Source organism: Stenotrophomonas sp. YJH_SMC_91 (genome assembly GCF_059368495.1).
The window spans coordinates 56527-98038 of the sequence record NZ_JCAFRT010000015.1 but is presented as its reverse complement, the minus strand read 5'-3'; the positions used below and the strand labels follow the sequence as shown (position 1 = coordinate 98038).

At 67.4% G+C, this 41512-nt stretch carries 35 protein-coding genes (1 of these 35 cut by a window edge); 18 read left to right on the top strand and 17 right to left on the bottom strand.

What is annotated here, in order from left to right:
- Nucleotides 1–584: 584 nt before the first annotated feature.
- Nucleotides 585–2876: an NADP-dependent malic enzyme gene (locus AC5P5X_RS16940; RefSeq protein WP_005410971.1), complete on the bottom strand. Its 2292-nt coding sequence runs from the start codon at nucleotides 2874–2876 to the stop codon at nucleotides 585–587.
- Between the two features lie 230 nt (nucleotides 2877–3106).
- Nucleotides 3107–4450 carry a dicarboxylate/amino acid:cation symporter gene (locus AC5P5X_RS16935; protein WP_005410972.1) on the bottom strand — a complete coding sequence of 448 codons (1344 nt, stop codon included), beginning with the start codon at nucleotides 4448–4450 and terminating at the stop codon, nucleotides 3107–3109.
- A gap of 332 nt (nucleotides 4451–4782) precedes the next feature.
- Between AC5P5X_RS16935 and AC5P5X_RS16930 the strand changes: the two genes are divergently transcribed.
- Together AC5P5X_RS16930 and AC5P5X_RS16925 are read left to right on the top strand one after the other, a co-directional pair.
- A complete protein-coding gene (locus AC5P5X_RS16930; protein WP_005414426.1) occupies nucleotides 4783–5952 on the top strand; it encodes an OprO/OprP family phosphate-selective porin in 1170 nt (389 codons plus the stop codon).
- Nucleotides 5953–6018: 66 nt separating this feature from the next.
- Nucleotides 6019–8661 (top strand): hybrid sensor histidine kinase/response regulator, encoded by a 2643-nt coding sequence (locus AC5P5X_RS16925; protein WP_111189676.1) that lies wholly within the window; start codon nucleotides 6019–6021, stop codon nucleotides 8659–8661.
- A gap of 637 nt (nucleotides 8662–9298) precedes the next feature.
- Here AC5P5X_RS16925 and AC5P5X_RS16920 read toward each other — a convergent pair.
- From AC5P5X_RS16920 to AC5P5X_RS16900, 5 genes are all read right to left on the bottom strand, one after another.
- A complete protein-coding gene (locus tag AC5P5X_RS16920; protein ID WP_005414428.1) occupies nucleotides 9299–9949 on the bottom strand; it encodes a response regulator in 651 nt (216 codons plus the stop codon).
- On the bottom strand, nucleotides 9918–10508 hold the full coding sequence (locus tag AC5P5X_RS16915; protein WP_164225509.1) for a hypothetical protein: 591 nt from the start codon (nucleotides 10506–10508) through the stop codon (nucleotides 9918–9920). Before AC5P5X_RS16915 ends, AC5P5X_RS16920 begins: the two co-directional genes overlap by 32 nt.
- 174 nt (nucleotides 10509–10682) lie before the next feature.
- Nucleotides 10683–11738, bottom strand: coding sequence for an ABC transporter substrate-binding protein (locus tag AC5P5X_RS16910; protein WP_111189677.1), 1056 nt, complete (start codon nucleotides 11736–11738; stop codon nucleotides 10683–10685).
- Entirely contained in the window at nucleotides 11735–13126 is a 1392-nt protein-coding gene (locus tag AC5P5X_RS16905) for a sensor histidine kinase (RefSeq protein ID WP_012481217.1), read from the bottom strand. The genes AC5P5X_RS16910 and AC5P5X_RS16905 overlap by 4 nt, the downstream gene beginning before the upstream one ends.
- Nucleotides 13119–13808, bottom strand: a complete 690-nt coding sequence (locus tag AC5P5X_RS16900; RefSeq protein WP_019662067.1) for a response regulator transcription factor — start codon at nucleotides 13806–13808, stop codon at nucleotides 13119–13121. Before AC5P5X_RS16900 ends, AC5P5X_RS16905 begins: the two co-directional genes overlap by 8 nt.
- Before the next feature lie 242 nt (nucleotides 13809–14050).
- On the opposite strand from AC5P5X_RS16900, the gene AC5P5X_RS16895 reads away from it, so the two are divergent.
- From AC5P5X_RS16895 to AC5P5X_RS16875, 5 genes are all read left to right on the top strand, one after another.
- Complete coding sequence (locus AC5P5X_RS16895; RefSeq protein ID WP_111189678.1) at nucleotides 14051–15190, top strand: OprO/OprP family phosphate-selective porin; 1140 nt, start codon at nucleotides 14051–14053, stop codon at nucleotides 15188–15190.
- A gap of 72 nt (nucleotides 15191–15262) precedes the next feature.
- Nucleotides 15263–16594 (top strand): CitMHS family transporter, encoded by a 1332-nt coding sequence (locus tag AC5P5X_RS16890; RefSeq protein WP_111189679.1) that lies wholly within the window; start codon nucleotides 15263–15265, stop codon nucleotides 16592–16594.
- A gap of 24 nt (nucleotides 16595–16618) precedes the next feature.
- Nucleotides 16619–17359, top strand: a complete 741-nt coding sequence (gene phbB / locus AC5P5X_RS16885) for an acetoacetyl-CoA reductase (RefSeq protein WP_005410982.1) — start codon at nucleotides 16619–16621, stop codon at nucleotides 17357–17359.
- Between the two features lie 209 nt (nucleotides 17360–17568).
- Complete coding sequence (locus AC5P5X_RS16880) at nucleotides 17569–18093, top strand: hypothetical protein (protein WP_279703069.1); 525 nt, start codon at nucleotides 17569–17571, stop codon at nucleotides 18091–18093.
- 160 nt (nucleotides 18094–18253) lie between these two features.
- Nucleotides 18254–20551, top strand: a complete 2298-nt coding sequence (locus AC5P5X_RS16875) for a TonB-dependent receptor (protein WP_111189680.1) — start codon at nucleotides 18254–18256, stop codon at nucleotides 20549–20551.
- A 439-nt stretch (nucleotides 20552–20990) separates the two neighbouring features.
- On the opposite strand, the gene AC5P5X_RS16870 is transcribed toward AC5P5X_RS16875, so the two are convergent.
- Both AC5P5X_RS16870 and rsgA read right to left on the bottom strand, forming a co-directional pair.
- Nucleotides 20991–22244, bottom strand: coding sequence for a flavohemoglobin expression-modulating QEGLA motif protein (locus AC5P5X_RS16870; protein ID WP_111189681.1), 1254 nt, complete (start codon nucleotides 22242–22244; stop codon nucleotides 20991–20993).
- A gap of 126 nt (nucleotides 22245–22370) precedes the next feature.
- A complete protein-coding gene (gene rsgA / locus AC5P5X_RS16865; protein ID WP_099523988.1) occupies nucleotides 22371–23480 on the bottom strand; it encodes a ribosome small subunit-dependent GTPase A in 1110 nt (369 codons plus the stop codon).
- A 114-nt stretch (nucleotides 23481–23594) separates the two neighbouring features.
- Here rsgA and AC5P5X_RS16860 point away from each other — a divergent pair, with 114 nt between their 5' ends.
- Genes AC5P5X_RS16860 through AC5P5X_RS16850 form a run of 3 tightly spaced genes read left to right on the top strand, consistent with a single transcriptional unit; the run spans nucleotide 23595 to nucleotide 26214 of the window.
- Nucleotides 23595–24869 carry a pyridoxal phosphate-dependent aminotransferase gene (locus AC5P5X_RS16860; protein WP_010480840.1) on the top strand — a complete coding sequence of 425 codons (1275 nt, stop codon included), beginning with the start codon at nucleotides 23595–23597 and terminating at the stop codon, nucleotides 24867–24869.
- 3 nt (nucleotides 24870–24872) lie between these two features.
- The gene (locus AC5P5X_RS16855; protein WP_099523986.1) at nucleotides 24873–25490 is read left to right on the top strand and encodes an SGNH/GDSL hydrolase family protein; all 618 of its coding nucleotides are present in this window, start codon (nucleotides 24873–24875) and stop codon (nucleotides 25488–25490) included.
- 4 nt (nucleotides 25491–25494) lie between these two features.
- On the top strand, nucleotides 25495–26214 hold the full coding sequence (locus AC5P5X_RS16850) for a class I SAM-dependent methyltransferase (RefSeq protein WP_099562069.1): 720 nt from the start codon (nucleotides 25495–25497) through the stop codon (nucleotides 26212–26214).
- Between the two features lie 145 nt (nucleotides 26215–26359).
- Here the strand turns inward: AC5P5X_RS16850 and AC5P5X_RS16845 are convergent, their stop codons facing one another.
- Entirely contained in the window at nucleotides 26360–27139 is a 780-nt protein-coding gene (locus AC5P5X_RS16845) for a polysaccharide deacetylase family protein (RefSeq protein ID WP_099524254.1), read from the bottom strand.
- A 59-nt stretch (nucleotides 27140–27198) separates the two neighbouring features.
- Here AC5P5X_RS16845 and grxD point away from each other — a divergent pair, with 59 nt between their 5' ends.
- Nucleotides 27199–28125, top strand: a complete 927-nt coding sequence (gene grxD / locus AC5P5X_RS16840; RefSeq protein WP_099524255.1) for a Grx4 family monothiol glutaredoxin — start codon at nucleotides 27199–27201, stop codon at nucleotides 28123–28125.
- Nucleotides 28126–28202: 77 nt separating this feature from the next.
- Here the strand turns inward: grxD and AC5P5X_RS16835 are convergent, their stop codons facing one another.
- A complete protein-coding gene (locus AC5P5X_RS16835) occupies nucleotides 28203–28742 on the bottom strand; it encodes a DUF924 family protein (RefSeq protein ID WP_043400116.1) in 540 nt (179 codons plus the stop codon).
- A gap of 43 nt (nucleotides 28743–28785) precedes the next feature.
- Complete coding sequence (locus AC5P5X_RS16830) at nucleotides 28786–29562, bottom strand: AMP nucleosidase (protein WP_010480853.1); 777 nt, start codon at nucleotides 29560–29562, stop codon at nucleotides 28786–28788.
- Nucleotides 29563–29714: 152 nt separating this feature from the next.
- Between AC5P5X_RS16830 and AC5P5X_RS16825 the strand changes: the two genes are divergently transcribed.
- The 5 genes from AC5P5X_RS16825 (at nucleotide 29715) to AC5P5X_RS16805 (ending at nucleotide 34512) form a co-directional block, all read left to right on the top strand.
- A complete protein-coding gene (locus AC5P5X_RS16825; protein ID WP_111189682.1) occupies nucleotides 29715–31124 on the top strand; it encodes an amidohydrolase in 1410 nt (469 codons plus the stop codon).
- Entirely contained in the window at nucleotides 31124–32407 is a 1284-nt protein-coding gene (locus tag AC5P5X_RS16820) for an amidohydrolase family protein (RefSeq protein ID WP_111189683.1), read from the top strand. The genes AC5P5X_RS16825 and AC5P5X_RS16820 overlap by 1 nt, the downstream gene beginning before the upstream one ends.
- Nucleotides 32408–32427: 20 nt before the next feature.
- Nucleotides 32428–33060 carry a 2-hydroxychromene-2-carboxylate isomerase gene (locus AC5P5X_RS16815; RefSeq protein ID WP_005414448.1) on the top strand — a complete coding sequence of 211 codons (633 nt, stop codon included), beginning with the start codon at nucleotides 32428–32430 and terminating at the stop codon, nucleotides 33058–33060.
- 94 nt (nucleotides 33061–33154) lie between these two features.
- A complete protein-coding gene (locus AC5P5X_RS16810) occupies nucleotides 33155–34096 on the top strand; it encodes a DegV family protein (RefSeq protein WP_005410997.1) in 942 nt (313 codons plus the stop codon).
- A 77-nt stretch (nucleotides 34097–34173) separates the two neighbouring features.
- Nucleotides 34174–34512: a hypothetical protein gene (locus AC5P5X_RS16805; RefSeq protein ID WP_005410998.1), complete on the top strand. Its 339-nt coding sequence runs from the start codon at nucleotides 34174–34176 to the stop codon at nucleotides 34510–34512.
- Nucleotides 34513–34624: 112 nt separating this feature from the next.
- On the opposite strand, the gene AC5P5X_RS16800 is transcribed toward AC5P5X_RS16805, so the two are convergent.
- From AC5P5X_RS16800 to AC5P5X_RS16785, 4 genes are all read right to left on the bottom strand, one after another.
- Entirely contained in the window at nucleotides 34625–36037 is a 1413-nt protein-coding gene (locus AC5P5X_RS16800; RefSeq protein ID WP_049459661.1) for an efflux transporter outer membrane subunit, read from the bottom strand.
- Nucleotides 36034–37116 carry an HlyD family secretion protein gene (locus tag AC5P5X_RS16795; RefSeq protein WP_111189684.1) on the bottom strand — a complete coding sequence of 361 codons (1083 nt, stop codon included), beginning with the start codon at nucleotides 37114–37116 and terminating at the stop codon, nucleotides 36034–36036. The genes AC5P5X_RS16800 and AC5P5X_RS16795 overlap by 4 nt, the downstream gene beginning before the upstream one ends.
- 21 nt (nucleotides 37117–37137) lie before the next feature.
- A complete protein-coding gene (locus AC5P5X_RS16790; RefSeq protein WP_033835214.1) occupies nucleotides 37138–38667 on the bottom strand; it encodes an MFS transporter in 1530 nt (509 codons plus the stop codon).
- Between the two features lie 153 nt (nucleotides 38668–38820).
- Entirely contained in the window at nucleotides 38821–39738 is a 918-nt protein-coding gene (locus AC5P5X_RS16785; RefSeq protein WP_005411002.1) for a LysR family transcriptional regulator, read from the bottom strand.
- Nucleotides 39739–39879: 141 nt separating this feature from the next.
- Here AC5P5X_RS16785 and AC5P5X_RS16780 point away from each other — a divergent pair, with 141 nt between their 5' ends.
- Nucleotides 39880–40326, top strand: a complete 447-nt coding sequence (locus AC5P5X_RS16780) for a universal stress protein (protein WP_032129880.1) — start codon at nucleotides 39880–39882, stop codon at nucleotides 40324–40326.
- A gap of 5 nt (nucleotides 40327–40331) precedes the next feature.
- Nucleotides 40332–40802 carry a hypothetical protein gene (locus AC5P5X_RS16775; RefSeq protein WP_049459663.1) on the top strand — a complete coding sequence of 157 codons (471 nt, stop codon included), beginning with the start codon at nucleotides 40332–40334 and terminating at the stop codon, nucleotides 40800–40802.
- A 39-nt stretch (nucleotides 40803–40841) separates the two neighbouring features.
- On the opposite strand, the gene AC5P5X_RS16770 is transcribed toward AC5P5X_RS16775, so the two are convergent.
- Nucleotides 40842–41512: the 3' portion of a GGDEF domain-containing protein gene (locus AC5P5X_RS16770; RefSeq protein ID WP_100438109.1), read on the bottom strand. It continues 775 nt past the right edge of the window; only the last 671 of its 1446 coding nucleotides appear in the window; its start codon lies beyond the right edge, outside the window; the stop codon is at nucleotides 40842–40844.

Here is a 41512-nt window from a genome sequence, read left to right as displayed (position 1 = left end):
TGCTCGACTATGGACGGTCAAACGGGCATTTTTATGGTGGTTCATCCGGGCTCTTTGGGGTCTGGAGAGGTGTGGTAACCACCATTTTCCAAAGATGTCCCGGATGAACAACGTACAGAGAGATCACAGTTAGTCGACTGCCTTTCGTACAGCCCCCTAAAACCCCGCGCTTCGCGCGATAGTCGACCAACGGTCGACTCTACCTCGCTGCGTCTACGCCTCAGCGCGACTGCACGAAGCCGGCGTACAGCGCGAACAGCTGCTGGAAGTACCGCCGCGTCACTCGATTGCGCATGACACCCTCGCCCATGGAAAGTTGGTCGGGCCCAGGGTGGGAAGGCCGGTCCCGTCCCTTCCCACGGCCGGGCCGCGTGGACGTATTGGGCCGCAACGGCGTTGCAGGGACATGACCGGGTTGCGTAGCGCGTGTGGCACAGACCGGGGTAGAGCCGGCCGCTGGCCGGCTGACGTCGTGCGCCCGGACATCACTGCCGGCCAGCGGCCGGCACTACCCGTTTCCGCTTTGCGGAAACAGAAACGCGCCCCGTGGGGCGCGTTTCTGCAGCTGTCGCTGAAAAGAAGGCTTACGCCTTCTTTTCAGCTTCCAGCTGCTTGCGGATCTGCGCATCGACCGCCGCGATCGCGGTCATGTTCAGGATCCGGCGCGAAGTGGCGCTGGTGGTCAGGATGTGCACCGGCTTGTTCACGCCCATCAGGATCGGGCCGATCGCCACGCCGTCGGTGAACACACGCACCAGGTTGTAGGCGATGTTGGCCGCTTCCAGGTTCGGCAGCACGAACAGGTTGGCGCGGCCCTGCAGGGTCGAGCCCGGCAGCAGCTTCTGGCGCAGCGCTTCATCCCACGCGGTGTCGCCCTGCATTTCACCGTCCACGTTCAGACGCGGGTTGCGCTTGAGCAGCAGCTCGCGCACCTGGCGCATCTTCAGCGCGTCCTTGGAATCGTGGCTGCCGAAGTTGGAGTGCGACAGCAGCGCCACCTTCGGCTCGATGCCGAACAGCTTCATGCGGTAGGCCGCCTGCAGGGTCGCTTCGCACAGCTGCTCGGCGGTCGGGTCTTCCTGCACGTGGGTATCGACGAAGAAGAACACGCCCTGCTGGTTGATCACGCCGGTCATCGCAGAGGTCGAGGTGACCTTCGGCTCCAGCGGCAGCACGCTGCGCACGTAGCCCAGCTTCTTGTGGAAGCGGCCGACGATGCCGGTCAGCATCGCATCGGCTTCGCCACGGGCCACCATCACCGCCGCGATCAGGGTCGGGCGCGAACGCATCAGGTTCTTCGCCGCGGCCACGGTCACGCCACGACGGCCGGTCAGGCCGTGGTAGTACTGCCAGTATTCGTTGAAGCGCGGGTCGTCGTTGATGTTGGTGACTTCAACGTTCTCGCCGATCTTCAGGCGCAGGCCGAGGCGCTCGATGCGCGACTCGATCACTTCCGGGCGGCCGATCAGGATCGGGTGCGCCAGGCCGTCGTCGACCACGTTCTGCACCGCCTGCAGCACCACTTCCTCTTCGCCCTCGGCGTACACCACGCGCTGCTTGTCGCTGCGCGCGCGGTCGTAGACCGGCTTCATCATCAGGCTGGTGCGGTAGACGAACTGGGCCAGCTTGTCACGGTAGGCGCCCATGTCCTCGATCGGGCGCGAGGCCACGCCCGAGTCCATCGCGGCCTGGGCCACGGCGGCCGACAGCTCCACCAGCAGGCGGCGGTCGAACGGACGCGGGATCAGGTATTCACGGCCGAAGCTCGGCGTCTCGCCACCGTAGGCCGAGCCCATGTCGGTGGCGGCACGACGGGCCAGCGCGGCGATGGCACGCACGCAGGCAATCTTCATTTCCTCGTTGATCGCGGTGGCGCCCACGTCCAGCGCACCGCGGAACAGGTACGGGAAGCACAGCACGTTGTTGACCTGGTTCGGGTAGTCCGAACGGCCGGTGCCGATGATCGCGTCCGGACGCGCGGCGCGCGCCACCTCCGGCATGATTTCCGGGGTCGGGTTGGCCAGCGCGAAGATCACCGGGTCCGGCGCCATGGTCTTGACCATGTCGGCAGTCAGGATGCCCGGTGCCGACAGGCCCAGGAAGATGTCCGCGCCGTCGACGATCTCGGCCAGGGTGCGCTTGTCGGTGTCGCGCGCATAGCGCTGCTTTTCCGGATCCAGGTCGGTACGACCGGTGTGGATCACGCCCTCGCGGTCGAAGGCCAGGATGTTTTCCGGCTTCAGGCCCAGCTGCACCAGCATGTTCACGCAGGAAATGCCGGCTGCGCCCATGCCCGTGGTCGCCAGCTTCACGTCCTCGATCTTCTTGCCGGTGATCGCCATGGCGTTGAGGACGGCCGCACCGACGATGATCGCCGTGCCGTGCTGGTCGTCATGGAACACCGGAATCTTCATGCGCTCGCGCAGCTTGCGCTCGACCACGAAGCACTCCGGCGCCTTGATGTCTTCCAGGTTGATGCCGCCGAAGGTCGGCTCCAGCGAGGCGATGATGTCGACCAGCTTGTCCGGGTCGGTTTCATCCACTTCGATGTCGAACACATCGATGCCGGCGAACTTCTGGAACAGCACGCCCTTGCCTTCCATCACCGGCTTGCCGGCCAGCGCGCCGATGTTGCCCAGGCCCAGCACCGCGGTGCCGTTGGAGATCACCGCCACCAGGTTGCCGCGGGCGGTCAGCTCGCTGGCCTGCTGCGGGTCGGCCTTGATCGCTTCACAGGCGTACGCCACGCCCGGCGAATACGCCAGCGACAGGTCGCGCTGGGTCAGCATGGGCTTGGTAGCGGAAACCTTGATCTTTCCCGGCGGGGACATCCGGTGGTAATCGAGGGCGGCCTGTTTGAAATCTTCGTTGGACATCGATGTGGGTTACATGAATGGGCAGAAGGGACAGGGGATGATACCCCCGTTGGAGCGTCTGGACCTGTCGCTATGCTGTCGCAGGCATGCTGCGACTGCACAATTCCGTGCCGTATGCGACGGTACCGGGATGCCAGCATCGGCGCCCCCGATGACAGCCATGGGACGCCCTGAAACGCCGCGGGGCCGTACCACTGTCGTGATCGGCCCCGCGGTACCACACACCTGGGTCAGCCCTTGGCCGGCAGCGCCTCGGGCAGTGCGTCCACCGGCGGCGGCAGCTCGCTTTCGCGGCCATCCAGCGCCAGCTGCAGGCGGTTGCGGTCCAGCGCGCCTTCCCAGCGCGAAACCACCACGGTGGCCACCGCATTGCCGATGAAGTTGGTCAGCGAGCGGCATTCGCTCATGAAACGGTCCACGCCCAGGATCAGCGCCATGCCGGCCACCGGTACCTCCGGCACCACCGCAAGGGTGGCGGCCAGGGTGATGAAGCCGGCACCGGTGACGCCGGCCGCACCCTTGGAGCTGAGCATGGCAACCAGCAGCAGGGCGATCTGGTGGCCCAGGGTCAGTTCGGTGTTGGTGGCCTGGGCAATGAACAGTGCCGCCAGGGTCATGTAGATGTTGGTGCCGTCCAGGTTGAACGAGTAGCCGGTCGGGACCACCAGGCCCACCACCGACTTGCTGCAACCGGCGCGTTCCATCTTCTCCATCAGCGACGGCAGCGCCGACTCCGACGAGGAAGTGCCCAGCACCAGCAGCAGCTCGGCCTTCAGGTAGCGCGCCAGCTTGAACACCGAGAAGCCGCACAGTCGGCAGACCACACCGAGGATCACCGCCACGAACAGGAACGCGGTGAGGTAGAACGAGCCCACCAGCCACGCCAGGTTGACCAGCGAACCGACGCCGTACTTGCCGATGGTGAAGGCGATGGCGCCGAAGGCACCGATCGGGGCGGCCTTCATCAGGATGTGCACCAGCTTGAACACCGGGGCGACCAGCGCCTCCAGGAAGTTCAGGATCGGCTTGCCCTTCTCGCCCACCGAGGCCAGCGCGATGCCGAACAGCACCGCGATGAACAGCACCTGCAGGATGTTGCCGTCGACGAAGGCGCTCACCAGCGTCTTCGGAATGATGTCCATCAGGAAACCGACCAGGGTCAGGTCGTGCGACTTCTCGACGTAGCTGTGCACCGCGGTCTGGTCCAGCTCGGCCGGGTTGATGTTCATGCCGGCGCCGGGCTGTACCACGTGCGCCACGATCATGCCCACGATCAGTGCCAGCGTGGAGAAGAACAGGAAGTACGCCATCGCCTTGGCGAACACCCGGCCCACCGTGCGCAGGTGGGTCATGCTGGCGATGCCGGTGACGATGGTGAGGAAGATCACCGGCGCGATGATCATCTTCACCAGGTTGATGAAGGCATCGCCGAGCGGCTTCATCTTCTCGCCGATCAGCGGCTCGTAGTGGCCGAGGATGGCGCCCAGGACGATCGCCACGATCACCTGGAAATACAGCTGGCGATAGATCGGCAACGGCTTTGCAGGCGCCGGGGCTGCGGTCGGGATGTGCATGGCGGACTCCGGAAGGGGCGTTTTCAGGCACGTACGGCCCCGGGACAGCACGGGAACCGTTACCGTGGAAACTGATCGCAGGCCCTGTGCTGCATGCGCAGGAGGTGCGACCAATGGACGCCTTTGTACGCGCCGGGCACGCCGGCGCAGATAACCTATTGGTACTAGCCCCCCGGTTCAGGTGGCGGCGATGCCTACACTGGCGCCGCACCGCCCGATCCTGGCGAGGCCGGTGGCCCGTGCTGAACGGCCGGGCGCGTCATTGCGAAAGTTTCGGCCCCTGCGGCCGTTGTTGTCCTGTCCACACGCAATCTGAGAGAGCCGCACCCAACATGCGCCCGATTCCCACCTTGCTGGCCCTGTCGCTGGCCGCGCTTCCCGCCTTCGCTTCGGCTGCCGATTTCGACAACTGGCCGACCAAGTACGCCTTCGGCGACGGCACCGAGTTGGCCGCTACCGCCAACATCGCCTACGACTACAACGATTTCTCCTCGGGCAGCGGCCTGGAGGACGACGACGCCGTGCGCCGCAAGGAGTTCGGTGCGACGCTGAAGAAGAAGGGCGTCTACGACGCGATGGTCTACTACGACTTCCAGTCCGATACCTGGCTGGACGTGTTCGTGCGCTTCGAGAGCAAGGCCTTCTTCGGCCGCGACATCGGCCGCTTCCGCTTCGGCTATATGAAGACCCCGGTCGGCCTGGATGCGAACACCTCTTCGCGCGCCGGCAGCTTCCTGGAAACCGCGCTGCCCGTGCAGGCCTTCTACGAAGGCCGCCGCACCGGCGTGGAATGGGTGCTGGAGCGTCCGCAGTACCTGCTGCAGGCCGGCGCCTATGGCGGCAAGGACCTGCAGGGTGACAACCCCGGCACCACCCAGGCAGTACGTGCGGTGTGGACCCCGGTGAAGGCGCCGGGTGACGTGATCCACCTGGGGCTGGCCTACTCGCAGGAAAATCCGCGCGGTTACAGCGATGGCCGTGACGTGCACCACGAGGCCAGCGCGCGCCTTCGCGCACGCCCGGAAGCCGGCCTGACCGACATCCGCTACGTCGATTCCGGCGCCCTGGTCACCGCCGACCAGATCCGCCGCACCGGCCTGGAAGGCATCTGGATCCGCGGCCCGTTCTCGCTGCAGGCCGAAGCCCTGCGCGCTACGGTCACCCGCCATGACGGCAAGCCCGACTACACCGGCAGCGGCCAGTACGCGATGGCCAGCTGGGTGCTGACCGGCGAGTCGCGCCCGTACAACGCAGGTGCCGTGGCCAACATCAAGCCGGCGCACGACTACGGCGCGGTGGAACTGGTGGCCCGTTACAGCCGCATGGACCTGGACGATGGCAGCATCCTTGGTGGCCGCCAGCACGACCTGACCCTGGGCGCGAACTGGTACCTGACCAGCCACTTCAAGTTCCAGGCCAACTACGTGAAGGTCGACGCCAGCCGTCGTGGTGTGCACAGCACGCCGGAGATCTTCGAGCTGCGCGCGCAGATGCACTTCTGACCCCTTCCACGTCAGATCCCGGCGGGCGTGCACGTCACGCCCGCCGGCCCTGCGTAGACTGCCGCCATGTACTGGCTCAGCCGCCACCGGATGCTGTTGCTGACCATCCTGGTGATGGTCGGAGGCACCGTGCTTTGTGCGGTCGCCGCCGGCCACTACGCCTGGCGGCGCGCCCTCGGCGAGGAAAGCAGCCAGGTGCAACGCCAGCTGCAGCTGTACGGCCAGGGCCTGCAGCAGCGCATCGACCGCTTCGGCACGTTGCCGCAGGTACTGGCGCTGGATCCGGATCTGCTGCACGCCCTGCGTGTGCCGCCCTCGCCCACCGAACAGCAGCGGCTGAACCTCAAGCTGCAACGCGCCAATGAAGTCACCCGTGCCTCGACCCTGACCCTGGTCGGCCACGACGGGGTGGCAGTGGCGGCCAGCAACTGGGACCAGCCGACCAGCAACGTCGGCGAGAACTACAGCTACCGCCCCTACTACCGGCAGGCACTGGCGCAGGGCCGCGGCCGCTTCTACGGCATCGGCATGACCACCGGCGTACCCGGCTACTACCTGTCGCAGGCCATCGAGGAAGACGGCAAGCGGCTCGGCGTGGTGGTGATCAAGGTCGAGCTGTCGGCGCTGGAACAGGAATGGTTGAGCAGCCCGGACGTGGTGCTGGCCAGCGACGACCATGACGTGGTGTTCCTGGCCAACCGTGACAGCTGGCGCTACCGCCTGCTGCGCCCGCTGGGCGCCGATGAGCGCCGCGAAATGCTGGACGCCCGCCAATACGCCGACCGCGCGTTGCAGCCATTGCGCGCGCGTACTGAAGACGTGCTTGCCGATGGTGGCCGCATGGTGCGCCTGCTCGATCCCGCACTGCCGCAGCTGATGCTGTGGCAAAGCCTGCCGCTGCCCGCCGAAGGCTGGAACCTGCATCTGCTGCACGACGCCAGCGCCGCCACCGCCGCCGGTCGCGCAGCCGCCCTCACCGGAGGTGCCGCGTGGCTGGCGCTGGGCTTCCTGGTGCTGTTCGTGCAGCAGCGCCGACGCCTGGCCAAGCATCGCCTGCGCAGCCGCCGCGAACTGGAAACCCTGCTCAAGCAGCACGCACGGGAACTGCGCACCGCACAGGATGGCCTGCTGCAGGCGGCCACCGACGCCGACAGCGGACTCAGCCGCAGCCTCGAACACCTGCCGCAGGGCGTGGTGGTGATCGACCGCGAACTGCGCCTGGTCGCGTGGAACTCGCGCTACCTGGAACTGTTCCGTTTCCCACAGGACCTGGTTCGCGTCGGCCGGCCGATCGAGGAACTGTTCCGCTTCAACGCACGCCGTGGCCTGCTCGGCCCGGGCCCGGTCGATGAAGCAATCGAGCGTCGCCTGAACCACCTGCGCAGCGGCCGCCCGCACATGCGCGAGAGCGAGAAGGACGACGGCACGGTGCTGGAGATCCGTGGCAATCCGCTGCCTGACGGCGGCTTCGTCACCAGCTATGCCGACATCACCAGCTACAAGAACGCCGCGCGCGAACTGCGCTCCCTGGCCGATGCGCTGGAGCACCGCATCGCCGAACGCACCCATGATCTGGAAGAAGCACGCCGCGAAGCCGAGCAGGCCAACCGCTACAAGACCCGTTTCGTCGCCTCGGCCGTGCACGACCTGCTGCAGCCCCTCAACGCGGCGCGCATGTTCGTCTCGGTGCTGCGCGGCAAGCTGAGTGACCCGGCGCAGCAACAGACCAGCGACCACATCGATGCTGCATTGGCCGCGCAGGATGCGATCCTCAACAGCCTGCTGGATATCGCGCGCCTGGAATCGGGCAGCCTGCCCACGCGCGTACAGGCGTTCCGGCTCGGGCCTTTGCTGCAGACGCTGGCACGCGAGTTCGGCATCGCCGCGCAGTCACGTGGGCTGGTGGTCGACTGGGTCGATACCGCTGCGGTGGTGGTCAGCGATGAAGCGCTGCTGCGCCGCATCCTGCAGAACTTCCTGTCCAACGCATTGCGCTACAGCGAACGTGGCCGCGTGCTGCTCGGCTGCCGTCGCCGCGAAGGCCTGCTGTGGATCGAAGTTCACGACCAGGGCCCCGGCATTCCCGATGCACTGCAGGGCGAGATCTTCGAGGAGTTCCGCCGCCTGCACGACGGCCAGCAGCGCGGCGCCGGCCTTGGCCTGGCAATCGTCGACCGCATCGGTCGGCTGCTCGGCCACCCGATCCGCCTGCGCTCGCAGCTGGGCCAGGGCAGCGTGTTCGCGGTGGGCGTGCCGTTCGGCGAAGCCAGCGCGATTCCCGCTATTGCTCCTGTGCCGGTGCTGGTGCAGGAACCGGCCGCGGACAATCCGCTGCGCGGTCGCCGGGTGTGGGTGATCGACGACGATCCGCACGTCTGCGCCGCCAGCCGCGCGCTGCTGGAGCGCTGGGGCTGCGAGGTGGCGCTGGCCGACGGCCCGCAGGCGGCGCTGCAGCTGGCGGCAACAGGCGCGGTGCCGGAGCTGGTGCTGCTGGATGTGCGCATGGGCGATCACCACGGGCCGGTGCTGTACGAGACGCTGGCCGAGTTGTGGCAGGCCCGCCCGCCGGTGGTGCTGGTCACCGCCGAGCGCGATGCGGGATTGCGTGAGATGGCCGCCGAGCGCGGCTGGGGAATGATGGCCAAGCCGGTGAAGCCGCCGGCGCTGCGGGCGTTGATGAGCCAGTTGTTGATCCGGCATCGCGGGTAGTTTCCAGCCAACGGCGCAGCCCCTCGTGGGTGGTCGCACAAAGCAGTTCATCGGTGGGGCCGGGCAGATGGGCTGCACAGGGGCCGCTGCAAGTACGTCCCTGTAAGCTCGGTCGCCGCATCCATGCGGCTCACGCCCCTGTGCAGCCCATCTGCCCGGCCACGGACACGTTCCGTGCGCGTCCACCCTAGGAGAAGAAAAAAGATCAAAAGCGGGTCGCGCGCTGCGCTTGCTCGTGTAGAGCCGAGCCCATGCTCGGCCTCACGGACGGGCCGGAAAGCAGCCGAGCGTGGGCTCGGCTCTACGAAAAATGGCCTGCCAGGCTGCCTTTGCTTTTGATCTTCTTTTCTCTTCCGTGGGTGACAGGCCACCGAAATCTGTCAGAGGTCGGTCGGGTTGGGTGCGCGGGGGTGTCAGCCGCATGGGCCCGAGGCATGCCTCGGGCGGGTTGGGCAGGACGCCCAACCCGGGTCTTGCCGTGTGCGCAGGACAGCGCACACGAGCAAGCGGCTGCCAAGCCTCCAGGGACGGATTCACGGCGTCCCCCGCGCACCCAACCCGACTGGCCCGCTCGCAGCTTCTGCTTTCAGCGACCAACCCAAACCCACCCACGAGGGGCTGCGCCGTTGGCTGGAAACTACAACCCGATGCCGGCGTCGCCCTCAGGCTCCAGCGCCTTCACCAGTACCGCTGCCTGTGTGCGGCTGTGGCATTCGAGCTTCTTCAGGATCGCAGTGACATGTACCTTCACCGTGTTCTCGGCCAACCCCAGCGTATAGGCGATCTGCTTGTTGAGCAGGCCATCGGCCAGGCACAGCAGCACGCGGAACTGCTGCGGGGTCAGCTGCGCCAGGCGGCTGGCCAGGAGTGCGTCGGCCTCGGAGCGTTCGGCGGCCATCGCCGGGAACCACAGGCCACCATCGAGCACCGCCTGCACCGCCTCGCCGATGGTCTCGGCCGGAGCAGACTTTGGAATGAAACCAGCCGCGCCGAACTGCTGGGCACGACGGATCACCCGCGGATGGTCGTTGGACGAGAGGATCACCACCGGGATGTCCGGATGCGAGCCGCGCACGTGCAGCAGCGCGGAGAAACCGTGTGCACCGGGCATGGTCAGGTCGAGCAGCACCAGGTCCACGTCCGGGTGCGCGTCGAGTGCTTCGGCCAATGCCTCGGCGCTGGCGACCTCGCGCACCTGCGCCAGCGGCAGACTCTGCCGCAGTGACTGCACCACCGCCGAACGCAGCAGCGGGTGGTCATCGGCGATCAGGATGGTGTATTCGCTCATGAGGCAAGTTTGGCATGTCACCAAAGGGAATACCTTCTTCATTTGCTTCGCCGGCCAGTCGATGCCCCAGAAAGGGCTGCCGCGACTGCTGTGTAGACTCTCTGTAATTAAGAAAATGCGGCACCAACCAGATCGTCAGATACAGGACACCGATCAGTAGGGCTGTTCCAACTTTGCCATACGTACTGCGCATCACCTCGTACAGATCCTCACGCAGGGTTGAAGGAACGCTACCAATGCGCTGAAGATCCAACAATCGCTGCGCCGACCGGACGTCAATCCGCATCCGAGGGTAGTCACCTCTCTCCAGAACCTCTTTTCGATTTACCACAGCCGATCCCCGCTGGACCTCGGAGTACTTCAGGTCCGCTGCCCTGCAGGCAAATCCCGCCAGCGCAGCATTACGTGGAGCCAGGCATTCATCGATCAGGTCCAGCAACTCCGCATATTGAATCGCGTCATAGTCCTGACTAGCCGCTTTGGCTCGATAGTCACTTCGCTCCAATTGATACGAGCTCAGATGATTGATTAGCAAAAGGTACAGGCCGACGATAACCACCGAGGAGCCTATAACTAGAAGGACTCGCCTTACCGCCGTTGTACGGGCCCAGTGAATGCTACGCATGACCCTTGAGCCAATCATTTCCAGGTCTTCGAAGTTGTCCTTCAGCCTTCCCAATGCTCATTCCTCACACGACTGGAAACAGGATATCGGCGGGAATGGCTCCTAGGTTTAGCGCCCTGCCGGCTCCACGCTGCTGCGCCAGGCATCCAGGAACTGGCGGCGCTTGAGCGCGTCCAGGTACACCAGCAGGCCCGGGCCGAGCTGGATCGGGCGGCGGCTGCGGCCGGGCGCATCGTCGCCACGTGCGTTGCCGGTCACGATCGGCATCAGGCGTGCCTCGCGCGACAGCACCTGCTGGCCACGCGGTGACAACAGGTAGTCGAGGAAGCGCCGGGCTTCTTCCGGGTGTGGGCCGGTACGTGGAATCACCGCGGTACGCAGCACCACCAGCGTGTAGTCCTCGGGCTCCACGATCGCCAGCGGCGCACCCGCGTCGATGCGCGCCTGCGCGTAGGAGCCGAGCACGTTGTAGACCAGCGACAGCTGTCCGCTGGCGACCTTGTCCAGCAGCACGCCGGTGCGCTCATCGCGCACCACGTCGTTGTCGCCCAGCGCGCCCAGCAACGCGCCGGCGATGCTGCCACGCTGCGCGTCCTGCGTAGACAACAGGTAGCCGACACTGCTGCGCTCGATGTCATAGGTACCGACCCTGCCGCGCAGCGGTGCTCCCTCCGCGCGCAACCGGTCCAGCAGTTGCCGACGCGTGTGCGGCACCTTCGCAGCCGGCAGTGCGCGGGTGTTGTAGACCATCACCACCGGCTCGTAGCTGATGCCGAAGGCCTCGTTGCGCCACTGCGCCCAGGCCGGCAGCGCAGCGGTCTGCGCCGAACGATGCGGCAGCGCGTGGCCGTCGTTGACCAGCTTGGTCTGCAGGTCCATGCCGCTGGAGATCAGCAGGTCCGGCGATGCCGGTCCGCCGCGGTCGTGCAGGTACCGCGCGTACAGGTCCTGGGTGATGATGTCCTCGTACACCACCTCAGTGCCGGGGTGCAGCCGCTGGTAGTCGGCAATCACTACCGCGAACACTTCGATGTCGGTGGTGCCGTGGATGCGCAGCTGCGCAGTGGCCTTTGCCTGGGCCGGGAAGCGGCGCACGTCGCCCGGTGCCGCAAGCACCGGCAGGGCCAGCAGCAAGGCAACGGCAGCAGCGAACAGGCGGATCATGGAGTGCTCCGGGGCAGGCGGATGGTGGCGACCAGCCCGCCCTGTGGGCGATTGCTGAGGTCGATGCGACCGCCATGGCTGTCGACCACGCGCTTGACGATGGCCAGGCCAAGCCCGGCGCCGCCGGACGGCGCGCCTTCGCCACGGGCGAAGCGCTCGAACACGCGTTCGGCATCGGCGGCGGCAATGCCGGCACCGTGGTCGGCGATGGTCAGCACGGCCTGCCCGCCTTCCACGGTCAGGGCGATCTGCAACGGGCCGTCGCCGCCGTATTTCAATGCGTTGTCGACCAGGTTCTTGATCGCTTCGCGCAGCAGCAGTGCATCGCCGTGCACCTGCACCGGTTCGGCGGTCATCGCCAGTTGCACGCGCGGCGCCGGGCCGGCCTGCGGCAGCGCTTCATGCAGGGCTTGGTGCACGGTCTCGGCCAGGTCCACCGCCGCAAAGCGCTGCAGGTGCGAGCGATGGATCACGCTGGCATCGCTGAGCAGCTGGTTCAGCAACCGGCTCATGTGGGTGGCATTGCGTTCGATCGCCTGCAGGCTGCGCCGCATGTCCTCGGGGTCGTCGTCATCCAGCGCCAGCTGTGCCTGCGCGCGCAGGGCAGCCAACGGCGTACGCATCTGGTGCGCGGCCTCGGCCATGAACGCGCGCAAGGTCTCGTTGCTGCTGGATAGTCGTTCCATGAAGCGGTTCAACGCCGCCACCATCTGGTCCATCTCGCGCGGCACGCGCGCATCCAGCGGCTTCAGATCGGACGGCTCGCGGCGCGACAGCTCGCGTTCCACCCGCACCAATGGCCGGAACGCGCGATGCACGCCAAAGGCCACCAGCGCCAGCAGCAGCCCGGACAGCACACCGATCGCCAGCAATGCACGGTTGACCATGTCCTGCGCGACCGCTTCGCGCGCACGCCGGGTCTGGCCGACCTGCACCTGTACTTCCCCCTGCGCCGAGGCGGCGGCGAAACTGCGGCCGACCACCACGAAGCGCACGGTCTCGCCGCTGTACGCCGCATCAAACAGCTGCGGTTGCGTGCCGGGCCGTCGCGGCGGCGCCGGCAGGTCGCCGTAGCCGGTGATCAGGTTGCCGCGGCTGTCGGCGACCCGATAGAACACGCGGTCTTCCGGGGCCATCGCCAGCAGGTCCAGCGCGGCATAGGGCAGATCGACCTGCCACTGGCCATCGACCAGGGCCACCGAATCGGCGATGGACAGTGCCGAGGACACCAGCAGATGGTCGTAGGAACGGTTGGCGGCGCGCTGGCCATAGCCGCGCGCGGCAAACAGCAGGGCCACCGCGAACACCGCCAGCAACGCGCCGAGGTAGACCAGCAGCGTGCGCCGCAGCGAGCCCGGTGCGGCATTCGCGGTACGCGCGTCAGCCATCGGCGTCGGCGCTGCCGTCACTGGCTTCCAGCAGGTAGCCAACGCCGCGCACCGTGGTGATGCGCAGCGGTGCGCCTGCCAGCTTCTTTCTCAGGCGACCGACATACAGCTCGATGGCATTCGGGCCGGCTTCGTCGTCGAAGCCGAACAGGCCGTTGCCGATTTCGTCCTTGCCGACTACCTGGCCGAGGCGGCCGACCAGGATCTCCAGCAGCCGGTACTCGCGGTTGGGCAGTTCGATCGGTTCACCGTCGAGACTGACCCGGTGCGCCGCGTTGTCGAACTGGAAGCCGCCGATCTGCACCACTTCGCTGGCCTGGCCTCGTGCACGACGCAGCAGCACGCGGCAGCGCGCTTCGAATTCGCGGAAATCGAACGGCTTGCCCAGGTAGTCGTCGGCGCCGACATCCAGCGCCTGCACGCGGTCTTCGATGCCATCGCGTGCGGTCAGCATCAGCACCGGCGTGCTGTCGCCACGCTCGCGCATGCCGGCCAGCACGCGCAGGCCATCGAGCTTGGGCAGGCCGATGTCCAGCACCACCAGGTCGAAGCTCTGGTAGCGCAGCACGCTGGCGGCGGCCAGGCCATCGGCCTGCCAGTCCACGGCGTGCCCACTGCGGCGCATGCGGCGGATGATCGCATCGGCCAGATCCGGGTTGTCTTCGACCAGCAGCAGGCGCATGGGCACGAGGGTGGGAGGGGAAACGAATGCTACCGCATGCCGCTGCCGCGCTCGCCGGGCCCTGCCAGGAAGCAGCAGCGAGCCGCTTTACGCTGCACCGCACAATCCGTTGACAGGACGATGACAGCTTGCCCGACCCAGACTGCGGCCGCGCACCGTCCGGTGCCCACGATTGCCGCGCGCCTGGCGCGCACCTGGGAGGGTTTGTGGAATTCACGTTTGCCTGGCGGCGTCCTGCCGCCATGATGGCGCTGGCTGTCCTGTCGGCGCCGGGCTTCGCTGCCGAAGACGACCGTCCGGTCACCGCCACCCTGGGGGGCCGCCTGCATCTGGACTTCGCCACCTTCGACAACGACAACCGCGGCACCCCGAACAAGGACGACACCGAAATCCGCCGCGCGTGGGTTGACGTATCCGGCAAGTTCTTCGTGGTCGACTACAAGCTGGAGGCCGATTTCTCCGGCGACCGCGTCGAGGCCAAGGACGTGTACCTGGCGCGCAGCTTCGGCAAGGCCGGCAAGCTGACCGTCGGCCAGTTCAAGCAGTACTTCTCGCTGGATGACCGCACCAGTTCCAACTACGGCAGCTTCCTGGAGCGCGGCAACGCCGGCACCACGCTGGCGCCGCTGTACCGGCTGGGCGCGTCGTGGCAGGCCAATCCGGGTGACTTCACCTGGGCCGCCAGCATCTACAGCCTGGAAAGCATCGACGCCTGGCAGGTGAAGGGGCGTGCTGCCGGTGGCCGTGTCACCTGGGCGCCCTCGCCCGCCGATGGCGACGTGCTGCACCTGGGCCTGTCGCTGGCCCGCGAGGCCTATGACAACCCCGGCGCGAACGGCGTTCCGGGCCTGAAGATCCGACCACGCCCGGCCGGCCACCTGTCCGATGAAAGCCGCCTGACCCTGGTCGACTTCTCCGCCGGCCGCGATACCGACGTCAACAAGTGGTCGCTGGAATACGCGCAGGTGCGCGGCCCGCTGTCGTGGCAGGGCGAGTTCAGTGGCGCCACCTTCGATGACGGTTCACAGCGCGGCGACGTGATGGCCGCCTACGGCATGGTTAGCTGGTTCGTCACCGGCGAAAGCCGCGCCTACGACCGCAAGACCGGCCGCTTCGCGCGGGTGAAGGATATCCGCCACAGGGCCGGCGCGTTCGAAGTGGCGCTACGCTACGACCAGATGTGGGGCGCGCAGCATCTCGATGGTGCGCCGGACCTGCGCCGCGGCAGCACCGAAGCCTGGACGCTGGGTGGCAACTGGTACCTGCGCGACAACCTGCGCTTCATGCTCAACGTGATCGAAAGCCGCAACCGCGACCGCTTGGCCGGGGTGACGGTGGACCGCACGCGCGCGGTCACCGGACGCCTGCAGTACGACTTCTAAGCCCGAATTCCCGGGTATGCCGCCCGGGCCCCTTCCACTCCCCCACGTCCTGTATTCGCAAGGAGTCCGCAGATGACGCTGAGCATCCTCGGCTTTGGCATGGTCATTACGTTCATGTACTTGATCATGAGCAAACGCCTGTCGCCGCTCGTCGCCCTGATCACCATTCCCATCCTGTTCGCGCTGATCGGTGGCTTCGGTGCCGGCATCGACGAGATGATGCTGGAGGGCATCAAGAAGATCGCGCCGACCGGCGTGATGCTGATGTTCGCCATCCTCTACTTCGGGGTGATGATCGACGCCGGCCTGTTCGATCCGCTGGTGCGGGTGATCCTGCGTTTCGTCAAGGGCGACCCGATGAAGATCGTGCTTGGCACTGCAGTGCTGGCGATGCTGATCTCGCTCGATGGCGATGGCTCGACCACCTACATGATCACCGTCTCGGCGATGCTGCCGCTGTACCAGCGGCTGGGCATGAACGCGCTGAACATGACGTGCGTGACCATCCTCGCCGGCGGCGTGATGAACCTGACCCCGTGGGGCGGCCCGACCGCACGCGCGGCCACCGCGCTGCACGTGGACCCGGCCGACGTGTTCGTGCCGCTGATCCCGTCGATGGTGATCGCCTGTGCCGGCGTGCTGCTGCTGGCCTGGTACCTGGGCCTGAAGGAACGCCGACGCCTCGGCGTGGTGACCCTGCCCAAGGGCGGCAGCTGGATGGACAACAGCGTGTCCGATGACAGCAACCCGCTGCCGACCGTGGAAGACGCCGAAGACATCAAGCGCCCGAAGCTGCTGTGGGTGAACCTGGCGCTGACCGTGGCACTGATGACCGCGCTGATCATCGGCGTGCTGCCGATGCCGGTGCTGTTCATGGTCGGCTTCGCCATCGCCCTGGTGATCAACTACCCGAACCTGGCCGAGCAGCGCCGCCGCGTGGTCAACCATGCCGGCAATGTGCTGTCGGTGGTGTCGCTGATCTTCGCCGCAGGCATCTTCACCGGCATCCTCAACAACACCGGCATGGTCGAAGCGATGTCGCACAGCTTCCTGGCGGTGATTCCGGAATCGTGGGGCCCGTACCTGGCGGTGATCACGGCGGTGGCGTCGATGCCGTTCACCTTCTTCATGTCCAACGACGCGTTCTACTTCGGCGTGCTGCCGATCCTGTCCGAGGCCGCTGGCAACTACGGCATCACCCCGGTGGAAATGGCGCGCGCCTCGCTGGCCGGCCAGCCGGTGCACCTGCTCAGCCCGCTGGTGCCGTCCACCTACCTGCTGGTGGGCCTGGCCAAGGTCGAATTCGCCGACCACCAGCAGTTCACCCTGAAGTGGGCCATCGCCATCTCGATGCTGCTGATGATCGGCGGCCTGCTGTTCGGCCTGTATCCCCTCGCCGCCTGACCCTTTGCCAAGGAGCCTTCTGCAATGACGCTTCGAATCGCTTACGTCACCAGTGGAATGGGCAGTGTCGGCACTGCCATCTGCCAGAGCCTGGCCCGCAGCGGCCACACCGTGGTTGCCGGCTGCGCGCCGAACTCGCCGCGCAAGGCCAACTGGCTGCGCGAGCAGCGCGAACAGGGCTTCGACTTCATCGCCTCCGAAGGCAACGCGACGGACTGGGCCTCGACCAGCGCCGCGTTCGCCAAGGTGCGCGCCGAAGTCGGTGAAGTGGACGTGCTGGTCAACAACTCCGGCGGCAGCCGCGACCTGCTGTTCCGGCAGATGACGGTGGAGGACTGGAACGCGGTGATCGCGTCCAACCTCAACGCGCTGTTCAACCTGACCAAGCAGGTGGTGGACGGCATGGCCGCGCGGGGCTGGGGCCGCATCATCAACATCGGTTCGGTCAGTGCCCACAAGGGACAGATCGGCCAGGTGAACTACGCCACCGCCAAGGCCGCGATGCATGGCTTCAGCCGTGCGCTGGCTGCCGAAGTTGCGTCGCGCGGGGTCACCGTCAACACGCTGTCGCCGGGCTACATCGCCAGCCAGGCGATCAGCAGCTTCCCGCCGGATGTGCTGGACCGGCTGGCCGCCTCGGTACCAGTGCGCCGCCTGGGCCGCCCCGAGGAAGTGGCCGGCCTGTGCGCGTGGCTGGCGTCGGATGAAGCCTCGTATGTGACCGGTGCCGACTACGCGGTCAACGGTGGTCTGTACATGGGTTGAGCCCGTCTCCACGCAAGGCGTGGACCTCCTCCCCCACGGAGTGCGCGGGGCCGGTGAACCTTCGCTTGCGAGGGGGATGCGGCCCCTTTTTTTGCTTCTGCATATTCGGGACGCATTGCCCGATACATCGGCAGAACCGGTGCTATACCTGCCAACGCTCGCTGAACCCGATGGACGAACGGCCGGAATCGCGGATCAAGGAGGTAGGCATGCGTGCATTGCTGATTGCGCTTCTTGTGGTCGCCAGCCCACCACTGGCGGCCACGCCACCCGCTGCCACTGCGGAAGAGGCGGGTGCAACCTGGCGGCTCGTGGAACGCTGGTCCTTGCAGCTGGTGCGCTCTGACCTTGTCGCGCAGCTATCACCCCTGGCTCCACCCGGCTCGCGTTCGGAAGCAAGAATGGGCCGGGGCGACAGCGCCACCATCGATCTGGCGCCATTCGCGGTCGCTGGGAGGATCAAGGGGCCCTCTGGCCAGATCTACACCGACGCGTCGGGGCGAATCATCAAAGGCATTACGCTGCGGCTGAGCGGCGCCTGCATCTCGCGAAAGCAGATGGGTCGTCGCTACCCCGACTTCAATGTCCTTTCCGTGCCGTCAGGGCATAGCCTGGACGAGTCGACGGTGTTCGGCACAGTAGTGAACGGCATCCAGATCGGGTTCTCATTCTCCGAACATGACCGTGACTGCATGGACCAGCTCAAATTGAGCTGGCTTGGGGAGCGCTTCTGATTCCCACCGGCCTACCACCATGACGAACATGTTGCAGGACACGCACCACTGTCCTGCATCGTTCGTTGGTTTTTCGTAAAGAAGGTTTCATGTTCCGTTCGCATAGTGGCCATGCACCGCGCACGCGTGCCGGTGACCACCCCCAATGCAACGGACCACCATGCAGACCCGACACCTGACGATCGCCGTGGCGATCGCCCTCTCCGCCGCCACCAGCGCCCATGCCGCCACCGCCGCCGATACCGGCGCCAGCACCGATGCCGCGCTGAGCGCGCAGACGCTGGATACCGTCTCCGTGATCGGCCAGGGCGAGACCCGCCAGGTGCAGCGCATCACCACCGTCGACAAGCAGGTGCTGCCGCCGGGCACCAGCGGCCAGAAGATCCTCGACCGCCTGCCGGGCGTGTCGGTGCAGTCCAACGATGCCTTCGGCGCCAACGAAGAATCGCAGACCATCAGCCTGCGCGGCTTCGACAAGAGCCGCCTCGGCTACACGCTGGACGGCATCCCGCTGGGCGACAACAGCTACGGCAACTACAACGGCCTGAGCATCGCCCGCGCGATCATCGCCGAGAACCTGGCCGGTGCCGAACTGTCGCAGGGCATCGGTTCGCTCGGCGTGGCCTCGACCAGCAACCTGGGCGGCACCATCCAGTACTTCTCGATGGACCCGTCCACCGAGTTCGGTGGCCGCGCCAGCGTCACCGTCGGCGACAACAGCCAGCGCCGTGGCTACCTGCGCGTGGATACCGGTGACATCAACGGCTTCTCGGCCTATGTGTCCGGCGTGCACCAGGACCAGGACATGTGGGCCGCGCCCTACCAGAACCAGACCACCCGCCAGTTCAACGCCAAGGCAGTGTGGAATGTCGGCGACCACCGCTTCGGTGCGTTCGTGGCCACCTCGCGCGCCAGCCAGGCCAACTACGCCTACCTGTCCAAGGACATGCTGGCACGTGGCCTGGGCTACGACTGGAACATCTATGCGCCGGACTGGGATCGCGCTGTCGCTGCCGCGTACTGCGCACCGGGCACCTACAACAAGGCACGCTGCAAGTTCAGCGGCGGCGTCAACAGCATCGACGATGCCTACTACCAGAGCCGCGCGCTGCGCGACGACAACCTCTATTCGGTCGATGCCGACCTGCGCCTGGGCGAGCAGGGCCGCCTGAAGCTGCTGGCCTACCACCACGACAACCGTGGCCAGGGCCACTGGTGGGCACCTGGCCAGCCGTCCTACCCGGGTACCGACAAGATGCTGCCGATCTCGATCCGCAGCACCAACTACACGATCAACCGCGATGGCCTGACCGCCGCGCTGTCGTGGACGGTGGGCATCCACGAACTGGAGGCCGGCCTGTGGTACGAGCAGAACGACCACAACGTCTCGCGCAACTTCTACTACATCAGCGGCCCGTTCCTGGACGACCTGTACCTGAAGAATCCGGACCGCCTGCTGTTCAACCAGGACTTCGACATCCGCACGCGCCAGTTCTACGTGCAGGACCGCATGCGCTTCCTGGACCAGCGCCTGACCGTGGACGTGGGCATCAAGAGCCCGAACACCCGCATGCGCGCCACCGCCCAGCCGGGCGTGGAAACCAGCATCGCCTCGGGCACGCTGACCGCCAAGAAGTCGGTGCTGCCGCAGGTGGGCCTGGGCTTCAAGCTCAACGCCAACAACGAGTTGTTCGCCTCGTACGCCGAGAACATCGCCGCCTTCGTCGGTGGCGGCAGCGGTGGCCCGCTGCAGGTGTCGCCGGAATCGTTCGCGGCCAGCGCCGGCCTGGAGCCGGAGAAGTCCAAGAGCCTGGAAGCCGGCTTCCGTACCTTCGGCGAGAAGTACCAGGCCTCGATCGCCGCGTACAACGTGAAGTTCGACAACCGCCTGCTGTCGCTGAACCCGTGTTCCAGCATCGAAGTCGGCACGCGTCCGGAGTGCGTGACGCGCTTCATCAACGTCGGTTCGGTGAAGAGCCACGGTGCGGAGCTGACCTTCATCCTCAAGCCGATCGACGGCCTGCAGTGGTACAACGCGCTGTCCTGGAACAAGACCACCTACGAGGATGACTACACCTCGGGTGGCGCGATCGTGCCGGTGGCCGGCAAGATCACGGTGGATACGCCGCAGCGCATGGCCTCCAGCGAGATCAGCTGGAATCGTGACGGCTTCTTCGCCAGCCTGCGTGCCAAGTACACCGGCAAGCGCTACTACACCTACACCAACGACCAGTCGGTGCCGGGCGTGACCACCTTCGACGCTGGTGCGGGCTACGACTTCGGCCCGGGCCTGGGCCTGCGCAACGTGCGGGTGTCGTTGAATGCGACCAACCTGACCAACAAGCGCTATGCGGGCCAGCTGAGTTCGTTCGCACCGACTGATCCGAAGGGCACGCGTTATGCGATCCATGCGAGCGCACCGCGGCAGTTGTTCATGACGGTGGCGGCAGAGTTCTAAGTCGAAAGCGTTGCCCCGCGGCGTCTTGATTATCGTCGCGGGGCAGGGCCGGATGGGCCGGCGCAGGACACGCCGTAAACCCATCCATGGGGGCTCGATGGCGCCATCCATGGCGCCAACGGTCCTGCGCCGGCCCATCCGACCCTGCTCGACGGTTTCCCGCGCCACGGTGCGGAAGGCAAAGAAGAGCAAAAAGCAAAGAGCCGGGCATTGCCCGGCTCTTTGCTTTTCAAGCGCAATCCCTTCGGCGCGGTGATGTGCTGCCGCCCGCGCGGGAAAATGTCTGGCGGCGGTGGGGCACCCTGGCCAGGACCGTGAGGCGCATGGATGCGCCGATCGAGCCCCCATGGATGGGTTTACGGCGTGTCCTGGCCAGGGTGCCCCACCGCCGCCCAGCGACATCAATCGAGGCGCCAGCGCATCATCCCGCCAACGCCTTTCATTCCGGCGCCAGCTGGTCCATCCGTATCCGGTTGGCGAACAGCGAGAACGCCAGCATGCCAGCCAGGCCGTTCGCCCGGCTCACCCAATGCGGCAGCCAGCGCGGCGGCTTCAACACCCCCGCCTCGAACAGCGGCGCGAACGCGATCGCATCGGCCAGGCTCATCTTGCCGGCGAACAACCAGCGGCAGACCTGCAGGCGGTCCTCGGCCAGCATGTGGCGGAAGAAGGTGTGCACCGACACCAGGCCGCGCAGATACACCGTGTCCTTGGTGAACGCCAGGCCGCCATTGGGCGGCACGCCACGGAACACGCGCTGTGCCGAAGCGAAGCTCTCTTCCGCGTTCTGCCCGGCATCGCAGAAGTAGCGGAACACCTCGATGAAATCAGCACCTTCGCGCGCCATCGCAATCGCCTCGGTACGCAGGCTGATGCGCTTCAGGCGCTCGATGTCGATGCTGCCGGTGATCTGCTCGGCGAACGTCGCCAGCCCCTCCTGGGTTGCCGTCACCCGTGGCGAGGACAACGCCAGGCTCGGCAGCACCGGCTGTTCGCGGCCATTCAAGGCGGTCAGCGAATGCACCAGCGCTTCATGGTGGAACAGCTGCGCACGGTCGTAGGCGCTGAAGCGCGCACTGGTACGCAGGCGGATACGGGTCGGGCCGGCGGCCGCCTTGGACACCAGCTCCGGATCCAGCTGCACCTGGATGATGCGTGATTCGAAGAAGGCATCCAGATCGTTCTGCAGTTGCAGCTGCAGGGCAATGGCCGAGACCGGCACCTGCTCTTCCGGCGCCAGCAGTTCGTGGTCGAGTTCGGCAGCAATCTGGATGAAGTGACGCGCCGCTTCGCGCGTGCTTGGGCCACTGCCTGGCAACGGCTGCTCGGGCGCGCCGAACAACTGCACCGAACAGGTATCGACCGCCGCCGTGCCCAACCCTTCCAGCAGCTGCGCGGCCAGGTCCCAGCTCTGCGCCGACTGGCGCACGTAGTGGCCCAGCGGATGAGTATCATCGCAGTCGGCGGCGATCGCAGCCAGTGCGCGGCGCTCCTCGCTGAAATCCAGCCTCGGGTAATCCACCTTCGGCAGCACCGGCTGTCCACGTGCCACGCTGTCCAGGAACGGTGCCTGCAGCGTGGCCGGCCAGCTGGTCAGGCCCAGCAGGCGGATGCCCCCCACGGCCTCGACCAGGCGCGCATCGAGCGCTGCATGGTGGGCCACGTCACGGTCCAGCGTCGCGGTCGGTTCCATGGGCGGACTATAGCGCCCTGCCGTGTCCGGCGCCGTGCGCCGCCGCCCGAGCATCGGCTCGGGCGCTACAGGAAATGACTCCGCCACGGACCCACTGTAGAGCCGAGCCCACGCTCGGCTGCTGTGCTACCGCCGGCGGTTCTTGCCCGCCGGGCGGAACTGCTGGCCCTTGCCCTTCCTGCCGCCACGCTCCTGCGCGGTCTCGGCCTGGCGAACAGCCAGCTTGGCGGCGGCGGCGGCCACTTCTTCCTTCAGCTTGAAGTAGTTCAGCAGTCGGCTCTCTTCGATCTCGCCGGCCTCGATCGCGGCACGTACCGCACAGCCCGGTTCCTGCTGGTGCTTGCAGTCGTTGAAACGGCACTGTGCGGCCAACGCTTCGATATCGGCGAAGCCACCTTCCGACAGCGTCTCTTCACCGGTCGGCTTCAGCTCGCGCATGCCGGGGGTGTCGATCAGGCAGGCGCCCGACGGCAGCGGCATCAGCGCGCGATGGGTGGTGGTGTGGCGTCCGCGCGAATCGTTGGCACGCACCGCGTTGGTCTTCATCCGCTGCTCGCCGAGCAGCGTGTTGGTCAACGTGGACTTGCCGGCACCGGACGAGCCCACCAGCACCACGGTGCGGCCCGGGCCCAGCCACGGTTGCAGCACGGCAACGCTGTCAGCATCCAGGCCGTTGATCGCATGCAGCGCGATGCCCTGCATCTCCAGCTCTTCCAGCACCGCCAGCGCATCCTCGCTGTACTCGGTCTGGTCGGCCTTGGTCAGCACCACCACCGGTTCGGCACCGCCACCGCCGACCAGCAGCAGGTAGCGCTCGATGCGGCGCGGATTGAAGTCAGCGTCCAGGCCACAGACGATGAACACCGTATCGATGTTGGCCGCGATCACCTGCTGGTGGTAGTGCTCACCCGCGGCACCACGCTTGATCGCGGTGCGCCGTGGCAGCAGGGCGACGATGCGGATGCCATCGAGCAGCACCCAGTCGCCCACCGCCGGCCGTTCATGGCTGGGGAAGCGCGGGCGCTGCCATTCGGGCAGCGACTCGGCCTTGATCGATGCATCCGGGCCATCGGCCACCACGTAGTGGGTGCGGTGCTGTTCGATCACCCGTGCCGGGCGGGCCTGCGGGTGCGCGGCCATCGCGGCCTGCCAGTCAGCCTGCTGTGGCGGGCCCGGCCAGGGCCAGCCGATGGTCTGCAGGGCGATGAAATCGGGGGTCTGGGTCATCGCCGCCATTCTACCTGTGCCAGCGCCCTGCCAGCCCAGCAGTGACGGGCCCGGAGCCCTTGCCATGCAGTGCAGCAATTCCGGTAGGATGGAAGCCCCATGCCTTTTGACGGCCCAGCTCCCATGTCCACCACCTCGCCCAAGCCCCTGGCCATCCGCGAGCGCCTTTCCGAAGTGCGCTACGAAATCCGCGGAGAACTGGCGCGGCGAGCCCGGGAGCTGGAGGCGCAGGGCCGCAAGCTGATCAAGCTCAACATCGGCAACCCGGGCGCTTTCGGCTTCCGCGCGCCGGAGCACCTGCAACGCGCGATCGCCGACGACATGGGCCGCACCGACCCATACACCCACCAGCAGGGCCTGCCGGTGGCGCGCGAAGCCATCGCCAGCTACTACGCCCGCCGCGGCGCGCCCGATGCGCACCCGGACCGCGTCTTCCTCGGCAACGGCGTCAGCGAGCTGATCGACCTGTCACTGCGTGCGCTGCTCAACCCGGGCGACGAAGTGCTGGTGCCCTCGCCCGACTACCCGCTGTGGTCGGCTTCGACCATCCTCAACGATGGCCGGCCGGTGTACTACCGCTGCGCGCCGGAGAACGGATTCCAGCCGGACCCGAGCGAGATCGAGACGCTGGTCTCTTCGCGCACCCGCGCCATCGTGCTGATCAATCCGAACAATCCCAGCGGCGCCAGCTACCCGCGCGAACTGCTGGAGCGCGTGGTGGAAATCGCGCGCCGCCACAACCTGCTGCTGCTGGTCGATGAGATCTACGACCAGATCCTGTACGACGACGCGGTGTTCCAGCCGGTCGCGCCGCTGGCCGGTGATCATCCGTGCCTGACCTTCAGTGGCCTGAGCAAGGTGCACCGCGCCTGCGGCTGGCGTGTGGGCTGGGCCCACCTCAGCGGTGACGATGCCCGCCTGGGCGACTTCCGCGCCGCGCTGGACCTGTTGGGCGCACTGCGCCTGTGCGCCAACGTGCCGGGCCAGTACGCCATCGAGGCGGCGGTGAACGGTCCGGACACCATCTCGGAGCTGTGCACGCCGGGCGGCCGCCTGTATGAAACCCGCCGCGCGGTGATCGAGGCCTGCGAAGCCAGCGAGCACCTGTCACTGGTCGCGCCGGCCGGCGCGCTGTATGCGTTCCCGGCCGTGGTCGGTGCCGCTGCGAAGGGCTTCGACGACCACGATTTCGCGCTGGACCTGATGAACAACGAAGGCGTGCTGGTGGTGCCGGGCTCAAGCTTCAACGTGCCCTACCGCCATCATTTCCGCGTGACCCTGATGCCGGAAGCTTCGGTGATGCGCGATGTGTTCGCCCGCATCGACCGCGTGCTGGCGCGGCGTGCCGAGGATGCGACCAAGGTCGTGCCGCTGAAGCCGCGCCGTTCGGTGGCCTGAGCCGTGGCATTGTCCTACCTGGCGCTGGGCGATTCGTACACCATCGGTGAAGCGGTTGCAGTCGAAGGCCGCTGGCCGCACCAGCTGGCCGCCGCCCTGCGTGCGCAGGGCATCGACCTGTCCAACCCGCAGACCATTGCGACCACCGGCTGGACCACTGACGAGCTCGATGCGGGTATCGACGCGACCGCACCGCAGGGTCCGTTCGATTTCGTCAGCCTGCTGATCGGCGTCAACAACCAGTACCGCGGGCGTCCTCTGGACGAATACCGCAGCCAGTTCCAGGCCCTGCTGCAGCGGGCGATCAGCTTCGCCGGCGGTGATGCCGGCCGCGTGCTGGTGCTGTCCTTCCCCGATTGGGGTGCCACCCCGTTCGGTGCCGGCAGTGGCCGCGACCTGGCCGCGATCGAGATCCAGACCGATGAGTTCAATGCCGCCGCCGAGGTGATCAGCACCCGGCACGGCGTGGCCTTCGTCGACATCACCGACATCAGCCGCGCGCAGGGCGAAGACCCGACGATGATCGCCGAGGACGGCCTGCACCCTTCAGCGCGGATGTACGCGCTGTGGAGCGCGCGCGCGCTGCCGGTTGCCGCGCATCTGCTTGGCGGCACGGACTGAGGCGATGGACGGCACGCCACGGAACGGCCCGCCCCTGCCCTGTGCTCCCCTGACGGCCCCGCAGGCCCGCTTGATCGCCGAAGCGTTCCGCCCGGCGCAGGCCTGGGGCAGCCGCCGCGACTACTACTACACCCGCGGCAAGCTCGGCAGCGATCCGCTGTACGACGGCGTGCTGCAGCATCTGCCTGAGGACGGGCAGCCGGTGCTGGACCTCGGCTGCGGGCTGGGCCTGTTCGCCCATGTACTGCGCCAGCGCGGCGGCACCCAGCGCTACCTGGGCATGGACGTGGACGCCAGCAAGATCGCCCGCGCGCAACGTGCCGCCGTCGAGCTGCATGACGTGCGCTTCGACTGCGTGGACGTGCAGGCGCCACTGCCGGCGCAGGCCGGGCACGTCCTGCTGCTGGACGTGCTGCAGTACCTGGACGCGGGCCCACAGCAGGCACTGCTGCGCGCGGCCAGTGCGCGGGTGGCTCCCGGCGGCTGCCTGCTGCTGCGCACGCCGCTGGCCACCGGCGATGGCCGCGACCGCACCACGCGGGTGGCGGACCGGCTGGCCTGGCTGGTCGGCTGGATGGGCACGCGGCCGCGCCACTACCCCGATCCAGAGGTGCTGCAGACGACGCTTGCCGAAGCGGGATTGCAGGTGACCGCCCCCCGGCCGCTGCATGGGCGTACGCCGTTCAACAGCTGGCTGCTGGTGGCCGAACGCCCTGAAGTGTAGAGCCGAGCCCACGCTCGGCTGCTCTCCGACGCTTTCCGGCGCTACGCACCGCCGCCCGAGCATCGGCTCGGGCGCTACAGGATGGCCGCCCGCCTCTGTAGAGCCGAGCCCAGGCTCGGCTGCTCCATGCGGCGAGAGCCCGGCACTACGGGGCCGGCAGCTGCGCCTTCAGCCCGCGTTCGTCCAGCGCCTGCAGCACGCGCTCGATGATCACCAGATTGTGGCCGTGGGCGGCGCCTTCGTGCAGCAGCACGATGGCTCCTGGCCGCAGGTCGGGCAGCAAACGCGCCAGCACGCCCTCCGGCGTGCAGCCGACGCCGTCGTAACCGCGTGCACTCCAGCCCACGCGCACCAGGCCGAGCGCCTTCAACACCGGCGCCACGAACGGGTTGGTCATGCCCACCACCGAGCGATACCAGCGCACCGGATGCCCGCTCAGGGCCTGCAATGCATGCTGGCAGCCTTCGATCTCGGCGCGCATCGCAGCCGGTCCCAGCCGCCAGAAGCGGGCCTGCGGGTGGCTGTGGCTGTGATTGCCGAGGTCGTGGCCACGGCGCAGGATCTCGGCCACCAGTTCCGGCTGCGCCAGCGCACGGTCCCCCACCAGGAAGAAGGTCGCACGCGCCTGGTGGCGGTCCAGGAGGTCGAGCACGGCACGGGTTTCCGGGCCGGGGCCGTCATCGATCGTCAGCCAGACACTGTTGCCAGCGTCCGGCACCCGGCTCAATACCGGCGCGTAGAAACGGCTGTTGGGCAGGAATATCGGCACCATGAACAGCGCGTGGCTGGCCACCATCAGCGGCAGGGCCCAGTGCCAGCCTGCCAGTACCCATACCAGGATCACGGCCAACTGCGACGCCACCAGCCAGGGCAGCCAGCGCCAGGGGCGGGCCGGGATGCGATGCAATGTTCCTGCGTTGCTCATCCCCCATGATGCCATGAGGGTTAGAATTGATGATTCGAATTCCCGGAACCCCGACGTCCATGTCCCTCGATCCCGCCCTGCGTTCGCGCATCGAATCCATCCTCAACGCCAACCGCGTCGTGCTGTTCATGAAGGGCCAGCCGTCGATGCCGCAGTGTGGCTTCTCGGCCAAGGCCGTGGGCGCGCTGCAGGACCTCGGTGTCGAGTTCGCCCACGTCAACGTGCTGGCCGACCAGGAAATCCGTGAAGGCATCAAGGCCTACGGCGACTGGCCGACCATCCCGCAGCTGTACATCGACGGCGAACTGGTCGGCGGCAGCGACATCGTGCTGCAGATGGCCGCCAGCGGCGAACTGAGCAGCGTGCTGGGCCTGGCCGCTCCGGACCGCACCCCGCCGAGCATCACCGTCACCCCGGCCGCCGTGGAAATGCTCAAGGGCGCGCTGGCCGACGCTCCGGGCGCTGCCCTGCAGCTGACCATCGACGCCGGCTTCCAGCCGAACTTCCAGCTGGCCCCGCATGACGAAGGCGCGATCGCTGCCGAATCCAACGGCCTGCGCGTGCAGTTCGACCTGTCCAGCGCCCGTCGCGCCAACGGCATCACCATCGACTGGGTGGACGACATCCGCGGCAAGGGCCTGGCCATCGACAACCCGAACGCGCCGAAGCCGGTGCAGGAAATCAGCGTGCGTGATGCCGATGACCTGGTGCGTGCCGGCAACATCACCCTGGTGGACGTGCGCCCGGCCGACGAGCGTGAGATCGCCGCCGTGGGCGTGCCGTTCAAGACCTTCGACGGCAACGGCCGTGCCGAGCTGGAAGCCCTGCCCAAGGACACCGCACTGGCCTTCATGTGCCACCACGGTGGCCGCAGCGCGCAGGCCGCCGAGCAGTTCCGCGCCCTCGGCTTCACCAAGGTGTTCAACGTCACCGGCGGCATCAACGCCTGGTCCGAAGACGTCGACAACGGCGTGCCGAAGTACTGATCGGCACTGAAAAAGGGGACGGAGGGGATTAAGTCGTTTGTGCCATAAACGACTTAATCCCCTCCGTCCCCTTTTTCTTAGCCGGCAAACCCGCCTTCGGCCAGGTAATCCAGTTCTTCCGGCGTGGGGATGCGGCCCAGCACGGCGTTGCGATGCGGGAAGCGCCCGAAGCGACGGATGATGTCGCGGTGCAGTTCGGCGTACTGCAGGTATTCCTTGTCACCCAGCACGTCGAACATCGCTACCGAGCGGTCCTGGTCCAGCGGATCCTCGGAGTGCTCGAACGGCAGGTAGATGAAGGCGCGCAGCTTCGGCACCAGCTGCAGGTCCAGGCCTTCCTCGATGGCCCGCATGGCGTAATGCCGGGCCAGGCCATCGGTGGCGTAGGAATGGGCAGTGCCCCGGAAGCAGTTGCGCGGGAACTGGTCCAGCAGCAGCATCAGGGCCAGCGCCCCTTCGGCACTGCCCAGCCAATGCTCACGCCCGCGCGAAGCGGCGGCGAAATGCTCATCCAGAAACAACTGGCGGAACTGCGCGTCGAACGCGTCGTCGCGGGCGAACCACTTTGCAGGGCCCGCCTCGTTCCAGAATTCCACCACTTGCGCGGCAACGTCCATTACCTACTCCCAGGCCCGGACGCCCCGCGCCCGGCCTTCATCATCATTCGTCGAAGCGCAGGTGGCGGACCGACTTGCCGTTGCGCCGGATAAGCTTAAGCGCCTCGATACCGATCTGGATATGGTTTTCCACGAACTGGGAGCTGACCTTGGCATCGGAGGCTTCGGTCTTGACCCCATCGGGGATCATCGGCTGGTCCGAGACCAGCAGCAGCGCGCCACTGGGGATGTGGTTGGCGAAGCCGGCGGCGAACACCGTGGCCGTTTCCATGTCGATGGCCATGCAGCGCATCGCCCGCAGCCGTTCCTTGAAGCCCTCGTCGTGTTCCCACACCCGGCGATTGGTGGTGTAGACCGTGCCGGTCCAGTAGTCGTGGCCGAGGTCGCGGATCATGGTCGAAACCGCACGCTGCAGGGCAAAGGCCGGCAGGGCCGGGACTTCCGGCGGCAGGTAATCGCCCGAGGTACCCTCGCCACGGATCGCGGCGATCGGCAGCACCAGGTCACCCAGCTGGTTCTTGCGCTTGAGGCCACCGCACTTACCGAGGAACAGCACCGCCTTGGGCATCACCGCCGACAGCAGGTCCATGATGATCGCGGCATTGGGGCTGCCCATGCCGAAGTTGATCATGGTGATGCCGTCGATCGTGGCGCTTGCCATCGGCCGGTCCAGGCCGATGACCGGCGCACCGGTCAGCTCGGAAAAGGTATGCAGGTAGCCGCCGAAGTTGGTCAGCAGGATGTGCTGGCCGAACTGGTCCAGAGGCACGCCGGTATACCGGGGCAGCCAGTTGTCGACGATTTCCTGCTTGCTTTTCATGGGCGGTCCGGTACGGCGGGGGACCGGGTATTTTCGGCCACCCGGCCGGTGCAGTCGAGCCGCCGTCGACCGTCCTGTGAAGAAGGTCACTTGGCAAGCCCGCCGCCACCGGGCTAGCGTCGGCGGTTGGACCAGGTTGCAAGGGGAACTGCATGGCATCGACGTTGTTGCGCGCCGGGGTGGCCCTGGCGCTGCTTTCATTGAGTACGGCTCCGGCGGTGGGCGCCTCGCGCTTTGTCGCCGATCCCTACCCCAGCACCTACCAGGCCCATCCTGATGCGCCGGTACTGATCCAGAACGCCACGGTGCTGACCGGTACCGGCCAGCGCCTGGACAACGCCGACGTGCTGCTGCGCGACGGCCGCATCGCCGCCGTCGGTCGCCAACTGCAGGCCGATGCCGGTGTCACCCGCATCGATGCGCAGGGCAAGTGGGTCACCCCCGGGCTGATCGACGTGCATTCGCATCTGGGTGTATACCCCAGCCCCGGCGTCGGCGCGCACAGCGACGGCAACGAGATGACCGCACCGGTCACCGCCAACGTCTGGGCCGAACACTCGGTGTGGCCTCAGGACCCAGGCTTCGCCACGGCACTGGCCGGCGGCGTGACCAGCATGCAGGTGCTGCCCGGCTCGGCCAACCTGGTGGGTGGCCGCGGCGTGACCCTGAAGAACGTCCCGGCCATCACCTACCAGGCGATGAAGTTCCCCGGCGCACCATGGGGCCTGAAGATGGCCTGCGGCGAGAACCCCAAGCGGGTCTATGGCGAAGGCAAGGGCGTGACCCCGGCCACGCGCATGGGCAACGTGGCCGGCTACCGTGCCGCCTTCATCGACGCCGCCGACTACATCGCCAAGAACAAACCCAAGCCGGCCAAGCGCAAGGGATGGTTCGGCAGCGACAAGGGCGACAGCGCCGGGGATGCAGGCGGCAAGCGCGATCTCAAGCTGGACACGCTGGCCGGCGCCATCGAAGGCGACATCCGCGTGCACATCCACTGCTACCGCGCCGACGAGATGGCCACCATGCTCGACCTGGCCAAGGAATTCGGCTTCAAGGTGGCCGCTTTCCACCACGGCGTGGAGGCCTACAAGCTGGCCGACCGGCTGGCCGCCGACGGCGTCTGCGGCGCACTCTGGGCCGACTGGTGGGGCTTCAAGATGGAAGCCTTCGACGGCATTCCCGAGAACATCGCGCTGGTCGACCGGCCGAAGAACAGCTGTGCCATCGTCCATTCCGATTCACCCGAAGGCATCCAGCGCCTGAACCAGGAAGCGGCCAAGGTAATGGCGTCCGCGCGCCGCGCGCGCATGCCGGAGATCACGCCCGAGCACGCCATCACCTGGATGACCGCCAACGCCGCCAAGGCGCTGGGCATCGAGGGCCAGACCGGCACGCTGGAGGCCGGCAAGATGGCCGATGTGGTGGTGTGGAACGGCAACCCCTTCAGTTCGTATGCACTGGCTGAGCAGGTCTTCATTGATGGCCGCAGGTTGTACGACCGCAGTGCACCGGCAGCGACGCCGCGTTCTGATTTCCAGCTTGGCCAGGAGGTGCGCTGATGGTGGTGCTCAAGCAGTTGACGCAGTCTGCCGCGAAGGGCAGCCGAGCATGGTTCGGCGCTACTGTCATGGTGCTGGCCTGCATCTCCGCATCCGCACAGGCACAGGACCTGCTGGTGCGCAACGCGACGGTGCATACCGCCAGCGCGCGCGGCAGCCTGCAGAACGCGGACGTGCTGGTGCAGGGCGGCATCATCCGCGCGGTGGGCAACGGCCTGTCAGCGCCTGCCGGCGCCACCGTGATCGAGGCCAATGGCCGCCCCCTGACGCCGGCGCTGTTCGGCGGTATCACCGAAACCGGCATCGAAGAGGTCTCGGGTGAATCGAGCACGGTGGACAGTTCGTTGAAGCTCGGTGAGCAGCCGCTGCGCCCGGAATTCGACGTCACCCTCGCCTACAACCCGGCCTCGGTGCTGATTCCGGTCACGCGCCTGGAAGGCATCGGCTTCACTGCGTTGGGCGCTGCCACCGGCGGTGGTTTCGTGGCTGGCCAGGGCGGCGTGATGCGGCTGGACGGCAGCGCCGACCCGATCGGCCCGCGCGCCCTGTTCCTGCGCATCGGCGCGGCGGCCTCCGAGCTGACCGGGCATTCGCGCGCCGCGCAATGGATGCTGCTGCAGCAGATGATCGACGAAGCACGCGGCCAGGTGGCCGCGGACTCGCCGCACGCGCTGCTGACGCCGGCCGGGCGCCGCACGCTCAGCCGTTACCTGGCAGGCCAGGGCCGCATCGTGGTGGAGGTCGATCGTGCCTCGGACATCCGCCAGCTGCTGCGCTGGGCCGCGCGCGAGAAAGTGAAGATCGCCATCGCCGGTGCCAGCGAAGCATGGCAGGTCGCGCCGGAGCTGGCCGCCGCACAGGTGCCGGTGTTCGTCGACGTGCTGGCCAACCTGCCGGCCAGCTTCGACCAGATCGGCGCCACCCTGGAAAATGCCGCACGCCTGCAACGCGCCGGCGTGCCGGTGTCGTTCGTGCAGCGCGGCGACGCCACCCACAACGCGCGCAAGATGCGCCAGCTGGCCGGCAACGCGGTGGCCAACGGTTTGCCGTGGGCCGATGGCCTGGCCGGGCTGACCCGGGTGCCGGCGCAGGCGTTCGGGGTGGCCGACCAGATCGGCAGCATCGAGCCTGGAAAACGCGCCGACCTGGTGCTGTGGGAAGGCGACCCGCTGGACGTGGCGCACTATGCCGAGCAGGTCTGGCTGGGCGGCCGTGCGATGCCGATGCGCTCGCGCCAGACCGACCTGCGCGACCGCTACCTGCAGCGCAACGCGCAGCCCTGACCGCACACGAGGACACACCGATGGCGACACTGCGCTGGTACTTCGACTTCGTTTCGCCCTACTCCTACCTGCACTGGCAGAAGCTGAAGCAGCTGCCGCAGTTCGCGCAGATCCAGACCGTGCCGATCGCCTTCGGTGCGGTGCTGCATCACCTGGGCAATCTCGGGCCGGCCGAGATTCCGGCCAAGCGCCGTTTCATGTACCGCCAGCTGCAATGGACCGCGCAGGCCGAGGGCACGCCGATGCGCTTCCCGCCCGGCCATCCGTTCAATCCGTTGTCGGCGCTGCGCCTGTGCCTGGCCGCCGGAGCCAGCGCACAGGCGGTGGACGTGCTGTTCGACTGGATTTGGCGCGACGGCCATGCCGGTGACAGCGCCGAGGCCCTGCGCGAACCGGGTGCGCAGCTGGGCATCGAGGATGTCGCCAGCGCCATCGCCGCCCCGGCGGTCAAGGAACAGCTGCGGCGCAACACCGAGGCCGCAATCGGCGCCGGGGTGTTCGGGGTCCCGACCCTGGCCATCGACCAGGAACTGTTCTGGGGCAACGACGCCCATCCGCTGATGGCGGCCGTGCTGGCCGATCCTGCCCTGCTGCAGCAGCCCGAATGGCAACGCCTGGACAGCCTGCCGGTGGCGGTACAGCGCGATCGCTGAACAGGGGTGGCGCCTTTCCCTCGGGCGCGGGCTCTGGTTTTGAGATAGATTTCACGTTTCCGAACCTACAACCGCCCTGGAGGGGGAGCCGCGGATGCGCATCGGAATCGTCGTCGACTCGGCCTGCGACCTGCCGCAGGACTTCATTGCCGAGCACAACATCGTGCTGCTGCCGATCACCGTCCGCATCGGCGAAGCCGTGCTGGCCGATCACCGCGATGAGCAGGCCACGCTGAGCTTCCTGCACGCGCACGTGGCCGAACACGGCGCCGAGGCGGAAACCATTCCCTTCAGTGTCAACCAGATCCGCGACCTGTTCCTGCAGCAGCTGGTGATCGATTACGACCACGTGTTCTGCATGACCATCACCAAGACCCGCAGCCCGATCCATGACAACGCGCTGCAGGCCAGCTTCGCCATCCTCAACGACTACAAGCCGGTGCGCCAGGCGGCAGGCTACAACTCACCGTTCGCGCTGCGCGTGCTCGATACCCAGAACCTGTTCGCCGCGCAGGCGGTTACGGCGGTGGAAGCCGTGCGCCTGCGCGAGAGCAACGCCAGCGTGCAGCAGATCCGGGAGCGGCTGGAGGAACTGGCCGGCAACGTGCACGGCTACATGGTCACCCGTGACCTGTACTACATGCGTGCGCGCGCACGGCACAAGGGTGACCGCAGTGTCGGCCTGCTCAGCGCCGCACTGGGCAGCGCGCTGGACATCAAGCCGGTGCTGCATGGCTACCGCGGCGAGACCGGGCCGGTGGCCAAGATCAAGGGATTCGACAATGCCGTGCAGAAGCTGTTCGCGGTGGTCGGCCAGCGCGTACGTGCCGGACTGATGACGCCGACGGTGTGCGTCAGCTACGGCGGAGAACTGGACGAGCTGCGTGCCCTGCCCGGCTACGCACAGCTGAAAGAGGTCTGCGCCACTCATGGCGTGACCGTGTACGAATCGGTGATGAGCCTGACCGGCATGGTCAACGTCGGCAAGGGCGCGGTCACCGTAGGCTTCGCCGATGGGCCGCATCGGTTCGAATGAGCGCTGGCCACGGCCGGAATCTGCACATCGATTCCACTGCGGTTGTGCCAGTCTTGCCGCACTTCAAGGAGAACTCCATGCCTGCGCAGTACCACATCAGCCTGCCCGACCCGTCCAAGGCCCGCGGCAATGACCCTGACCTGTCCTTCCACTCGCAGGGCGCCGCCGGTTTCGCCGAAGAGCTGCAGGATGCCCTGCGCAGCGGCACGCTGTTCGAGCGCTGGAAGGCCAAGCAGCCCGACCCGGACGCGGTGGAACCGCAGTGGGGCGTGACCGATCCGGAGGCCACCGTGACCGGCGAGCAGAAGGACCTGCGCATCAACCTGGTCGCCACCACCCGCATCGACAGTGACGTGTTCAAGCAGCGCCTGCGCCTGCTGGCCGGCAGCCACTGGGAACTGCGCGACGTGCGTTGAGGCCCTGCCCTGGTAGGTGCCAACCTTGGTTGGCAACTACCGGGACGCGAGGTAGTGCCGGCCGCTGGCCGGCAACCGCAACATCCATGAAGGTGCCGGCCAGCGGCCGGCACTACCAGCCTCCACCCAGCGCGCGGTACAGCTCTACACGCGCGATCGCGGCGGTGGCCTGGCTGTTGGCCAGCGCGGCCTGGTTGTCCAGTGCGATGCGCTGGGTGGTCAGCACGTCCAGCATGTCGACCACGCCGGCCTGGTACTGCCGGCGCGCCGCCCCCAGTGCCGTCTCGCTCTCATCCACTGCCACGTGCAGCTGCACCGTGCGCTGCTGCTCGGCACTGTAGCCATCCATGGCGTCATCCACTTCGTGCCATGCCTGCAGCACGGTACGGCGGAACTGCAGGGCCGACTGTTGCTGCTGCAGCCTGCTCAGCGCGAGATTGGCCTTCAGCCGTCCGCCCTGGAAGATCGGCAGGCTGATCGACGGACCGATGCTGAAACGGTGCGCGTTCCAGCCATCCAGATCATCCAGCTGCTTGGCCTGGAAGCCGGCGTCGCCATTCAAGGTGATGCGCGGCAGGAAACTGGCCTTGGCCACGCCGATGCCTGCCGTTGCCGCATGCAGTGCCGCTTCGGCACGACGGATGTCCGGGCGACGCTCGGCCAGTTCACTGGGCAGCCCCACCGCTACGGCCGGCAACGCCGGCCAGTCACGGCGTGCATCCTGCAGCTGCGCGTCCAGCGCCTGCGGCGGCTGCGCCAGCAGGAACGCCAGCGCATTGCGCAGCTGCGATTCGCGATGCTGCAACGGCGCGATGCGTGCCTGCAGCGATGCCACCTGCGCGGCCGCGCTGGACACCTGCAGCGTGCTGGCCACACCCTGGCGTTGGCGTGCTTCGGTCAGGCGTTTGATGTCGTGGGCGATGCTGAGGTTGTCCTCGGTAATCGCCAGCAGCTGCCGCGTCGCGCGCAGCTGCAGATAATCACGCGCGGTTTCCGCCAGCAGCGCGATGCGCACTGCATGTGCATCCTCCTCGGCCATCTGCACGCGCGCGTCGGCCGCTTCCACCTGGCGCCGCACGCGGCCCCACAGGTCCAGTTCCCAGCTCAGGCCGATACCGGCCTGGAACAGCCCGTAGTCATCACGGCCGCCGTTGCCGGACGGATCATTCAGGCCCACCTCGCTGTTGCGTGCACGCACGCCACTGGCGCTCGCGCTGACGCTGGGCAGGCGATCGGCGGCGGTGATGCCGCGTGCAGCACGGCTCTGCTGCACGCGGTTGGCCGCCAGCTGCAGGTCCAGGTTGGCCGCCAGCACCTGGTTGGCCAGCTGCCCCAGCAGCGGATCGTCGAAACCGGCCCACCAGGCCGCGTCCTGGTCGATGGCGTTGCCGGCGACGGCCTCACCCTGCCAGTGGCTGGGCAGTTCCGCCTGCGGGCGTACGAAGTCCGGACCCATCGTGCAGGCAGCCAGGGCCGTGCACAGGCTGGCCGCAACGAAGGTGCGGAACACGGTGACTGCGCTCATGCGCCCTCCCCGCTCTTGTGGCCCGGACTGTGCTGCACGCTCTGCGCGCGCGCGCGGCTGCCCAGGTCAACGCTGGCTTCCACCGACATGCCGGCACGCAGCTGGTCCAGCAGCGGCTGGCCCGGCTCCAGCACGATCTTCACCGGAATGCGCTGCACCACCTTGGTGAAGTTGCCGGTGGCGTTCTCTGGTGCGACGGCAGCAAAGGTGACGCCGGTGGCTGGTGCAATGCTGTCGATGTGCCCGCGCAGCGGCGTGCCCGGGAATACGTCCACCTTCAGTTCGACCTGCTGGCCGGCCTGCATGCGGGTCATCTGCGTTTCCTGGAAGTTGGCGACCACGAAGGCGCGCTTCAGCGGCACCACCGCAGCCACCGGCGTACCCGGCGTCAGGTAGGCACCCACGCGCACCGCGCGGCGACCGACCATGCCATCGATCGGTGCGCGCAGCACGGTGTGCGACAGATCCAGTTCGGCGCGTGCCTGCGCCGCTTCCGCACGCTGCACCGCCGCCTGTGCAGCCTGCACGCCCGCGCTGAGGATGTCGGTGCGCTGGCGTGCGGTCGACAGCGCGGCCTGGCCCTGCTGCAGATGCGCACTGGCCACGGCCTGCTTCGACTGCGCCTGCTGCGCGTTCTGCACGGTACCGGCGCCGTCACGGGCCAGTTCGCGGTAACGCTGCTGGTCGGCACTGGCCAGGGTCAGTTCGGAACGGCTGACATCGACAATGGCCCTGGCCTGCGCGATCAACGAGTCCTGCTGGGCCAGTGCGGCCTGCGCATTGGCCAGCTGTGCACGGGCATTGGCGAGGTCGGCACGGGCCGCCTGCAGGGCGACCTGGTAGTCGCGGTCGTCGATGCGGGCCAGCACATCACCGGCCTTCACCGACTGGTTGTCCTCGACTTCCACGGCACTGACGAAGCCGGGAATCTTCGGCGCCACCAGGGTGTAGTCAGCCACCACGTACGCATTGTTGGTGGTCTGGTGGCCGCCATCGCGCAGCAGCAGCCACGCGCCGACGGCCAGGGCCAGCACGCCCAGGCCCAGGCCGGTGTTGAGGGTGGTTCGATTGATCGTCATGAGGGGGTTCCTGCGAAAGGTTCAGGCCACGGCACGTGGCGGATGGATGCGGGTGGGCATCCAGGCAATGAGGGGAATGAAGGCCAGCGCCACCAGTGCGACCACCCAGTACAGGTCGGCCGAAGTCAGCGCCTGTACCTGTGCATGCAGGCGCGCGCCCAGCTGCGGGCCATCGGCCAGCCACGGTTGCTCGCCAAGGCGATCGACCAGCACGGTGGAATGGAAATGACGGCGGCCCTGGGCGACGGCATCCAGCACGCCGCCAGCGAGCACGGCAGCGAAGCCCTTGACCGTGTTGAACCAGGCCGAGGCGAACGGGCCGTCCTGCGGCGCCAGGCCGCCGGTGGCCAGCATCAGCAGCGGCAGCACCGCCATCGGTTGCGCGAACACCTGCAGCAGCTGCACCCACAGGAAGTTGTCGCGGATCCAGGCCACGTCCAGGTGCGAGCCCAGCCAGCAGGCCAGCGCCAGCATCGCCAGGCCCGTGGCCTGCACCCAGCGGCAGTCCACCGCGCGGATGTTCAGCAGCGCCGCCACCAGCGGCAGCGCGATCACCTGCGGCAGCGCCACCCACAGCAGCATCGGTGCGGTCTGCAGCGGCCGGTAGCCCTGCACGCTGGCCAGGAACCCGGACGGGATCGAGATCACTGCCAGCAGCACGAACAGCACGCCGCCCAGCGTCACCAGCGAGTAGCTGAGATTGCGGTTGGCCAGCAGCTGCAGCTTGAAGAACGGCAGCGGATGGAACCATTCATTGATCATGAACAGCACCATCAGGCCGGCACCGCCACCGATCATCAGCGTGATCATCGGCGAGTCGAACCAGTTCAGGCGCGGGCCCTGCACCAGGCCCAGCACCAGCAGCACCAGCGCCGGCAGGCCCAGCAGCAGGCCGACGCCATCGAACTGGGCGAAGCGTTCCAGCCGCAGCGGGTCCTGAGGCAGGCCCCAGCCGACCATCGCCATGGCGGCCAGGCAGTACGGCACGATCTGCCAGAACGCCCAGTGCCAGCCCACCTGCTCGACCCAGAACGCGGCCAGCGGCGTGCCCATGCTTGGGCCGAACGTCGCCGTCAGCGCGTAGCCGGCCAGGCCATACAGCTTGATGCCCGGGGGCAGGAAGCGCAGCGCCACGCTCATCAGCAGCGGCGGCAGCGCGCCACCGCACAGACCCTGCAGCGCGCGCAGCAGCAGGAACACCTGCAGGTTCGGGGCAAGCGGGCACAGCACGCCCAGCACCATGAAGCCACCGATCATCGCCAATGCGAAGCGGCGCAGCGAGAAGGTGGCGGCACACCACGGTGCGAAGGCCATCGCGCTGACCGACATCGCGCTGTAGAGGGCGACGACCCAGCTGCCGTCGTCGACGCTGAAACCCATCGCGCCACGGATGTCGGCCAGGGCGACCTTGGTGATGTTCTCGTTGAAGCCCGACACCAGCACCGCCAGCAGCACGCCACACAGGCCGACCAGAATGCGGCGATCGAGCCCGGGGGCGGCGGCAGGACGGGGCGCTGCGGCGGCCGGGACAGCGGCGGCCGGCGTACTCATCGCCGGGCACCTATCCGTGCAGTGCACGGCATGTTGGGGGTCATTGGAATGCGCTCAGTGAAACTCCGGGGAGCGCAGTCTAGGGAGCCGGTACCCTGCGAAAAATGGCGCAACCCGCATCCCAGGCGTGCGCCAGGCGCACGCATGCAGATGTCAGCGCGGGGCCTCCCCTGCGCTTTCGCACATGGTCTTGATCGACCGCCGCAGCCACTGGTGGGCGGCGTCGTTGTCCAGTCGTGGATGCCAGGCCTGCACGATGGCGGCGGTCCGCACCGGGATCGGCAGCGGGAACAGGCGCAGCGGCAGGCGCATGCTGACGATCCGCTCCAGCATCACGCTCGGCATCTGCGGCAGGATCAGGTCCGATTCGGCCGCCGCGAAGATCGCGCCGTGGAAGGTCGGGCTGATCAGCGCCACCCGCCGCTGCAGGCCCAGCGCGGCCAGATCATCGTCGATCGGACCACGCGGCAAGCCGCGGCGCGACACCGCGATGTGGTCGCAGGCGGCAAAACGCTCGGCGCTGATCTCCTCATCGAACAACGGATGATCTTCGCGCGCGGCGCCCATGAACGAGGTACTGAACAGGTTCTGCACCTTGGTATCGGGCGCATGCTTGCCGGCGGTGCTGATGTACAGGTCGATCCGGCCCTGCGCCATCGCATCGTCGTCGGTATCGCCCTCGGGCACGAAGCGCAGCACTGCGCGCGGCGCCTGCTGGCGGAACAGCTCGCGCAGGCGTCCGCCGAAACCACCGACGAACACATCATTGGCACGCACGCTGAAGGTTCGCTCGAGAACGCGCATGTCTACCTCGCGACCGGCGTTGAAGACGCGGTGGGCCTGCTCGATCACATCGCGGACCTGCTCGCGCAGCTGCAGGGCGCGGGGCGTGGGCGCCAGACCGCGGCCGGCACGCACCAGCACCGGGTCGCCCAGCGCGGTGCGGATCCGGCCCAGGGTACGGCTCATCGCCGGCGCGCTCAGGTTCATCCGGCGCGCGGCGGCGGCCACGCTGCATTCGTCAATCAGCACGTCCAGTGCCAGCAACAGGTTCAGGTCCGGCAGGGGCATGACAGTCTCCAGTAAATCAGATGACTTTACGGCACTTGCAACCACGGTGGATTGCGTTCGACGCATTCATTGACTGACGCGCACGGCATGGGTGCGCGCGGTGACATCGGCGACCATCCCCGGCCTGCCAAGGAGACATCCATGTTCAATACCCTGCTGGTCGCCCTGGATGGTGGCCCCCAGCACGCGCGCGTGCTGGACCTGGCCGCCGCCATCGCCGGCCCCCACAGCCGCCTGCACCTGCTGTGCGTGCTCGACCCCGAATTCGCGCTGGCGGCCGATGCCAGCGAAGCCGACCGCATCGAGTACCCGGAAGCCGCCCGCCAGCGCTCGCGGGCCGAAGCGGTGCTGGCCGAAGCCCTGGCCGAGCTGCGCGAACGCGGCGTCGACGCCATCGCGCAGATTCCCTCCGGCGACCCGGGCGAAGTGATCAGCGAGCAGGCCCGGCGCCTGAAGTGCGACCTGATCGTCATCGGCCACCGCCACCTGTCCCGGCTGGAACGCCTGTTCGAACCCTCGATCGGGCAATGGACCATCGACCACGCGCCCTGTCCGGTGCTGGTGGAAACCCGCGACCCACAGCCCTAGCCACCATGGCCTCCCGTTCCCCGTCGTTTCCCACCCGGGTCAACTACCGCGCCTTCGGTCGACAGTTCGGCCGGGGCGAACAGGCGCTGCTGGGCGCGATACGGCAGTTGCGCGACCCCGATCTGCAGGCCGATGGCCTTGCCCAGCTGAGCGGACTCGGGCTTGGCCAGGAGGGCTGCGACGCCTTCATCGGCCTGCTGCCCCTGCTGGCCACCCCCGCCGCTCCGATCGATCTGCTGCCGGCCGGCTCTCCCTTCATTGCCGCCAGCGAGCTGGACCTGCTGGTCTGCCTGCTGCGCATCGCACAATGGCGGCATGCGCGGCCCCGCGAAGACGACACGCTGGCACCGTTGCGCCGGCAACTGGCACGCTGTGCGATGGCCGTGCAGGCGGCAAACCTGCCGTTGCGGCAGCGCTCGTTGTCACCGGTCGGGCTGAGGCTGCTCGATCCGACCGGCTGGTTGCGGCAGCGATAAGCCGTCGCGCCCCCCGTGTGATCGCATGCAGAGAGCTGCTCAGCAGTCCATCGTTCCGTGCGTGCTGCCCTCGTCATCCAGCACGTGCGCATGCAGGATCACCTGGTTGCGGCCAGCCCGCTTGGCGGCATACAGGCCGGCATCGGCGTCTGCCAGCAACTGATCGGCACTGGCCAGAGCCGGCGGATGCAGGTAACCCACGCCGACGCTGATGCTGACCGGGCCTTCCGGCAATGGCAGCGCTTCGACCGCTTCGCGCAGCCGCTCGGCCAGCGCCAGCACGCCCGACAACGGGCTTCCGGGCACGATGACGGCGAACTCTTCACCGCCATAACGCGCAACGCTGTCACCACCGCGACCGGCTATGACCTTCAGCACCCCGGCCACCGCCTGCAGGCAACGATCACCGGCCGGATGGCCGTGCTGGTCGTTGAAGGCCTTGAAGTGGTCGATATCCACCAGCAGCAGGCCCAGCTCGGTGCCGCTGCGCCGTGCGCGATTCCACTCGGACGTCAGCCGTGCGTCGAACTCGCGGCGGTTGGCCACGCCGGTCAGGCCATCCTGCCGCGCCAGTTGATCCAGTGCTGCCTGGCGTTCCAGAAGATCGGTCTGCAGCAGGACGCTGCGCAGGCCGAAGCCAAGGGTGGCTACGACGAAGCCGGCAACGGCCAACGGCCGCGCATGATCGACCACCAGCGTGCCGACCACCA

What these genes read in the sequence shown, in the direction of transcription:
- AC5P5X_RS16935 (WP_005410972.1), bottom strand. Translation starts at nt 4,450, where the DNA reads ATGCACATCCCGACCGCAGCCCCGGCGCCTGCAAAGCCGTTGCCGATC.
- rsgA (WP_099523988.1), bottom strand. Translation starts at nt 23,480, where the DNA reads ATGGCGGCGATGACCCAGACCCCCGATTTCATCGCCCTGCAGACCATC.
- AC5P5X_RS16845 (WP_099524254.1), bottom strand. Translation starts at nt 27,139, where the DNA reads ATGAGCAACGCAGGAACATTGCATCGCATCCCGGCCCGCCCCTGGCGC.
- AC5P5X_RS16780 (WP_032129880.1), top strand. Translation starts at nt 39,880, where the DNA reads ATGTTCAATACCCTGCTGGTCGCCCTGGATGGTGGCCCCCAGCACGCG.
- phbB (WP_005410982.1), top strand. Translation starts at nt 16,619, where the DNA reads ATGACGCTTCGAATCGCTTACGTCACCAGTGGAATGGGCAGTGTCGGC.
- AC5P5X_RS16825 (WP_111189682.1), top strand. Translation starts at nt 29,715, where the DNA reads ATGGCATCGACGTTGTTGCGCGCCGGGGTGGCCCTGGCGCTGCTTTCA.
- AC5P5X_RS16905 (WP_012481217.1), bottom strand. Translation starts at nt 13,126, where the DNA reads ATGGCTGACGCGCGTACCGCGAATGCCGCACCGGGCTCGCTGCGGCGC.
- AC5P5X_RS16900 (WP_019662067.1), bottom strand. Translation starts at nt 13,808, where the DNA reads ATGCGCCTGCTGCTGGTCGAAGACAACCCGGATCTGGCCGATGCGATC.
- AC5P5X_RS16790 (WP_033835214.1), bottom strand. Translation starts at nt 38,667, where the DNA reads ATGAGTACGCCGGCCGCCGCTGTCCCGGCCGCCGCAGCGCCCCGTCCT.
- AC5P5X_RS16895 (WP_111189678.1), top strand. Translation starts at nt 14,051, where the DNA reads ATGATGGCGCTGGCTGTCCTGTCGGCGCCGGGCTTCGCTGCCGAAGAC.
- AC5P5X_RS16830 (WP_010480853.1), bottom strand. Translation starts at nt 29,562, where the DNA reads ATGAAAAGCAAGCAGGAAATCGTCGACAACTGGCTGCCCCGGTATACC.
- AC5P5X_RS16850 (WP_099562069.1), top strand. Translation starts at nt 25,495, where the DNA reads ATGGACGGCACGCCACGGAACGGCCCGCCCCTGCCCTGTGCTCCCCTG.
- AC5P5X_RS16810 (WP_005410997.1), top strand. Translation starts at nt 33,155, where the DNA reads ATGCGCATCGGAATCGTCGTCGACTCGGCCTGCGACCTGCCGCAGGAC.
- AC5P5X_RS16910 (WP_111189677.1), bottom strand. Translation starts at nt 11,738, where the DNA reads ATGATCCGCCTGTTCGCTGCTGCCGTTGCCTTGCTGCTGGCCCTGCCG.
- AC5P5X_RS16800 (WP_049459661.1), bottom strand. Translation starts at nt 36,037, where the DNA reads ATGAGCGCAGTCACCGTGTTCCGCACCTTCGTTGCGGCCAGCCTGTGC.
- AC5P5X_RS16805 (WP_005410998.1), top strand. Translation starts at nt 34,174, where the DNA reads ATGCCTGCGCAGTACCACATCAGCCTGCCCGACCCGTCCAAGGCCCGC.
- AC5P5X_RS16930 (WP_005414426.1), top strand. Translation starts at nt 4,783, where the DNA reads ATGCGCCCGATTCCCACCTTGCTGGCCCTGTCGCTGGCCGCGCTTCCC.
- grxD (WP_099524255.1), top strand. Translation starts at nt 27,199, where the DNA reads ATGTCCCTCGATCCCGCCCTGCGTTCGCGCATCGAATCCATCCTCAAC.
- AC5P5X_RS16820 (WP_111189683.1), top strand. Translation starts at nt 31,124, where the DNA reads ATGGTGGTGCTCAAGCAGTTGACGCAGTCTGCCGCGAAGGGCAGCCGA.
- AC5P5X_RS16795 (WP_111189684.1), bottom strand. Translation starts at nt 37,116, where the DNA reads ATGACGATCAATCGAACCACCCTCAACACCGGCCTGGGCCTGGGCGTG.
- AC5P5X_RS16880 (WP_279703069.1), top strand. Translation starts at nt 17,569, where the DNA reads ATGCGTGCATTGCTGATTGCGCTTCTTGTGGTCGCCAGCCCACCACTG.
- AC5P5X_RS16920 (WP_005414428.1), bottom strand. Translation starts at nt 9,949, where the DNA reads ATGAGCGAATACACCATCCTGATCGCCGATGACCACCCGCTGCTGCGT.
- AC5P5X_RS16875 (WP_111189680.1), top strand. Translation starts at nt 18,254, where the DNA reads ATGCAGACCCGACACCTGACGATCGCCGTGGCGATCGCCCTCTCCGCC.
- AC5P5X_RS16785 (WP_005411002.1), bottom strand. Translation starts at nt 39,738, where the DNA reads ATGCCCCTGCCGGACCTGAACCTGTTGCTGGCACTGGACGTGCTGATT.
- AC5P5X_RS16775 (WP_049459663.1), top strand. Translation starts at nt 40,332, where the DNA reads ATGGCCTCCCGTTCCCCGTCGTTTCCCACCCGGGTCAACTACCGCGCC.
- AC5P5X_RS16815 (WP_005414448.1), top strand. Translation starts at nt 32,428, where the DNA reads ATGGCGACACTGCGCTGGTACTTCGACTTCGTTTCGCCCTACTCCTAC.
- AC5P5X_RS16860 (WP_010480840.1), top strand. Translation starts at nt 23,595, where the DNA reads ATGTCCACCACCTCGCCCAAGCCCCTGGCCATCCGCGAGCGCCTTTCC.
- AC5P5X_RS16835 (WP_043400116.1), bottom strand. Translation starts at nt 28,742, where the DNA reads ATGGACGTTGCCGCGCAAGTGGTGGAATTCTGGAACGAGGCGGGCCCT.
- AC5P5X_RS16890 (WP_111189679.1), top strand. Translation starts at nt 15,263, where the DNA reads ATGACGCTGAGCATCCTCGGCTTTGGCATGGTCATTACGTTCATGTAC.
- AC5P5X_RS16940 (WP_005410971.1), bottom strand. Translation starts at nt 2,876, where the DNA reads ATGTCCAACGAAGATTTCAAACAGGCCGCCCTCGATTACCACCGGATG.
- AC5P5X_RS16870 (WP_111189681.1), bottom strand. Translation starts at nt 22,244, where the DNA reads ATGGAACCGACCGCGACGCTGGACCGTGACGTGGCCCACCATGCAGCG.
- AC5P5X_RS16925 (WP_111189676.1), top strand. Translation starts at nt 6,019, where the DNA reads ATGTACTGGCTCAGCCGCCACCGGATGCTGTTGCTGACCATCCTGGTG.